Origin of the sequence: Streptomyces sp. NPDC051051 (assembly GCF_040682975.1) — a bacterium.
GTDB lineage: Bacteria > Actinomycetota > Actinomycetes > Streptomycetales > Streptomycetaceae > Streptomyces.
Genome location: NZ_JBFBCB010000007.1, coordinates 1 through 57671 on the forward strand (window position 1 = coordinate 1; position 57671 = coordinate 57671).

The 57671-nt window shown below is 72.8% G+C and carries 51 protein-coding genes and 2 tRNA genes (1 of these 53 running past the window's edge); 9 read left to right on the plus strand and 44 right to left on the minus strand.

Going from position 1 to position 57671, the window contains the following annotated elements; all coding sequences use genetic code 11:
- Positions 1–203: 203 nt before the first annotated feature.
- The 6 genes from AB0N31_RS07565 to AB0N31_RS07590 form a co-directional block, all read right to left on the minus strand.
- Positions 204–563 (minus strand): MmcQ/YjbR family DNA-binding protein, encoded by a 360-nt coding sequence (locus AB0N31_RS07565; RefSeq protein ID WP_366057445.1) that lies wholly within the window; start codon positions 561–563, stop codon positions 204–206.
- Positions 560–1855 carry a hemolysin family protein gene (locus tag AB0N31_RS07570; protein ID WP_366057446.1) on the minus strand — a complete coding sequence of 432 codons (1296 nt, stop codon included), beginning with the start codon at positions 1853–1855 and terminating at the stop codon, positions 560–562. The genes AB0N31_RS07565 and AB0N31_RS07570 overlap by 4 nt, the downstream gene beginning before the upstream one ends.
- Complete coding sequence (ybeY, locus tag AB0N31_RS07575) at positions 1852–2349, minus strand: rRNA maturation RNase YbeY (RefSeq protein WP_366057447.1); 498 nt, start codon at positions 2347–2349, stop codon at positions 1852–1854. Before ybeY ends, AB0N31_RS07570 begins: the two co-directional genes overlap by 4 nt.
- 13 nt (positions 2350–2362) lie before the next feature.
- Entirely contained in the window at positions 2363–3433 is a 1071-nt protein-coding gene (locus tag AB0N31_RS07580; protein ID WP_366057448.1) for a PhoH family protein, read from the minus strand.
- A gap of 159 nt (positions 3434–3592) precedes the next feature.
- Positions 3593–4714: a PfkB family carbohydrate kinase gene (locus AB0N31_RS07585; RefSeq protein WP_366057449.1), complete on the minus strand. Its 1122-nt coding sequence runs from the start codon at positions 4712–4714 to the stop codon at positions 3593–3595.
- Between the two features lie 102 nt (positions 4715–4816).
- Positions 4817–6106 (minus strand): glucarate dehydratase family protein, encoded by a 1290-nt coding sequence (locus AB0N31_RS07590; protein WP_366057450.1) that lies wholly within the window; start codon positions 6104–6106, stop codon positions 4817–4819.
- 303 nt (positions 6107–6409) lie between these two features.
- On the opposite strand from AB0N31_RS07590, the gene AB0N31_RS07595 reads away from it, so the two are divergent.
- Positions 6410–7756 (plus strand): MFS transporter, encoded by a 1347-nt coding sequence (locus AB0N31_RS07595; protein WP_366057451.1) that lies wholly within the window; start codon positions 6410–6412, stop codon positions 7754–7756.
- 43 nt (positions 7757–7799) lie between these two features.
- Here the strand turns inward: AB0N31_RS07595 and AB0N31_RS07600 are convergent, their stop codons facing one another.
- From AB0N31_RS07600 to AB0N31_RS07620, 5 genes are all read right to left on the minus strand, one after another.
- Positions 7800–8789, minus strand: a complete 990-nt coding sequence (locus AB0N31_RS07600; protein WP_366057452.1) for an adenosine deaminase — start codon at positions 8787–8789, stop codon at positions 7800–7802.
- A gap of 20 nt (positions 8790–8809) precedes the next feature.
- Complete coding sequence (locus AB0N31_RS07605; RefSeq protein ID WP_366057453.1) at positions 8810–9715, minus strand: ribonuclease Z; 906 nt, start codon at positions 9713–9715, stop codon at positions 8810–8812.
- A 3-nt stretch (positions 9716–9718) separates the two neighbouring features.
- A complete protein-coding gene (locus tag AB0N31_RS07610; RefSeq protein ID WP_366057455.1) occupies positions 9719–10072 on the minus strand; it encodes a histidine triad nucleotide-binding protein in 354 nt (117 codons plus the stop codon).
- 176 nt (positions 10073–10248) lie between these two features.
- Entirely contained in the window at positions 10249–13452 is a 3204-nt protein-coding gene (locus tag AB0N31_RS07615; RefSeq protein WP_366057456.1) for a S41 family peptidase, read from the minus strand.
- Positions 13453–13514: 62 nt separating this feature from the next.
- Positions 13515–14063, minus strand: a complete 549-nt coding sequence (locus AB0N31_RS07620; RefSeq protein WP_366057457.1) for a hypothetical protein — start codon at positions 14061–14063, stop codon at positions 13515–13517.
- A gap of 86 nt (positions 14064–14149) precedes the next feature.
- On the opposite strand from AB0N31_RS07620, the gene AB0N31_RS07625 reads away from it, so the two are divergent.
- Entirely contained in the window at positions 14150–14533 is a 384-nt protein-coding gene (locus AB0N31_RS07625; protein WP_366057458.1) for a hypothetical protein, read from the plus strand.
- 40 nt (positions 14534–14573) lie between these two features.
- On the opposite strand, the gene AB0N31_RS07630 is transcribed toward AB0N31_RS07625, so the two are convergent.
- The 4 genes from AB0N31_RS07630 to hrcA all read right to left on the minus strand — a co-directional run bounded on the left by AB0N31_RS07630 (position 14574) and on the right by hrcA (position 18724).
- Entirely contained in the window at positions 14574–15320 is a 747-nt protein-coding gene (locus AB0N31_RS07630; RefSeq protein WP_366057459.1) for a 16S rRNA (uracil(1498)-N(3))-methyltransferase, read from the minus strand.
- Entirely contained in the window at positions 15317–16408 is a 1092-nt protein-coding gene (locus AB0N31_RS07635; RefSeq protein WP_366057460.1) for a nitronate monooxygenase, read from the minus strand. Before AB0N31_RS07635 ends, AB0N31_RS07630 begins: the two co-directional genes overlap by 4 nt.
- Before the next feature lie 165 nt (positions 16409–16573).
- Entirely contained in the window at positions 16574–17707 is a 1134-nt protein-coding gene (dnaJ, locus tag AB0N31_RS07640; protein WP_363088194.1) for a molecular chaperone DnaJ, read from the minus strand.
- Entirely contained in the window at positions 17708–18724 is a 1017-nt protein-coding gene (gene hrcA / locus AB0N31_RS07645) for a heat-inducible transcriptional repressor HrcA (RefSeq protein ID WP_366057611.1), read from the minus strand.
- A 157-nt stretch (positions 18725–18881) separates the two neighbouring features.
- On the opposite strand from hrcA, the gene AB0N31_RS07650 reads away from it, so the two are divergent.
- Both AB0N31_RS07650 and AB0N31_RS07655 read left to right on the plus strand, forming a co-directional pair.
- Positions 18882–19607 (plus strand): MBL fold metallo-hydrolase, encoded by a 726-nt coding sequence (locus AB0N31_RS07650; RefSeq protein WP_366057462.1) that lies wholly within the window; start codon positions 18882–18884, stop codon positions 19605–19607.
- A 31-nt stretch (positions 19608–19638) separates the two neighbouring features.
- Entirely contained in the window at positions 19639–20460 is an 822-nt protein-coding gene (locus AB0N31_RS07655; protein ID WP_366057463.1) for a DUF3097 domain-containing protein, read from the plus strand.
- A gap of 45 nt (positions 20461–20505) precedes the next feature.
- Here AB0N31_RS07655 and hemW read toward each other — a convergent pair whose 3' ends face one another.
- The 4 genes from hemW to lepA all read right to left on the minus strand — a co-directional run bounded on the left by hemW (position 20506) and on the right by lepA (position 27995).
- A complete protein-coding gene (gene hemW / locus AB0N31_RS07660) occupies positions 20506–21738 on the minus strand; it encodes a radical SAM family heme chaperone HemW (RefSeq protein ID WP_366057464.1) in 1233 nt (410 codons plus the stop codon).
- A gap of 95 nt (positions 21739–21833) precedes the next feature.
- Positions 21834–23732 (minus strand): ATP-binding SpoIIE family protein phosphatase, encoded by a 1899-nt coding sequence (locus AB0N31_RS07665; protein ID WP_366057466.1) that lies wholly within the window; start codon positions 23730–23732, stop codon positions 21834–21836.
- Between the two features lie 279 nt (positions 23733–24011).
- Entirely contained in the window at positions 24012–25886 is a 1875-nt protein-coding gene (locus AB0N31_RS07670; protein WP_366057467.1) for an AMP-dependent synthetase/ligase, read from the minus strand.
- 240 nt (positions 25887–26126) lie between these two features.
- A complete protein-coding gene (gene lepA / locus AB0N31_RS07675; protein ID WP_366057468.1) occupies positions 26127–27995 on the minus strand; it encodes a translation elongation factor 4 in 1869 nt (622 codons plus the stop codon).
- A 220-nt stretch (positions 27996–28215) separates the two neighbouring features.
- Between lepA and rpsT the strand changes: the two genes are divergently transcribed.
- Entirely contained in the window at positions 28216–28482 is a 267-nt protein-coding gene (gene rpsT / locus AB0N31_RS07680; RefSeq protein WP_363088202.1) for a 30S ribosomal protein S20, read from the plus strand.
- A 238-nt stretch (positions 28483–28720) separates the two neighbouring features.
- Here the strand turns inward: rpsT and AB0N31_RS07685 are convergent, their stop codons facing one another.
- From AB0N31_RS07685 to leuS, 9 genes are all read right to left on the minus strand, one after another.
- Complete coding sequence (locus AB0N31_RS07685; RefSeq protein WP_366057469.1) at positions 28721–29116, minus strand: nuclear transport factor 2 family protein; 396 nt, start codon at positions 29114–29116, stop codon at positions 28721–28723.
- A gap of 237 nt (positions 29117–29353) precedes the next feature.
- Positions 29354–30343, minus strand: a complete 990-nt coding sequence (holA, locus tag AB0N31_RS07690; RefSeq protein WP_366057470.1) for a DNA polymerase III subunit delta — start codon at positions 30341–30343, stop codon at positions 29354–29356.
- Positions 30344–30462: 119 nt separating this feature from the next.
- On the minus strand, positions 30463–30708 hold the full coding sequence (locus AB0N31_RS07695; RefSeq protein ID WP_366057471.1) for a hypothetical protein: 246 nt from the start codon (positions 30706–30708) through the stop codon (positions 30463–30465).
- Positions 30709–30849: 141 nt separating this feature from the next.
- Positions 30850–31746, minus strand: coding sequence for an arylamine N-acetyltransferase (locus tag AB0N31_RS07700; RefSeq protein ID WP_366057472.1), 897 nt, complete (start codon positions 31744–31746; stop codon positions 30850–30852).
- Positions 31747–31750: 4 nt separating this feature from the next.
- A complete protein-coding gene (locus AB0N31_RS07705; protein WP_366057473.1) occupies positions 31751–34525 on the minus strand; it encodes a ComEC/Rec2 family competence protein in 2775 nt (924 codons plus the stop codon).
- A 206-nt stretch (positions 34526–34731) separates the two neighbouring features.
- Positions 34732–35772 carry a ComEA family DNA-binding protein gene (locus AB0N31_RS07710; RefSeq protein ID WP_366057474.1) on the minus strand — a complete coding sequence of 347 codons (1041 nt, stop codon included), beginning with the start codon at positions 35770–35772 and terminating at the stop codon, positions 34732–34734.
- A 170-nt stretch (positions 35773–35942) separates the two neighbouring features.
- Positions 35943–36788 carry a DegV family protein gene (locus AB0N31_RS07715; protein WP_366057475.1) on the minus strand — a complete coding sequence of 282 codons (846 nt, stop codon included), beginning with the start codon at positions 36786–36788 and terminating at the stop codon, positions 35943–35945.
- Between the two features lie 94 nt (positions 36789–36882).
- Positions 36883–37626: a hypothetical protein gene (locus tag AB0N31_RS07720; protein WP_366057476.1), complete on the minus strand. Its 744-nt coding sequence runs from the start codon at positions 37624–37626 to the stop codon at positions 36883–36885.
- A gap of 263 nt (positions 37627–37889) precedes the next feature.
- Positions 37890–40766, minus strand: a complete 2877-nt coding sequence (gene leuS, locus AB0N31_RS07725) for a leucine--tRNA ligase (RefSeq protein ID WP_366057477.1) — start codon at positions 40764–40766, stop codon at positions 37890–37892.
- Positions 40767–41178: 412 nt separating this feature from the next.
- Between leuS and AB0N31_RS07730 the strand changes: the two genes are divergently transcribed.
- Together AB0N31_RS07730 and AB0N31_RS07735 are read left to right on the plus strand one after the other, a co-directional pair.
- Entirely contained in the window at positions 41179–42471 is a 1293-nt protein-coding gene (locus AB0N31_RS07730) for a cytochrome b/b6 domain-containing protein (protein ID WP_366057478.1), read from the plus strand.
- The gene (locus tag AB0N31_RS07735; RefSeq protein ID WP_366057479.1) at positions 42468–44078 is read left to right on the plus strand and encodes an NADH-ubiquinone oxidoreductase-F iron-sulfur binding region domain-containing protein; all 1611 of its coding nucleotides are present in this window, start codon (positions 42468–42470) and stop codon (positions 44076–44078) included. The genes AB0N31_RS07730 and AB0N31_RS07735 overlap by 4 nt, the downstream gene beginning before the upstream one ends.
- 142 nt (positions 44079–44220) lie before the next feature.
- Here AB0N31_RS07735 and AB0N31_RS07740 read toward each other — a convergent pair.
- The 4 genes from AB0N31_RS07740 to AB0N31_RS07755 form a co-directional block, all read right to left on the minus strand.
- Positions 44221–44293: transfer RNA gene (locus tag AB0N31_RS07740), tRNA-Ala, on the minus strand.
- A gap of 107 nt (positions 44294–44400) precedes the next feature.
- Positions 44401–44634 (minus strand): hypothetical protein, encoded by a 234-nt coding sequence (locus AB0N31_RS07745; RefSeq protein WP_003976229.1) that lies wholly within the window; start codon positions 44632–44634, stop codon positions 44401–44403.
- A gap of 3 nt (positions 44635–44637) precedes the next feature.
- Positions 44638–44811: a hypothetical protein gene (locus AB0N31_RS07750; protein ID WP_366057480.1), complete on the minus strand. Its 174-nt coding sequence runs from the start codon at positions 44809–44811 to the stop codon at positions 44638–44640.
- Between the two features lie 69 nt (positions 44812–44880).
- Positions 44881–46245, minus strand: coding sequence for an MFS transporter (locus tag AB0N31_RS07755; RefSeq protein ID WP_366057481.1), 1365 nt, complete (start codon positions 46243–46245; stop codon positions 44881–44883).
- A gap of 272 nt (positions 46246–46517) precedes the next feature.
- On the opposite strand from AB0N31_RS07755, the gene AB0N31_RS07760 reads away from it, so the two are divergent.
- Positions 46518–47351 (plus strand): helix-turn-helix transcriptional regulator, encoded by an 834-nt coding sequence (locus AB0N31_RS07760; RefSeq protein ID WP_366057612.1) that lies wholly within the window; start codon positions 46518–46520, stop codon positions 47349–47351.
- A 71-nt stretch (positions 47352–47422) separates the two neighbouring features.
- On the opposite strand, the gene AB0N31_RS07765 is transcribed toward AB0N31_RS07760, so the two are convergent.
- The 7 genes from AB0N31_RS07765 to AB0N31_RS07795 form a co-directional block, all read right to left on the minus strand.
- A tRNA-Ala gene (locus tag AB0N31_RS07765) sits at positions 47423–47495 on the minus strand.
- A 93-nt stretch (positions 47496–47588) separates the two neighbouring features.
- Positions 47589–48269 (minus strand): histidine phosphatase family protein, encoded by a 681-nt coding sequence (locus tag AB0N31_RS07770; RefSeq protein WP_366057482.1) that lies wholly within the window; start codon positions 48267–48269, stop codon positions 47589–47591.
- Positions 48266–48709, minus strand: a complete 444-nt coding sequence (gene rsfS / locus AB0N31_RS07775) for a ribosome silencing factor (protein ID WP_366057483.1) — start codon at positions 48707–48709, stop codon at positions 48266–48268. The genes AB0N31_RS07770 and rsfS overlap by 4 nt, the downstream gene beginning before the upstream one ends.
- 128 nt (positions 48710–48837) lie before the next feature.
- Positions 48838–50646 (minus strand): LytR C-terminal domain-containing protein, encoded by a 1809-nt coding sequence (locus tag AB0N31_RS07780; RefSeq protein WP_366057484.1) that lies wholly within the window; start codon positions 50644–50646, stop codon positions 48838–48840.
- Positions 50647–50662: 16 nt separating this feature from the next.
- Positions 50663–51301 carry a nicotinate-nucleotide adenylyltransferase gene (gene nadD / locus AB0N31_RS07785; protein WP_366057485.1) on the minus strand — a complete coding sequence of 213 codons (639 nt, stop codon included), beginning with the start codon at positions 51299–51301 and terminating at the stop codon, positions 50663–50665.
- A 78-nt stretch (positions 51302–51379) separates the two neighbouring features.
- A complete protein-coding gene (locus AB0N31_RS07790; RefSeq protein ID WP_366057486.1) occupies positions 51380–51544 on the minus strand; it encodes a hypothetical protein in 165 nt (54 codons plus the stop codon).
- A 203-nt stretch (positions 51545–51747) separates the two neighbouring features.
- On the minus strand, positions 51748–51909 hold the full coding sequence (locus tag AB0N31_RS07795) for a hypothetical protein (RefSeq protein ID WP_366057487.1): 162 nt from the start codon (positions 51907–51909) through the stop codon (positions 51748–51750).
- A gap of 140 nt (positions 51910–52049) precedes the next feature.
- Here AB0N31_RS07795 and AB0N31_RS07800 point away from each other — a divergent pair, with 140 nt between their 5' ends.
- Positions 52050–53144 (plus strand): M48 family metallopeptidase, encoded by a 1095-nt coding sequence (locus AB0N31_RS07800; RefSeq protein WP_366057488.1) that lies wholly within the window; start codon positions 52050–52052, stop codon positions 53142–53144.
- Positions 53145–53255: 111 nt separating this feature from the next.
- On the opposite strand, the gene AB0N31_RS07805 is transcribed toward AB0N31_RS07800, so the two are convergent.
- The 5 genes from AB0N31_RS07805 to proB form a co-directional block, all read right to left on the minus strand.
- Positions 53256–54329: a hypothetical protein gene (locus AB0N31_RS07805; RefSeq protein ID WP_366057489.1), complete on the minus strand. Its 1074-nt coding sequence runs from the start codon at positions 54327–54329 to the stop codon at positions 53256–53258.
- Between the two features lie 88 nt (positions 54330–54417).
- On the minus strand, positions 54418–55026 hold the full coding sequence (locus AB0N31_RS07810; RefSeq protein WP_366057490.1) for a hypothetical protein: 609 nt from the start codon (positions 55024–55026) through the stop codon (positions 54418–54420).
- A 77-nt stretch (positions 55027–55103) separates the two neighbouring features.
- A complete protein-coding gene (locus AB0N31_RS07815) occupies positions 55104–56390 on the minus strand; it encodes a glutamate-5-semialdehyde dehydrogenase (protein WP_366057491.1) in 1287 nt (428 codons plus the stop codon).
- Positions 56391–56529: 139 nt separating this feature from the next.
- Positions 56530–57042: a hypothetical protein gene (locus AB0N31_RS07820; protein WP_366057492.1), complete on the minus strand. Its 513-nt coding sequence runs from the start codon at positions 57040–57042 to the stop codon at positions 56530–56532.
- Between the two features lie 158 nt (positions 57043–57200).
- Positions 57201–57671 carry the 3' end of a glutamate 5-kinase gene (proB, locus tag AB0N31_RS07825; protein WP_366057613.1) on the minus strand. Its footprint extends 636 nt past the window's final position, so 471 of the gene's 1107 nt are visible here — the last part of the coding sequence; the start codon falls outside the window, past its right edge; its stop codon occupies positions 57201–57203.

A 57671-nucleotide genomic window follows, 5' to 3' on the forward strand; every position in this document is an offset into this window, starting at 1 on the left:
CGCGGGTTTTTTGGTTGTTTTTTTTATTGTCGGTGGTTTCGCCCCCGGGCGCGCCCGGGGGGGTTCGGGTGGTTGTTTTCCACGGGGGGAGGGTCGCCCCGATACTGGTCGTATCGGGGCGACCCCGACAACGCGGCGAGCGTGCGTGCCGGGCGTCGCCGGGCAGACGGGACTTTCGAAACACGCCCTGGGGGCAGGGTGTCTCAGGGTCGGTCGAGGCGGAGCCGCTCCGCACGCGGCAGACCGGCCACCACCAGGTCGTAGGAGTCCTCGACCAGCTCCCGGACCACCCGGTCCGGGAGGCCGCCGTCGACGGTCACCGTGTTCCAGTGCCGCTTGTTCATGTGATAGCCCGCAACGATCAGGCCGGGGTACTCCCCGCGCAGCCGGATCGCGTCCTCCGGATCGCACTTGAGGTTCACCGTCAGGGGCTTCGCGTCCAGGCTCGTCAGCGCGAAGAGCCGGCCCCCGACCTTGAAGACCGAGATCTCCGGACGGAACGGGAAGTCCTCCACCACCGCGTCGAACGACAGGCACAGACCGCGCAGTTCCTGCGGGGTCACTCCGCCTCCTCGTCCTTCGGCGGGTCCACCGGCTCCACCAGCACCGTCACGATCTTGTTCCGGCGGCCGGCGGCGGCCTCCGCGGTCAGCCGCAGGGCACGGCCGTCGGGCAGGTCGACGGTCGAGGAGGCACCGGCGATCGGCACCCGGCCCAGCGCCTTCGCGAGCAGTCCGCCGACGGTCTCCACGTCCTCGTCGTCGTACTCCTCCAGGCCGTACAGCTCGCCGAGGTCCGTGATGTCGAGGCGTGCGGTGACCCGGTAGCGGTCCTCGCCCAGCTCCTCCACGGGCGGGAGCTCCCGGTCGTACTCGTCGGTGATCTCCCCGACGATCTCCTCGAGGATGTCCTCGATGGTGACGATGCCCGCGGTGCCGCCGTACTCGTCGATGACCACGGCGACGTGGTTGCGCTCCTGCTGCATCTCGCGCAGCAGGTCGCCGGCGTTCTTGGTGTCGGGGACGAACGTGGCGGGCCGCATCGCCGTCGACACCAGGTCGCTCTCCGAGTCCCGGCTGATGTGCGTCCTGCGGACCAGGTCCTTGAGGTACACGATCCCGACGATGTCGTCCTCGCTCTCCCCGGTGACGGGTATCCGCGAGAAACCGGAGCGCAGGGCAAGGGTGAGGGCCTGACGGATCGTCTTGTACCGCTCGATGACGACCAGGTCGGTCCTCGGCACCATGACCTCGCGCACGAGCGTGTCGCCCAGCTCGAAGACCGAGTGCACCATCCGGCGCTCGTCGTCCTCGATCAGCGACTCCTTCTCCGCGAGGTCGACCAGCGCGCGCAGCTCCGCCTCGGAGGCGAACGGGCCGCGCCGGAAGCCCTTGCCCGGCGTGAGCGCGTTGCCGATGAGGATCAGCAGCGACGGGATCGGGCCCATGATCCGCGCCAGCGGCAGCAGCACGTACGCCGCCGCCGTCGCCGTGTTCAGCGGGTGCTGGCGGCCGATGGTGCGCGGGGAGACGCCCACCGCGACGTACGACACGAGGACCATCACGCCGATCGCGGCCAGCAGCGCGGGCGTCGTGCCGTCGATCGTCTTCAGGCAGGCGTGGGTGACCAGTGCCGCCGCCGCCATCTCGCAGACCACGCGGACCAGCAGCGCCACGTTGAGGTAGCGGGTCGGGTCGGCCGCGACCTGCGCGAGTTTCGCGCTGCCGCGCCGGCCGGAGCGGACGGCCTCCTCGGCACGGAAACTGGAGACGCGCGCGAGGCCGGCCTCCGCGCAGGCGGCGAGCCACGCCACGACGACCAGGGCGATCGCACCGGCGACGAGGGGAAGGCTCATGACACGGTCGGGGCCGGGGACGGGCCGGTGTGGCCCTTCTCCGCACGCCAGCCGTCCACGATGGCCGCCTGGAGGCCGAACATCTCGGCCTTCTCGTCGGGCTCCTCGTGGTCGTAGCCCAGCAGGTGCAGCACGCCGTGGACGGTGAGCAGCTGGAGCTCCTCGTCCATGGAGTGCCGCGTCGGCGCTTCCTCCCCCTGCTTCTTCGCGACCTCGGGGCACAGCACGATGTCGCCGAGCAGTCCCTGCGGGGGCTCGTCGTCGTCCTTCGACGGCGGACGCAGCTCGTCCATCGGGAAGGACATGACGTCCGTCGGCCCCGGCAGGTCCATCCACTGGATGTGCAGCTGCTCCATGGCGTCGGCGTCCACGACGATCACCGACAGCTCGGAGAGCGGGTGGATGCGCATCCGCGCGAGCGCGTAGCGGGCGATGTCGAGGATCGCCTGCTCGTCGACCTCGGTTCCGGACTCGTTGTTGACGTCGATCGACATGGTGGTGCTCGGTCTACTTCCCCTTGGGCCCGGACTTGCCCCGGCCGCCCTTGTGCGTGCCGTTCTCCGTGCCGTGCGTGTCGTCGTACTTCTCGTACGCGTCGACGATACGGCCCACCAGCTTGTGCCGTACGACGTCCTGGGACGACAGCCGGGAGAAGTGGACGTCCTCCACGCCCTCCAGGATGTCCTGGACCTGACGCAGCCCGGACCTGGTGCCGCTCGGCAGGTCGACCTGCGTCACGTCACCGGTGATCACGATCTTCGAGTCGAAGCCGAGCCGGGTGAGGAACATCTTCATCTGCTCGGGGCTCGTGTTCTGGGCCTCGTCCAGGATGATGAAAGCATCATTGAGGGTACGGCCCCTCATGTACGCCAGCGGCGCCACCTCGATCGTCCCCGCGGCCATCAGCTTCGGGATCGAGTCCGGGTCGAGCATGTCGTGGAGGGCGTCGTACAGCGGGCGCAGGTAGGGGTCGATCTTCTCGTAGAGGGTGCCGGGGAGGAAGCCGAGGCGTTCGCCGGCCTCGACCGCCGGGCGGGTCAGGATGATGCGGTTGACCTGCTTGGACTGGAGCGCCTGGACCGCCTTGGCCATCGCCAGGTACGTCTTGCCGGTGCCGGCGGGACCGATGCCGAAGACGATCGTGTGCTTGTCGATCGCGTCGACGTACCGCTTCTGGTTGAGGGTCTTGGGTCTGATCGTGCGACCGCGCGAGGACAGGATGTTCTGCGTCAGAACCTCGGCCGGGGTCTCCTGGCCGTCGTTCGTCCCGTTCTCACTCGCCCGCAGCATGGCGATCGAGCGTTCCACTGCGTCCTCCGTCATCGGCTGCCCGGTGCGGAGCACCAGCATCATCTCGTCGAACAGGCGCTGGACCATGGCGACTTCCCGCGGGTCGCCGACCGCGCTGATCTCATTGCCCCGGACATGGATGTCGGCCGCCGGGAAAGCCGTCTCGATCACGCGCAGAAGGGAATCTCCGGACCCCAGCACGGTCACCATGGGGTGCTGGGCGGGAACGGTGAACTGTGCTCTCGCCTCGCCCTGCGCGGGCGTGTGAGCTGTCGGTGTCTGAGTCATAGGCCGGCCCGAAGGCCTCTACGTCCTCCCGGATACGACTCGCCTGCCACGAGGGCGGCCTGGCGATTTCCAGGGTACGCCAGGGGGCTGACAACGCCGTAGGGCTTTTCGCACAAGGGGCGGCCCGCGGCCGGAGTCCCGGGCGGGCGGTGTCCCGGCTCAGGCCGAGCGGCCGAACCCGATGGTGGGGACCGCTCGGCGGCGGGGCCACGGGGTGACCTCCCGGGTGGGCAGCAGGTCCTCCAGGAACGCGTACCGCCGCAGTGCCTCCGGGTTCTGGGTCTCCACCGACTGCACGCGGCGCCACCAGGCGGCGACCTCGGACCAGCCGGGCGCGGACAGCGAGCCGCCGAACTCCTGGACGGACAGGGCGGCGGTCAGGCCGGCGAAGGCCAGGCGGTCCGCGAGCGGCCATTCGGCCAGCGTGCCCGTGACGAAACCGGCCACGAAGACGTCCCCCGCGCCGGTGGGGTCGAGGGCCTCGACGGCGATCGCGGGGACCTCCGCGGTCTCGCCCGTGCGGCCGTCCACGGCGTAGGCGCCCTCGGCGCCGAGGGTGACGACCGCGAGCGGTACGTGCTCGGTGAGGGCGTGGGCCGCGGCGCGCGGGCAGGTGGCGCCCGTGTAGCGCATGGCCTCCTGCGCGTTGGGCAGGAAGGCCTCGCAGTGCTCCAGGTCGGCCAGGCCCGCCAGGTCCCAGGCGCCCGTGTCGTCCCAGCCGACGTCCGCGAAGACGCGGGTGCCGCGGCTCGCCGCCTGCGCGATCCAGGAGTCGCGCCGGCCGGGGACGAGGGAGGCCACGGCGGCCCTGGCGTGCGGCGGGGAGGCGGGGGCGGGCTCCTCCGGGGGCGGTTCGTGGCCGTGGGAGACCATCGTGCGTTCGCCCTCGTACGCCATCGAGACGGTGACCGGGGAGTGCCAGCCGGGGACCGTGCGCGACGTGGTCAGGTCGATGCCCTCGCCCTGTTCGAGGGTGTCCCAGCAGTACTCGCCGTAGTGGTCGTCGCCGAAGGCGGCGGCGAGGGCGGTCCGCAGGCCCAGGCGGGCCAGGGCGGTGGCCATGTTGGCCACGCCGCCGGGGCTGGAGCCCATGCCGCGAGCCCAGGACTCGGTGCCGCGGACGGGGGCGGAGTCCAGGCCGGTGAAGACGATGTCGAGGAAGACGGTGCCGGTGAGGTAGACGTCCCAGGGCGGGTCCGTGGGGGCGCGCCGGGCGGACAGGGGGTCCACCTGGGCCTGGCGCGGGTGCCGGTGGTGTCCCTCTCCGGTGGACGCGGTCACGGTGTGCTCCCTGACGTGGTGCCGATCCGGCCAGTGTGCACCACGTCGGGGAGGACGCGTCGGCGTCGGGGGCGGGGTGTCGCCGGGGCGGCCGGCGGGCCGTCACCAGCGGGGGACGGCGGGGGTCGTCCAGGTCGGGGTCGCCGCGCGCATCGCCGCCTCGTCGTCCCGGTCGCGGTAGGTGCCCTTGTCGTCGAGCCAGCGCCGGTGGAGGTGGTGGAGGCGGTCGCGGTCGAGTTCGACGCCCAGGCCCGGGGTGTCGGGGACGGTGACCTTGCCGTCGGTGAAGGCGAGGCGGTCGGTGAGGACGTCCTCGGACTGCCAGGGGTAGTGGGAGTCGCAGGCGTGGCGCAGGTCGGGGACGGTGGCGGCGACGTGGGTCATGGCGGCGAGGCTGATGCCGAGGTGGGTGTTGGAGTGCATGGACACGCCGACGCCGAAGGTGCGGCAGATCGCGGCCAGGTGCTGGGTGTTGCGCAGGCCGCCCCAGTAGTGGTGGTCGGAGAGGACGACCTGGACGGCGTCGCGGGCGAAGGCCTCCCGTATCTCGGCGAACGTCGTCACGCACATGTTGGTGGCGAGCGGTACGCCGGTTCCGGCCGCCACCTCGGCCATGGCGGGGGTGCCGAGCGCGGGGTCCTCCAGGTATTCGAGGACGTCCTCGAGTTCCCGGGCCACGCGCAGTGAGGTCGCGACGCTCCAGGCGCCGTTGGGGTCCAGGCGGAGGGGGTGGCCGGGGAAGGCCTCGGCGAGGGCGCGTACGGCGGCGATCTCCTCGTCGGGCGGGAAGACGCCGCCCTTGAGCTTGAAGGAGGTGAAGCCGTACCGCTCCTTGAACGTGCGGGCCTGCTCGACGATGCCGGCCGGGTCGACCGCCGCGCCCCAGTCGTCCTTCTCGTGGGGCACCTCCCGGGGGTGGTCGGCCCACTTGTAGAAGAGGTAGGCGCTGTACTCGACGGCGTCGCGCACCTTGCCGCCGAGCAGGCGGTGCACCGGCAGGCCGAGGGACTTGCCGAGGGCGTCCAGGCAGGCGACCTCGAAGGCGGAGATCACCGACAGGCGCAGTTTGTCGGCCGTCTGGACGCCCCGCAGGCCGCCGACGTCCACCTGGTCGGAGATGCGGGAGCGGTCCACGTCCACCTCGTCCCCGAGGGTGAACAGGGCGTTCAGGTCGCTGACCGGTCGGCCGACGAGCTTCTTCGCGTAGGGACGGGCCAGGTCGAGGTACTTGGTGTCGCCGTAGGTCTCGCCCAGGCCCGTGACGCCGTCCGCCGTGACGATCTCCACGATGAGGCGCGGGGTGTACGGCTGGTGCACGCCCTGGGTGTTGAGGAGGGGCGGGTCGGCGATCAGGATCGGCGTCAGCCGTACGTCCGTGACGGTGAGGTCCACCCGGCCATCTCCCTGTGCGAAAGTCGTCCACGTATGAAGATGGAGGCTAGATACATGGACCGCTGGGCGTCAACGGAGCCGTAGACGCGCGGGGCCGGCCGGGGACGGTGAGGGCACACGCCTTTCCCCGGCGGATCACCGACCAAACCGATAGTGGCCCACATCACTCTTGTCCCGCTTCTGCTCGCAACTGCGTGCTTGATACAAATTGGCCGCGCGTTCCTGTCCCTCGACGGTCGTCGCTCCTCCCCTCTTCTTGAGCCGCTCCTCTCGGGCCGCTCCTTCGCCTGCCCTGGAACGCCCGTGTTCGCGCCCCGCACCACCCCCTGGCCCCTCGTCGCCCTTTTCACGGCCGGGTATCTCGCTCCCTACCTGCTGCCGACCGTCGTGGGACGGCTGGACTCGGGGCTCTCCCTGTCGGCCACCCAGGCCGGGGCCGTCGGCAGCGCGCTGCTGCTGAGTTCGGCCTCGGCCGGGTTCGCGCTGGCCTCGCGCGTCGAGCGGATCGGGGCCCGCACCCTGGCCCGCACCGGCCTGGTGCTCGCCGTCGCCGGGTACGGCGGAGCCGCTCTCGCCGGGAGCGTGCCGGCGGTCGTCGCGGGCGCGGTGCTGGGCGGATTCGGGTCCGGTACGGCCACGACGGTCGCCGCCACCCGGATCGCCGCCGAACCCGACCCGCACCGCGCCTCCACGCTCGGCCTGCTCGGGGTGTCCGCGCTCGCGGGCGCCGTCTACCTGACGGTGCCGCACCTGGGGCCCGGACACGGGCAGCCGCTGGCCGCGATCGCCCTCACCGCCGTCGCCGTGTGGCCGCTGACCGGGCGGCTTCCGGGGCGTGCGGTCCCCGCTCCGGCCCGGCTCGCGGGCGGTTCCGCACGGCTGCCGCACCTGCGGTCCGGGCTGTTGCTGGCGGCCGCCATGCCGTGCTGGTCGCTGGTGCAGAACTCCCTGTGGGGGGTCAGCGGGCGCATCGGCCTGACGCAGGCGGGGCTCGGCGAGGCCGGCGTCGGGGTCGTCTTCGCCGTGGCGCTCGGCGCCGGGCTGCTGGGGGTCCTGGGCGCGGGGGCGTTGGGCGCGCGGCTGGGCCGGGCGCTGCCCATCGGCGGTGGGACCGTGCTGATCGCCGGGTGCGTCGTGGTCAGCGCGTCGGCCACCGGTCCGGGGAGTTTCGCGGCGGGCGAGATCGCCTGGAACGTCCTCTACCCGGTCGTGCTGTCGTACCTGATCGGTCTGGCCGCCTCGCTCGACCCGCGCGGGCGCTGGGCGGTGCTGGTCGGCTCGGCGTCCTCGCTGGGGACGGCGGCGGGGCCGCTGACCGGGAGCCTGCTGTCGGCGCGGGCCGGTTTCCCGGTGATGGGGCTGGTGCTGGGCGCCGGGCTGCTGGTGGCGGCGGTGCCGATGTCCGTCGTCGCGCTGCACGCGGGCGGACGTCCGCTGCTGCCGGGTGCGGTCCGGCGGCGCGGCGGGACCCCGGCGGCCGTCCTCGCCGCGTCCACCGGCGCGCCCGGCGGAGCGGTGCCCCGGGTGGGCGCGGCGGAGCAGGAGGTCGTGGAGATCGCGGTGGAGGTCCCGGCGGGCGTGTCCGCCCAGGGGGCCTACGACACCGCCGGGCCCCGGCGGGCGGGTGCCGCGCCGGGCGCCGGGCGGTAGGTCTCCCGATCGGGCGTCCCGGCGGCGCGGGCGACCGGTCCGCTCAGAACCGGTAGGCGTCGACCTCGGCCAGGTAGCGCGTCCGCCGCTCCTCGTCGTCCTCCAGGAAGGAGGCGACGAAGGAGTTGCGGGCCAGTTCGCGCAGCCGCTCCTCGTCCAGGCCCAGCTCCGACCGTACGGCGTCGAAGTTGTCGCCCGCGTAGCCGCCGAAGTAGGCCGGGTCGTCGGAGTTGACCGTGCAGAGCAGCCCGGCGTCGAGCATGGCGGGCAGCGGGTGGTCGGCGAGGACGTCGACCGTCCGCAGCCGGACGTTGGACAGCGGGCACAGCGTCAGCGGGATCCGCTCCCGCACCAGCCGCTCCACCAGCGCCGGGTCCTCCATGCAGCGCAGGCCGTGGTCGACGCGCTCGATCCCGAGGACGTCGAGGGCCTCGGTGATGTACTCCGGCGGCCCCTCCTCGCCGGCGTGCGCCACCCGCCGCAGGCCGAGGGCGGCGGCGGCCTCGTAGACCTCGCGGAACTTGGCGGGCGGATGCCCGACCTCCGCCGAGTCCAGCCCGACGCCGGTGATCCGATCGAGGTGGGGCTTCGCGGCGTCGAGGGTCTCCAGCGCCGACTCGGCGGACTCGTCGCGCAGGAAGCACATGATCAGCCGGGTGGAGACGCCGTGGTTCGCCTCGCTGCCGCCGAGCGCCCGCCACAGCCCCTCGACGACCGTGCCCATTCCGACACCCCGGGCGAGGTGGGCCTGCGGGTCGAAGAAGATCTCCGCGTGCCGTACGCCCTGGGCGGCGGCACGGGCGAGGTAGGCGTTCGCCAGGTCCTCGAAGTCCCGCTCGGTGCGCAGGACCGCCATCAGCTCGTAGTACAGGTTCAGGAACGACTGGAGGTCCTCGAACCGGTACGCCTCGCGGAGCGCCTCGGTGTCGGCGTACGGCAGCGCGACACCGTTGCGGGCGGCCAGCTCGAAGGCCAGCTCCGGCTCCAGGGTGCCTTCGATGTGCAGGTGCAGTTCAGCTTTGGGGAGGGGCATCAAAGCATCGTACGGGTGCTTTACCGGCGTTTCGGAACCGGCACCCGCAGCAGGTCGTACGCCACCGTCAGCTCCCCGGCGAACCCGGCCGCCCGCGCCTGCCGCTCGAACTCGGCGGGTTCGCCGTAGCGCTGGCTGAAGTGGGTGAGCACGAGGTGCCGGACCCCGGCGTCCCGCGCGACCCGTCCGGCCTGACCGGCGGTCAGATGGCCGTGCTCGTCGGCGAGCCGCTCGTCCTCGTCGAGGAACGTCGACTCGATGACCAGCAGGTCGCAGCCCTCGGCCAGCTCCCCCACGCCGTCGCACAGGCGGGTGTCCATGACGAACGCGAAGCGCTGCCCGCGCCGCACTTCGCTGACCTCCTCCAGCGACACCCCGCCGACCGAGCCCTCCCGCTGGATGCGGCCGACGTCGGGTCCCCGCACGCCGTGCGCCGCGAGCCGGTCGGGCAGCATCCGGCGGCCGTCGGGCTCGATCAGGCGGTAGCCGTAGGACTCGACCGGGTGGGAGAGCCTGCGGGCCTGAAGCGTGTACGACGCGGTGACGGCGAGGGGCCCGTCGCCGTCGACCGGGACCTCGGTGACGCCGACGGTCTCGCGGTAGGCGGTGGCGTACCGGAGCCGGTCGAAGAAGTGCTGCCCGGACCGCGGGAAGTGGGCGGTCACCGGGTGCGGGACCCGGTCGAGGTTGACGCGCTGGATCACCCCGGCGACGCCGAGGCAGTGGTCGCCGTGGAAGTGCGTGACGCAGATCCGGTGCAGGTCGTGCGCGGCGACCCCGGCCCGCAGCATCTGGCGCTGGGTGCCCTCGCCGGGATCGAAGAGGATGCCCTCGCCGTCCCAGCGCAGGAGATAGCCGTTGTGATTGCGGTGCCGGGTCGGGACCTGGCTGGCGGTGCCCAGGACCACCAGTTCACGTACGGACACGGCTCAGCCGGGGGGCCACTGCAGGCCACGGCCGCCGAGGACGTGCGCGTGGGCGTGCCAGACGGTCTGGCCGGCGCCGCTGCCGGTGTTGAAGACGATGCGGTAGCTCTCCAGCTTCTCCTGGTCGGCGACCGCCTGCGTCTCGCGCAGGACGTCCGCGGCGAGCTGCGGCGCCTCGGCGGCGAGGGCGGCGGCGTCCACGTGGTGCGCCTTGGGGATCACCAGGACGTGCGTGGGCGCCTGGGGGTTTATGTCCCGGAAGGCGATGGTCGTCCCGGTCTCCCGGACGATCGTCGCGGGGATCGTCCCCGCCACGATCTTGCAGAACAGACAGTCGTCCTGCGGCTCGCCTGGCATAGGGGTGTCTCCTCACGCCGGTCTGATCAGTACGCAGGCATGGTAGCGAGCGCCGGGCCGATCCAGCCCGTCCGGGGGCGCCCCCTCCGGGCGAGTTCGAGGACGAGGCCGTCCGGGCCGGAAGCGGGGGCCCGGGGGCGGCAGCCCCCGCGGGCGGCCACCCCGACACCGGCGAACTACGACTCCGGCAACGGCGGAGCCGTCTTCGCCGGCGTCTCCTCCAGTGCGAGCAGTGCCAGCCGTACCGCCTCCTCCACCTGCGGGTCCCGGCCCGCCACGTGGTCCTGGGGGCGGATCACCACCTCCACGTCCGGGTCGACGCCGCGGTTCTCCACGCCCCAGCCGTAACCCTCCAGCCAGATCGCGTACTTGGGCTGGGTGACCAGCGTCCCGTCGACCAGCCGGTACCGGCTGTCGATGCCGATCGTGCCGCCCCAGGTGCGGGTCCCGACCACCGGCCCGATGCCCAGCGCCTTGACCGCCGCGTTGACGATGTCCCCGTCGGAGCCGGAGAACTCGTCGGCGACCGCGACGACGGGCCCGCGCGGCGCGTCCTCCGGATAGCTGTACGGCCGCATCCCGCGCGGCACGTCCCAGCCGACGATCCGCCGCGCCAGCTTCTCCACGACGAGCTGGGAGGTGTGCCCGCCCCGGTTCTCGCGGACGTCCACGACGAGGCCCTCGCGGGCCACCTCCACCCGCAGGTCGCGGTGGATCTGGGCCCAGCCGGGGGCCTGCATGTCGGGCACGTGGAGGTAGCCGAGCCGGCCGCCGGACCTCTCGTGCACGTACGCCCGCCGATCCGCGACCCAGGCGTGGTAGCGCAGCGGCCCCTCGTCGTCGACGGGGACGACGACGGCGTGCCGGGGTTCGCCCCCGCCGGCCGGCGACACGGTCAGCTCGACGGCCCTGCCCGCCGTGCCGACGAGGAGCGGTCCGGGTCCGGTGACCGGGTCCACGGGGTGCCCGGCGACGGCGAGGATCGCGTCGCCCGCGCGCACCGCGACGCCGGGCGCGGCGAGCGGGGAGCGGGCGTCGGGATCGGAGGTCTCCGACGGCAGGATCCGGTCGATGCGCCAACCGCCGTCGTCGTGACGGGAGATGTCGGCGCCGAGCAGACCCTGGCGGGCGCCGCCGCCGTAGCCGCGGGGGACGACGTAGGCGTGCGAGGTGCCGAGTTCGCCGTGCACCTCCCACAGGACGTCGACGAGGTCGTCGCGGGTGGCGACCCGGTCGAGGAGCGGCCGGTAGCGGTCGAGGACGCCGTCCCAGTCGATTCCGCCGAGGTCGGGCAGCCAGAAGTTGTCCCTCATGAGGCGGCCGGTCTCGTCGTACATCTGGCGCCACTCGGCGGCCGGGTCGACGATCTGGCGGACCCGGCCGAGGTCGACGGTGAGGTTGGTGTCGCTGTCCTCGTCGCCGGAGGCGCGCCGGTCGCCGGGGACGACCTTGAGCTTGCCGTCGGACCGCAGCAGCAGCCGCTTGCCGTCGCCGCTGACCTCGAAGGCGTCGGCGTCGGGGGCGAGGTGTTCGAGGCGCTGCCGGACGAGGTCGTAGCGTTCCAGCTCGGTGCCGGGACCGGGGTCGTCGGGGGTGGCGCGGGAGGCGCCGAGGACACCGCGCACGGGGTGCCGCAACCACAGCACGCCGTCCTTGGCGGCGCGCAGCCCCGAGTAGCGGCCGGCCTCGACGGGGAAGGGCACGATCCGGTCGGCGAGGCCCTCCAGGTCGATCCGGGTGGCCGGGGTGCCCTCGCTGTCGGGGGTCTCGTCCTTGTCGGGTGCCTCGAAGGGGCGGCCGTGCCGCTGCGGGCCGAACGGCGAGGGGGTGGTCGCGGCCAGCGGGATGAGGTACGGGCGGGCTCCTTCGATGAAGGAGAGGTCGAAGGCGTGCTCGTCGTAGACCGGGTCGAAGGCGCGCGTCGACAGGAACGCGAGGTGCTTGCCGTCGAGGGTGAAGGCGGGCGCGTAGTCGTGGAAGCGCAGCGGGGTCGCCTCGGTGACCGACAGGTCCGCGGTGTTGGCGAGCCTGAGCCCGCTGAGCGGGCGCGGGCCGGGGTGCGACCAGGCCAGCCAGGCCGAGTCGGGTGAGAAGACGAGGCCGCCGACGTCGCCGTCCTCGCTGCGGTCGACCTCGCGGACCTCGCCGGTCTCCCGCTCGACGAGCAGCAGCCGCCCGTCGTGCGCGGCGACGGCGGCCCGGCTGCCGTCGGGGGCCATGGCCAGTTCCACCACCCGGCCGAGGCGTCCGGCGGCCAGCCGGCGCGGGGTGGCGCCCGATGCCGGGCCGGTGGCGGGGGCGAACTCCAGGGCGTCCTCGCCCTCGGCGTCGGTCACCCACACCACCCATTCCTCACCCTCCGTGCGGAAGGTGCGCGGCAGCCGGGCCCGCACGCCGGGTTCGGCGGCCAGGGCGCGGGCGGGACCGTGGCGGTGGGTGACCCAGTGGACGGCACCGCGCACCTCGACGGCGCTGCCGCGCGCGGTGTGGTCGGGGGCGGCGGAGCCCAGCCAGCGGGCGGCGGGCACCGGGTGCGGCCGCCGGTCGGTGCGCTGCCCGCCGAGCCGGACGTCGAGGCGGCGCGGCTCGGCGCCGTCGAGGTCGTCCAGGATCCACAGTTCACCGGCGGAGCAGTACACGACGCGGTCGCCGTCCCCGGCCGCGTGCCGGGCGTAGAACGTGTCGAGGGGCGTGTGGCGCCGCAGGTCGGAGCCGTCGGCGAGGGAGGAGTACAGCGCGCCGGTGCCCTCGTGGTCGGAGAGGAAGGCGATGCGGTCGCCGGCCCACACCGGGTACTCGATGTTGCCGTCGAGGTCCTCGTGCAGCCGCGTGAACTCGCCGTCGCCGTCCCGGTCGATCCACAGCTTGCCGGCCGTGCCGCCCCGGTAGCGCTTCCAGTGGGCGGCCTCGCGCCCCATGGACGCGGACACCAGCACGGTGTGCGGGCCGAAGGCGACCCCGCCGACGGGCCCGTACGGCAGGGTGGTGGCCGGTCCGCCGTCGAGCGGGACCGCGCGGGCCCAACTGCGGCGCCCGCTCGCCTGGTCGTGGGTGCTCAGCACGAGCACCCGGCCGTCGGGGGTCCAGCCGCGCACCCTGGTCTGCGGGCTGCCCCAGTACGTGAGCCGGGTGGCGGGGCCGCCGTCGACCGGGGCGACGTGCACCTCGGGGGCGCCGTCGCGGGTGGAGGTCCAGGCGACGGTGGTGCCGTCGGGTGAGATGCGGGGCAGGGTGACCGGCGTGTTGTCGGCGCTGACCCGCCAGGCGCGCCCGCCGTCGAGGGGCGCGAGCCACACGTCGTCCTCGGCGGTGAAGGCCACCGACTCGCCCTGCAGGTGCGGGAATCGGAAGTACGCGGCAGGCGTCACGGGCTGTGTCACCCGATCACTCTAGGCAAGGGCGGCGGTGACCGACAGGGGTTCTGACCGGTCGGCCGCCCGGGTCACTTGGTGCCGGCGGACCCGCAGCGTGTGTCGTCCCCGCACCGGACCGTCCGGGTGACGGTCACGGTGACCGTGGGCCGCCCGGGTTCGGCGGGCTGCGCGGAGCGGGGCGGGACGAGCGGCGAGGGGGTGGCGGACCCGCAGTCGCCGAGCCCGCTCACCTGGAACAGCTGCTTGTCGCCGACGTCCGCGCGGAGGTCGCCGCGCACGCAGGAGCCGTCGACGGCGCGCGTGACGTGGCCGGTGACGGCGATGTCCCGCCCGTTGCCGGTCTCGCCCTCGCAGTCGACGGAGGCGACGGTCCCCCGGCCCCCGGAGGCGCCGTCGTCGCCGTAGTCGGCGGTGCAGGTCAGCCACCGCACGTCGACGTCCCGGCGCTCGATCTCGGCGGTCGCCGCCTCGTCGGTGGTGTACGCGACGGCCGCCGAGCCCATCCCGCCGGGCTCGCACGCCACCGCGCCGGCCACGGCCAGGACCGCCAGCCCCGCCACCGCCACCGCACGTGTCCCGCGCGCCCGGCCCCGCATCCTCGTCCTCCATGCCCCCATGGAGGGCAGCCTGCCACCGCCGGCGAGGACGCGGTAGAGCGCTTAACGCCATGCGCCGCACCGCCGCACCGATCTACGGTGACCGCATGCGCGACCGCCGCCGCCCGAGGAAACTGATCGTCGACGACACGACCGCCTACCTGTGGACGGTCCGCCACCGGCACCGGGACGGCCGGGGCTGCCGGGACGTCCTCACCCTGATCCGGGACGGCGTGCGCACCAGGATCGTCTTCCGCGAGGGCGAGGGCCGTTACGTCGGCGGCGGCGCGTACACGCACGCGGGCGGCGTCGGCGACCGCGCCCACCACCTCAACCTGCACAGGCCCGGCACGGTGCGCGCGCTCGTCGACGAGGCCGTCCGCCGCCGGCTGCTGCCGCACGGGGGGAAGCGGGAGCGGGAGTTGGACGGCTGGATCCTGTTCGACGCCCTCGGTCGCGCGGCGACCACGCCCGAAGCCCCACCGGACTGACCTGGTTCTCGGAGGCGGACGGGTGAGGACCGGCGGCCGGTCAGGACCAGCGGCCGGTCCGCCCCAGGAGCAGGGCGGCGGCGGCCGTCCCGGCGGTCGAGGTCCGCAGCACGCTGCGCCCCAGCCGGTACGCCCTGGCACCGGCCCCCTCGAAGAGCGCCAGCTCCTCCGGGGAGACGCCCCCTTCGGGTCCGACGACGAGCACGATCTCCCCGTCCGCGGGAAGCGGCGCGGTCGCCAGCGGCTCGCTGCCGTAGTCGCGGTCCTCGTGGAGCACGGCCGCGAAGTCGGCCCGGGCCAGCAGTGCCGCCACCTGCCTGGTGGTCGCGGCGTCGGCGACCTCGGGGAAGCGGACCCGGCGGGACTGCTTGCCGGCCTCGCGGGCGGTCGCCCGCCACTTGGCGAGCGCCTTCAGCCCGCGGTCGCCCTTCCACTGGGTGATGCAGCGGGACGCGGACCAGGGCACGATCGCGTCGACGCCGGTCTCGGTCATCGTCTCGACGGCCAGTTCGCCCCGGTCGCCCTTGGGCAGCGCCTGGACGACGGTGATCCGCGGCGCCTCTGCGGGCTCCTCCGCCACCTGGGCCAGATCGACGACGAGCCGGTCCTTGCCCTCGGCGGCGACGACCTCGCCCCGCGCCCAGCGGCCGGTGCCGTCGGTGAGGACGACCTCCTCACCGGCCCGCAGCCGCTTCACGGAGACGGCGTGCCGTCCCTCGGGCCCGTCCAGTACGAACTCGGCCGGACCGCCCGGCAGTTCGTCGACGACGAAGACGGGGGCGGTCATCGCGCACCGCCCGCGCCGGCCGCGCCGCCGTCCGACGACGCCGTCCTCGCCGCGTCGAGTTCGGCCGTCAGCACCTCCACCAGCCGACCGGCGGGCAGGGTGCGGGCCAGCCGGTGTCCCTGGCCGGCCCACAGCGCCATGCCCTGCGCGTCGCCCGCCTTCGCGGCGGCCTTGCGCAGCGGCGAGGTCAGGTGGTGGACCTCGGGGTAGGCGGCGGGCGCGTACGGTCCGTGCTCGCGCAGGAAGCGGTTGACGAGGCCGCGGGCCGGGCGTCCGGAGAAGGCGCGGGTCAGTTCCGTGCGCACGAAGAGCGGGTCGGTGAGCGCCTCCTTGTGCACGGCGGCCGCGCCGGACTCGGGCGTCGCGAGGAAGGCGGTGCCGAGCTGGGCGGCGCTCGCCCCGGCGGCGAGGACGGCGGCGATCTGGCTGCCCCGCATGAGGCCGCCCGCGGCGATCAGCGGCAGGCCGACGGCCTCCCGGACCTGGGCGACCAGCGACAGCAGGCCGATCCCGGAGCCGTCGTTCTCGGGGATGTCGCGGTGGGTGCCCTGGTGTCCGCCGGCCTCCACGCCCTGCACGATCACCGCGTCCGCGCCGGCCCGCTCGACCGCGACGGCCTCCTCCACGGTGGTCGCGGTGACCAGGGTGAACGTGCCGGCCCGGCGCAGCGCGGCCAGCGCGTCCGGGCCGGGGACGCCGAAGTGGAACGAGGCCACCGGCACCGGGTTGTCCAGCAGTACCGCCAGTTTGGCGTCGTAGCCGTCGTCGCGGCCGCTGTCCGGATCGCCCAGTTCGGCTCCGTACCAGGCGGCCTCACCGGCCAGCTGGTGGGCGTAGACCTCGACGGCGCCGGTCTCGGCGTGCTCGGGCTGCGGCATGAACAGGTTCACGCCGAAGGGCCGGGAGGTCAGGCTCCGCAGTTGCTTGATCTCCTGGTACATGCCGTCGGCGGTCTTGTACCCGGCGGCCAGGAAGCCCAGCCCGCCGGCCTCGGACACGGCGGCGGCGAGCTGCGGGAGGGAGACGCCGCCCGCCATGGGGGCCTGCACGATCGGGAGAGGGAGGAGATCGGTCAGTGCGGAGGACATGACGGCATGTTGTCACGTCGCCCGGACGAGTCCGAATCCAGCCCGTCCGGCATTCGCGGAGGGGCCGTCCGGGCCGAGAGCGGGGGTCCGGGGGCACGGCCCCCGGGGGGACGGGACGGGGAAGCGGCGGCGGGGCGAGGAGGCCCCACCGCCCACCCGCCACCGTCAGCGTCCGTTGAAGGCGTCCTTCAGCCGGGAGAACAGGCCCTGCTGGCCGGGCTGGAACTGCCCGAGGGGCCGCTCCTCCCCGCGCAGCTTCGCCAGCTCCCGCAGCAGCCGCTCCTGCTCGGGGTCCAGCTTGTTGGGCGTCTGCACCTCGACGTGCACGATGAGGTCACCGCGTCCGCCGCCCCGCAGGTGCGTGACACCGCGCCCGTGCAGCGGGATCGACTGCCCCGACTGCGTGCCGGGCCGGATGTCGACCTCCTCGAGCCCGTCGAGCGTCTCCAGCGGCACCTTGGTGCCGAGGGCCGCCGCGGTCATCGGCAGGGTGACCGTGCAGTGCAGGTCGTCGCCGCGCCGCTGGAACTGCGCGTGCGGCAGCTCGTGGATCTCGACGTACAGGTCACCGGCGGGACCGCCGCCGGGCCCGACCTCGCCCTCGCCGGCGAGCTGGATGCGGGTGCCGTTGTCGACGCCGGCCGGGATCTTCACGGTCAGCGTGCGACGCGAGCGCACCCGGCCGTCGCCCGCGCACTCCGGGCACGGCGTCGGCACGACGGTGCCGAAGCCCTGGCACTGCGGGCAGGGCCGCGAGGTCATGACCTGGCCGAGGAAGGACCGCGTCACCTGCGACACCTCACCGCGGCCGCGGCACATGTCACAGGTCTGCGCGGTGGTCCCCGGCGCCGCGCCCTCGCCGCTGCAGGTGCCGCAGACGATCGCCGTGTCGACCTGGATGTCCTTGGTCGTGCCGAAGGCCGCCTCGTCGAGGTCGATCTCCAGCCGGATCATCGCGTCCTGGCCCCGGCGGGTGCGCGAGCGCGGTCCGCGCTGCGACGCCGTGCCGAAGAAGGCGTCCATGATGTCGGAGAAGTTGCCGAAGCCACCGGCCCCGAAGCCGCCCGCGCCGCCCCCCGCCTGGGACAGCGGGTCGCCGCCGAGGTCGTAGACCTGCTTCTTCTGCGGGTCCGACAGCACCTCGTAGGCGGCGTTGATCTCCTTGAACCGCTCCTGGGTCTTCGGATCGGGGTTGACGTCCGGGTGCAGCTCGCGTGCGAGCCGCCGGAAGGCCTTCTTGATCTCTTCCTGCGACGCGTCGCGGCGCACGCCGAGAACGGCGTAGTAGTCCGTGGCCACTTACGACTCCGCCAGGATCTGTCCGACGTACCGTGCCACTGCGCGTACCGCTCCCATCGTTCCCGGGTAATCCATGCGGGTCGGTCCGACCACGCCGAGCTTGGCGACTGCCTCGCCGCCCGAACCGTAGCCGACCGACACCACCGAAGTGGAGTTGAGTCCCTCGTAGGCGTTCTCGTGACCGATGCGTACGGTCATGCCCGAATCCCCCGCCTCGCCGAGGAGCTTGAGGAGCACGACCTGCTCCTCCAAGGCTTCCAGGACGGGTCGGATCGTGAGGGGAAAGTCATGTCCGAAGCGGGTGAGATTGGCGGTGCCGCCGATCATCAACCGCTCCTCGTTCTCCTCGACGAGCGTCTCCAGCAGCGTGGAGAGCACCGTCGTGACCGTGCCGCGGTCCTCAACCTCGAAGGCGTCGGCCAGGTCCTCGACCAGCCGCGGCACGTCGCTGAAGCGGCGGCCCGCGACCCGGCTGTTCAGCCGCGCCCGCAGGTCCGCCAGCGAGGCCTCGCCGAAGGGCGCCGGGCAGTCCACCATCCGCTGCTCGACCCGCCCGGTGTCCGTGATCAGCACCAGCATCAGCCGGGCCGGCGCCAGCGACAGCAGCTCGACGTGCCGCACCGTGGAGCGCGTCAGCGACGGGTACTGCACGACGGCGACCTGCCGGGTGAGCTGCGCGAGCAGCCGTACGGTCCGGGCCACGACGTCGTCGAGGTCGACGGCGCCGTCGAGGAAGTTCTGGATGGCCCGCCGCTCGGGGGCCGTCATCGGCTTGACGCCGGCCAGCTTGTCGACGAACAGCCGGTAGCCCTTGTCGGTGGGGATGCGCCCGGCGCTGGTGTGCGGCTGCGCGATGTACCCCTCGTCCTCCAGGGCCGCCATGTCGTTGCGGACCGTGGCCGGGGAGACGCCGAGGTTGTGCCGCTCGGTGAGCGCCTTGGAACCCACGGGTTCCTCGGTGCCGACGTAGTCCTGGACGATGGCGCGCAGCACTTGGAGCCTGCGTTCACTCAGCACCGCGCTCACCTCCAGAAGTCTTCCCCGGTCCCCCGGGCGCCTCGCCTGGCACTCTTCACATCCGAGTGCCAGCGTTCCCCGGCCCAGTGTACGGCTGTGGGGTACACCCTGGGCAAGGTCGGTCGCCCCGCCGGGCCGCCGGGGCTAGCGTCGCGGTATGAGCGTGACTTGGGAAGAGCTGGGATGGGAGCGGGTCGCCACCGGGGTCGGCCGGTGCCGGCTGCCCGGCTGGGACTGCACGGTGGGGCTGGTCGTCGGGGAGGGGCGGGCCCTGTTGGTGGACGCGGGGTCGAGTCTCGCCGAGGGCGCCCGGCTGCGGGCGCGCGCCGAGGAACTCGCCGGCCGCCGTGTGACGGATCTCGCGCTCACGCACCCCCACTTCGACCACGTCCTCGGGGCGGCGGCCTTCGCGGGCGCGGAGGTCTACGCGGCGGTGGGGGCGGACACGGTACCGGCGGACGAGCTGCGCGCGGACGCGGTCCGGTGCGGCCTGGACGAGACCGCGGCCGCGGAGGCCGCGGACACCCTGGTACGGCCCCACCACCCGGTCTGCGGCGAGTGGACGCTCGACCTGGGCGGCGGGCGGCAGGTCCTGCTGGCGAACGTCGGTCCGGGCCACACCGCGCACGACCTCGCCGTCCTCGTCCCGGCGGGCCCCGGCTCGCCCGAGGTCGTCTTCTGCGGCGACCTCGTCGAGGAGTCCGGCGAACCGCAGGCCGGGCCCGACGCCGTACCGTCGCACTGGCCGGCCGCCCTCGACCGGCTGCTGGACCTCGGCGGCGAGGACGCGCTGTACGTGCCCGGTCACGGCGCGGTGGTGGACGCCGCGTTCGTCCGGGCCCAACGGGACGCGCTGGCCGCGCGTTTCGGCGTGTCGCCGTGACCTTGCCGGGGCTTCTCCTATCGTCATCCGAATGGGCCCCCGTGTGTACTCCGCCGACCTGACCCCGCCGTGGAAGAAGCAGCGGTCCGCCCCCGAGGTCCCCGCGGACCCCGGTCTGGTGGTGGAGGAGCCCGGCACCGGTTTCTGCGGCGCGGTGATCCGCTGCGAGGCGGGCACGGTCACCCTGGAGGACCGCTTCGGCAAGCACCGGGTCTTCCCGCTGGAGCCGCGCGGCTTCCTCCTGGAGGGACGGATCGTGACGCTGGTCCGCCCGGCCCCGGCGGCTCCGGTACGGCCCGCCCGTACCGCCTCCGGTTCGGTCGCCGTGCCCGGCGCCCGCGCCCGGGTGGCCCGCGCCGGCCGCATCTACGTCGAGGGCCGGCACGACGCCGAGCTGGTGGAGAAGGTGTGGGGCGACGACCTGCGCGTCGAGGGCGTGGTCGTGGAGTACCTGGAGGGCGTGGACGACCTGCCGTCGATCGTCGCCGAGTTCGCCCCCGGCCCCGACGCCCGCCTGGGCGTACTGGTGGACCACCTCGTCCCCGGCACCAAGGAGTGGCGCATCGCCCGGTCCGTGACCAGCGAGCACGCGGTGGTGGTGGGCCACCCGTACATCGACGTCTGGGAGGCGGTGAAGCCGTCGGCGGTGGGCATCGCGGCCTGGCCCCGCGTCCCGCACGGGCAGGACTGGAAGACGGGGGTGTGCCGGGCCCTGGGATGGCCGTCGGAGAACACCGGCGCGGTGTGGCAGGCCATCCTGAAGCGGGTGGGGTCCTACAAGGACCTGGAGCCGGAGCTGCTGAGAGCGGTCGAGGAACTGATCGACTTCGTCACGGCACCGGCCGAGACCTGACCCGGGGCACGGGACACCGGGGTCGAGGTCCCTCGGTCGGGACCCTCAGTCCACCAGGTCCCGCACCACCGCGTCCGCCAGCAGCCGGCCCCGCAGGGTGAGGACGGCCCGGCCCGCCTCGTAGGGGTCGCCGTCCAGCAGCCCCTCCGACAGGGCCCGTCGCGACGCCGCCAGCCCCGCCTCCTTCAGCAGGTCCAGCGGAACCCCTTCCCGCAGCCGCAGCTCCAGCAGGATCCGCTCGACCCGGCGGTCCTCCTCCGACAGGACCTCGCGTCCGGCACCCGGTGAACGGCCGCCCGCCAGTGCCGCCGCGTACGCCCCCGGGTGCTTCACGTTCCACCAGCGCACGCCGCCGACGTGGCTGTGGGCCCCCGGACCCGCGCCCCACCAGTCGGCGCCCCGCCAGTACAGCTCGTTGTGCAGGCAGCGGGCCGCCTCGGAGGTGGCCCAGTTGGACACCTCGTACCAGTCGAAGCCCGCCGCGGACATCGTCTCCTCCGCGATCAGGTACCGGTCCGCGTGGACGTCGTCGTCGGTCATCGGGACCTCGCCGCGGCGGATCCGGCGGGCGAGCTGGGTGCCCTCCTCGACGATCAGGGCGTACGCGCTGACGTGGTCGGGTCCGGCACCGAGGGCGGCGTCCAGGGAGGCCCGCCAGTCGTCGTCCGACTCGCCGGGGGTGCCGTAGATCAGGTCGAGGTTGACGTGCTCGAAGCCGACGGCGCGGGCCTCCGCCACGCAGGCCTCGGGGCGGCCGGGCGTGTGGGTGCGGTCGAGGATCCTCAGCACGTGCTGCCGGGCGCTCTGCATCCCGAAGGAGATCCGGTTGAAGCCGCCCTGGCGGAGCGTGGCGAGGTACGCCGGGTCGACCGACTCCGGGTTGGCCTCGGTGGTGACCTCCGCGTCCGCGGCCAGCCCGAACTCCTCGCGGATCGCCGTGAGCATCCGGACCAGGTCCCCGGCCGCGAGCAGGGTGGGCGTGCCGCCGCCGACGAAGACCGTGCGGACCTCGCGCGGGTCGTCGCCGAGGACCTTGCGGGCCAGCCGGATCTCGTCGACCAGGGTGTCGGCGTAGTTCTCGCGGGAGGCGAGGACACCGCCGGTGCCGCGCAGCTCGGTGGCGGTGTAGGTGTTGAAGTCGCAGTAGCCGCAGCGGCTCGCGCAGTAGGGCACGTGCAGGTAGAACCCGAGGGGGCGGTCGGCGGCCCCGGCGAGCGCGGAGGCGGGCAGTGCGCCGTCGGTGGGGACGGGCTCGCCGTCGGGAAGTGCGGAAGGCATGTCCTCCATTGTCCCGTACGCGGCCCGTGGGTCCCGTGGGTCCGCCGTCCGGCTCCTCCGCGGTGCCGCACCTGCGCCGCGCCTGCACCGCCCGGCTACTCGGCCTGGAGCACCAGCAGGGCGAGGTCGTCCTCCGGGGGCCGGCCGCCGAACTCGTGGACCAGGCGGCGGATCCGCTCGGCGATCAGCTCCGCGTCCAGCCCCGCGCAGCCGGACAGGGCGAGGGCGAGGCCGTCGCCGTCGTCGAACTGGCGGGAGCCGGAGCGGCGCTCGGTGACGCCGTCGGTGACGCAGAGCAGGGTGTCGCCGGGCCACAGGTCCAGGCTCTCGCTGACGTACGTGGCGTCCTCGACGACGCCCAGGAGGGTCTGCGGCTGCGCGACCGTGGTCACGCCGCCGTCGGGCCCGAGCAGCAGGGGCAGGGGGTGACCGGCCGAGGCGAGGGTGCAGCGGACGCCGCCGTCGAAGGGCACGAGCTCGCCGTAGAGGAGCGAGAGGAAGCGGGTCTGCGGCCCGTCGCCGGGGCCCGCCGGACCGACCAAGGCGCGGGCGGCCGCGTCGGCGGCCTCGGTGGCGTCGTCGAGGAGGAGCTGGTTGAGGCGGTCGAGGACGTCGGCGACGCCGTACCCCTCGCGGGCCAGCAGCCGCAGCCAGGGCCGGGCCAGTCCGATGACCACGGCCGCCTCGGGACCCTTGCCCTGGACGTCGCCGACGGCGAAGCACCAGCGGCCGTCACCCACCGGGAACAGGTCGTAGAAGTCGCCGCTCGGCCCGCCCTGCTCGCGCGGCTCGTGGACGAGGGCGCTGCGCAGGCCGGGGATCTCGGCGACCGCGCCGGGCAGCAGACCGCGCTGGAGGACGGCGCTGATGGTGGCCTGGCGGGCGTACTGGCGGGCGGCGCCGATGGCGAGGGCCACGCGTCGGCCGAGGTCCTCGACGAGCCCGGTGACCTCGTCGGGGAAGCACGGCAGCCCGGCCCGTCCGATGACGAGGGTGCCGAGCGGGCGGCCGCCGGCGACCAGGCGGTAGGCGAGGGCGGTGCCGTGCGGGCCGAGCGCGCCGCCGGGCCAGGGGTGGGCCGCGGGCCCGGAGTCGGGGCCGTCGGGCGGGCGCGGCGGGTCCTTCTCCAGGGCCCGGCGCAGCTCCTCGACGTGGTTCTCGCTGACGTGCCAGACGCGGGTCAGCCGTGCCTGCGGTCCGTCGTCCCAGCCGGCGCGCGGCCCGAGTTCGTCCTCCAGCCGGATCGCGCACCAGTCCGCGAGGCGCGGCACGATCAGCTGGCCGGTGAGCGCGGCGACCAGCTCCTCGTCGAGCTGCCCGGCGAGCAGGTCGGAGGCCTCGGCGAGGAAGGACAGGGCGCCGCGGCCGAGCCAGTCGCGGTCGTGGGCGCCGGACCGGCCCTCGGGGGCGAGCGCCTCGGCGAAGGCGAGGGGAGTGGCGGGCTCGGGGGCGGTGCGGGCCCAGGGTTCGTCGGGGTTCCCGTCGTCCGCCGGGCGGGCGGGGAGCCGCGCCCACACGGTCTTCGCCCCCCGGCGGTACGTCACCCCCCACGCGTCGGCCAGCGTGGCCACCAGGCGCAGGCCGCGGCCGTACTCGGGAAGGTCGTACGGCGTGTCGGGGCCGCCGTCGCGGGGCGCGCGCGAGGGGTGGCGGTCGGTGACCTCCACGACGACGGCGCAGGTGTCGGGCTGTTCCGGTTCCGCCTCCAGCCGGCACAGCAGGTCGACGTCGGTACCGGCGTGCACGACGGCGTTGGTGACCAGTTCGCTGACGACGAGTACCGCCTCCTCGCCGAGCCGTCCCGCCAGTTCCCGGGCGCCGGGCAGGCCGCGGCCGGCCCACTCGGCGAACGCGACGCGGACGACGTCACGGGCGGCGCCGGGCGCGAGGGGGCCGCCGACGAGGGTCGCGCGCGTGTGCGGGTGCCCGCCCGCGTGCGCCGGCGCACCACTGGCACGGGACACGGTCTCCCGTTGCGTGGGAATGGCCCCCATGGACGGCTCCCGGGCGATCGACGAATCGGGCCTCGGTCCGCGGGCGGCACACCCCGGCCGATGCCGACAGGGTGACAGACCGGTCGCGACCCTACGCGCTGAGTTACCGAAGTGGGCCGTGATGAGGGAAAACCGGGTTCCGCATGTGTCCGGAAAGGGGCGCTTCGGGGGCGGGATTCGAGCACCCTGTCGTTCGTCCCGGTGCCCGTGCCGGTGTAGGCCTCGGTCGGGGGCGGCGTGTCCGCGGCCGCCCCCGGCCTCGAGGTCCCCCGTCGGCGCCTACGCCTCGCGCGCCCCGGCGTACATCTCGTCGATCAAGTGCTTGTACTCGCGCTCGACGACCGGCCGCTTCAGCTTCAGGCTCGGCGTGATCTCGCCGTGCTCCACGTCGAGGTCACGCGGCAGCAGCCGGAACTTCTTGATCGTCTGCCACTTCTGCAGCCCCTGGTTGAGGTGCTTCACGTAGCCGTCGATGAGCGCCACCGTCTCCGGTGCGGCCACGATCTCGGCGTACGACTTGCCGCCCAGGCCGTTCTCCTCGGCCCAGCTGCGCAGGGACACCTCGTCCAGGGCGATCAGGGCCGTGCAGAAGTTCCGGTCGGCGCCGTGCACGAGGATGTTGGAGACGTACGGGCAGACCGCCTTGAACTGTCCCTCGACCTCGGCGGGCGCGATGTACTTGCCGCCGGACGTCTTGATGAGGTCCTTCTTGCGGTCGGTGATCCGCAGGTACCCGTCGGGGGACAGCTCGCCGATGTCGCCGGTGTGGAACCAGCCGTCGGCCTCCAGGACCTCCACGGTCTTCTCGGGCAGCCCGTGGTAGCCCTCCATGATGCCGGGGCCGCGCAGCAGGATCTCGCCGTCGTCGGCGATGCGCACCTCGGTGCCGGGCAGCGGCTTGCCGACCGTGCCGGTGCGGTAGGCCTCGCCGGGGTTCACGAAGGAGGCCGCGGAGGACTCCGTCAGGCCGTACCCCTCGAGGATGTGGATGCCGGCGCCGGAGAAGAAGAAGCCGATGTCCGGCGCGAGGGCCGCGCTGCCGGAGACGCACGCGCGCAGGTTTCCGCCGAACGCCTCGCGGATCTTCGCGTAGACGAGCGCGTCGGCGACCTTGTGCTTGGCGCCGAGCCCGAAGGGCACGGAGGCCGTGCCGGTGCGCCGGAAGTTGTCCTGTGCGGCCTTGGCGTACTCGCGGGCCACCTCGGCGGCCCACTGGAAGATCTTGTACTTGGCGGCGCCGCCCGCACGGGCCTTCGCGGCCACCCCGTTGTAGACCTTCTCGAAGATGCGGGGGACGGCCGCCATGTACGTCGGCCGCACGACCGGCAGGTTGTCGATGATCTTGTCGACGCGGCCGTCCACGGCGGTGACGTGCCCGGCCTCGATCTGGCCGGAGGTCAGCACCTTGCCGAACACGTGGGCGAGCGGCAGCCACAGGTACTGCACGTCGTCGGGGCCGACCAGGCCGGTCGCGGCGATCGCCTTCGCCATGTACGACCAGTTGTCGTGCGGGAGACGCACGCCCTTGGGGCGGCCCGTGGTGCCCGACGTGTAGATGACGGTGGCGAGCTGCTCCCTGGTGATCGCGCCGACCCGCTCCTTGATCAGCTGCGGGTCCTGCTCCAGGCGGGCGGCGCCGCGCTTCTCCAGTTCGTCGAGCGTGAGGATCCAGTCGGCGGTCTCCACCCCGGCCGGGTCGATCACCACCACATGGGTCAGCTCGGGCAGCTCCTGGCGCTTCTCCACCGCCTTGGCGACCTGGGCCGCGTCCTCCGCGATCAGCACCCGGCTGCCGGAGTCGGAGAGGATGAACGCCGACTCCTCGGCGTTGGTCTGCGGGTAGATGGTGGTCGTCGCCGCGCCCGCGCACATGATGCCGAGGTCGGCGAGGATCCACTCGATCCGGGTGGAGGAGGCCAGCGCCACCAGCTGCTCGGGCTGCACGCCCAGCTCGATCAGGCCGGCCGCGATGGCGTGGACCCGCTCGGCGGCCTGCGCCCAGCTCAGCGACTTCCAGTCGTCCGGGCCCTCGCCCGCCGGTGCCGGCACGGGGTAGCGGTAGGCTTCCGCGTCCGGCGTGGCGGCCACCCGCTCCAGGAAGAGGCCCGCGACGGACGGCGGACGGTTCTCGATCAGTGTCTGTGTGTCGCTCACGACATCCTCCGGGACCCGCGACGGTGCGGCTGGCTCGGTGCAGCTGTTGACAATGCGGCCGACTCGGTGCGGCTGTTGTTTAACTCGCGAGTAACTATCGAGCAGGGATCAGAGTAGAGGGCGACTGGCCTGCACGTAAGGGGCCACGGACTGTCACTTTTTACACAACGGCGACCCGGTGACGCGGCGGGGCCCGCCGCGCTACAGCGCGACGGGCCCCGGAACCGGCGTGTCGGCGGACTACTTCTTGCCCTTGCCCGAGCCCGCGTTCTCGTCGCTGCTCAGGACGGCGATGAAGGCGTCCTGCGGAACCTCCACGGAACCCACCATCTTCATCCGCTTCTTGCCCTCCTTCTGCTTCTCCAGCAGCTTGCGCTTGCGGGAGATGTCGCCGCCGTAGCACTTGGCCAGGACGTCCTTGCGGATGGCGCGGATGGTCTCGCGGGCGATGACCCGCGAGCCGACGGCGGCCTGGATGGGCACCTCGAAGGCCTGCCGCGGGATCAGCTCGCGCAGCTTGGCGACGAGCCGCACACCGTAGGCGTACGCGGCGTCCTTGTGGGTGATCGCCGAGAAGGCGTCGACCTTGTCGCCGTGCAGCAGGATGTCGACCTTGACCAGACTGGAGGTCTGCTCGCCGGTGGGCTCGTAGTCCAGCGACGCGTAGCCGCGCGTCTTCGACTTCAGCTGGTCGAAGAAGTCGAAGACGATCTCCGCGAGGGGGAGCGTGTAACGGATCTCGACCCGGTCCTCGGAGAGGTAGTCCATGCCGAGCAGGGTGCCGCGCCGGGTCTGGCACAACTCCATGATCGAGCCGATGAACTCGGTGGGCGACAGGATCGTGGCGCGCACGACCGGCTCGTACACCTCGTTGATCTTGCCCTCGGGGAACTCGCTCGGGTTGGTGACGGTGTGCTCGCCGCCGTCCTCCATGACCACGCGGTACACCACGTTCGGCGCGGTGGCGATGAGGTCGAGGCCGAACTCGCGCTCCAGCCGCTCCCGGATCACGTCGAGGTGCAGCAGACCCAGGAAGCCCACGCGGAACCCGAAGCCGAGGGCGGCGGAGGTCTCCGGCTCGTAGACCAGCGCGGCGTCGTTGAGCTGGAGCTTGTCCAGGGCGTCGCGCAGCTCCGGGTAGTCGGAGCCGTCCAGCGGGTACAGGCCCGAGAAGACCATCGGCTTGGGGTCCTTGTAGCCGCCGAGCGCCTCGGTCGCACCCTTCTGCTGGCTGGTGATGGTGTCACCGACCTTGGACTGGCGGACGTCCTTCACCCCGGTGATCAGGTAGCCCACCTCGCCGACGCCGAGGCCGTCGGCCGCCAGCATCTCGGGCGAGTTGGTGCCGATCTCCAGCAGCTCGTGCGTGGCGTTCGTGGACATCATCCGGATCCGCTCACGCTTGTTGAGCTGCCCGTCGATGACACGGACGTACGTGACCACGCCCCGGTAGGAGTCGTACACCGAGTCGAAGATCATCGCACGGGCGGGTGCGTCCTTGACCCCGACCGGCGCCGGGACCTCCCGCACGACCTTGTCGAGCAGCGCGTCGACGCCGACACCGGTCTTGGCGGAGACCCGCAGCACGTCGTCCGGATCGCACCCGACGAGGTTCGCCAGCTCCTCGGCGAACTTCTCCGGCTGCGCGGCCGGCAGGTCGATCTTGTTGAGCACGGGGATGATCGCGAGGTCGTTCTCCATCGCCAGGTAGAGGTTGGCGAGGGTCTGGGCCTCGATGCCCTGGGCGGCGTCCACGAGGAGGATGGTGCCCTCGCACGCGGCGAGCGACCGCGAGACCTCATAGGTGAAGTCGACGTGCCCCGGGGTGTCGATCATGTTGAGGATGTGCGTGTTTCCGGGGTCCTGGGTCGGAGCCCACGGCAGACGCACCGCCTGGGACTTGATCGTGATTCCGCGCTCACGCTCGATGTCCATGCGGTCGAGGTACTGAGCACGCATCTGCCGCTGCTCGACCACACCGGTCAGCTGGAGCATCCGGTCGGCGAGGGTGGACTTGCCGTGGTCGATGTGCGCGATGATGCAGAAGTTGCGGATCAGTGCCGGGTCGGTACGGCTCGGCTCGGGCACATTGTTAGGGGTCGCGGGCACGCAGGGTCCTGTCTCTTGAGGCGCCTTATGCCTCGGGTCGGATCGATACGTAGGTTCCATGGTCCCACGCGCGGCGACCGGGGACCGGTTTGGGCCGCTCCCGGACCCGCTGGTAGTCTGGGTGGCTGTGTCTCATGCCCTCTCAGCGCGAGGCACACTCAAGAAATCACCTGGTGCGGGACCCGAGCGGCCCCGTGCCTGAACCTGCAAAGGCTCTTTCGTGGCGAACATCAAGTCCCAGATCAAGCGGATCAAGACCAACGAGAAGGCTCGGCTGCGCAACAAGGCCGTCAAGTCCTCCCTGAAGACCGCGATCCGCAAGGCCCGCGAGGCCGCTGCCGCGGGTGACGTCGAGAAGGCCACCGAGCTGCAGCGCGCTGCCGCGCGTCAGCTCGACAAGGCCGTCTCCAAGGGCGTCATCCACAAGAACCAGGCCGCCAACAAGAAGTCGGCGCTCGCTTCGAAGGTCGCGACCCTCAAGGGCTGAACTCCCTTCTTGATCTGATCGCCGGGGAGACCCAGAGCGGGCCCTCTCTCATCCGCTCCCGACCGGCACCCACGGATCCACGCGCGGCCTGCGTTCGCCACGCGGGCGTGGATCCAGCATCGCGAACCGAAGGCCCCGGCGCCCTGCCCTTCCCCAGGGCGGGCACCGGGGCCTTCGGCATTCCCGGTCGGGGTGTTTCTCAGCGGGTGCTCCCGGCGGGTGCCCTCAGCGGGTGCTCTCACGACCAGAAGTCGTCGCTCTTGTCGATGTCCTCGACGCACTCGTCGAGATCCGTGATCTTGTCGCCGACGACCCGGAAGACGATGCATCCGGTGTCGTCGAGGTGCTTGCCCTGCCGCTCGGCGGTGACACGGCACATCCCGACCGCGTGTCCGCGGCCGTCGGCACAGATGCCGAGCATGTCCAGACGCATCGTGCCGTTCGTCTCCTCACCGAGCCGCCGGTACATGTCGATGATCGCGTCCTGGCCCTTGAAGTCACCCGAGAGCGGGTGAGTGCCGGGCACGTGGTGCGTGGCGTCCTTCGCCATCAGTTCCCGCAGGGTGTCCATGTCCCCTCGGGAGAAGGCCTCGAAGCCCCTGCGAACGAGCGCTGCGTGCGGGTGTTCAGCCATGGTCGATCGCCACCTTTCCGACGTCCTGGGCGATGCGTCGGCTGCTCCTTCGATTCTCCTCCGTCCACCGGGCACGGCGACTGGATCTAGGGGTGCCGGTGGGGGTTCGAGGCGTGGGGTTCGGATCCAGGTGTGCCGGCGGACAGGTCGGGTCCGGTACCGACGGCAGCCGAAGCGGCGACCGGCTCCGGCGTCGGCGTCGGCGTCGGGCTCCGGTTCCCGCTCTGGCGGCCGGCCTTACGCTCGGCCCCCGGAACGGGCCGCCCGTGCCACCGCCACCACGGCCTTCTCCAGCGCGTACTCCGGGTCGTCGCCACCGCCCTTCACGCCCGCGTCGGCCTCGGCGACCGCGCGCAGGGCCAGGGAGACGCCGTCGGGCGTCCAGCCCCGCATCTGCTGACGGACCCGGTCGATCTTCCAGGGCGGCATGCCCAGCTCCCGCGCGAGGTCAGCGGGTCTGCCTCCGCGCGCGGAGGACAGCTTGCCGATGGCCCGCACGCCCTGCGCGAGGGCGCTGGTGATCAGCACGGGTGCGACGCCGGTGGCCAGCGACCAGCGCAGTGCCTCCAGCGCCTCCGCCGCCCTGCCCTCCACGGCCCGGTCGGCGACGGTGAAGCTCGACGCCTCGGCCCGGCCCGTGTAGTACCGCCCGACGATCGCCTCGTCGATGGTCCCCTCGATGTCGGCGGCGAGCTGCGACACCGCCGCCGCCAGCTCCCGCAGATCGCTGCCGATGGAGTCGACGAGCGCCTGACAGGCCTCCGGGGTGGCCGACCGGCCGGTGGCCCGGAACTCCTGCCGGACGAAGGCCAGCCGGTCCGCCGCCTTGGTCATCTTCGGGCAGGCCACCTCCCGCGCGCCCGCCTTGCGCGCGGCGTCCAGCAGCCCCTTGCCCTTGGCCCCGCCCGCGTGCAGCAGCACGAGCGTGATCTCCTCGGCGGGCGCCGCGAGGTACCCCTTCACGTCCTTGACCGTGTCGGCGGACAGGTCCTGCGCATTGCGTACGACCACGACCTTGCGCTCCGCGAAGAGCGACGGGCTGGTCAGCTCGGCGAGCGTGCCGGGCTGGAGCTGGTCCGACGCCAGGTCACGCACGTCCGTGTCGGCGTCGGCGGCCCGGGCGGCGGCCACCACCTCCTGCACGGCACGGTCGAGGAGCAGGTCCTCCTGGCCCACGGCGAGCGTCACCGGGGCGAGGGGGTCGTCATTCGCAGTCTTCCTGGCCATTGGGTCAAGGATGGCACGGGGCGGTGACAGCGAGGACCCGGCAGCCGGACCGGGCAGCCGGACCGGGCAGCCGGACCGGGCAGCCGGACCGGGCAGCGGCTCCGCCTCCGGCGTCGCCCCTACGGTTCCTCCCGCCACCCCTCCCACTCGGTCGCGAAGGCGTGCAGTTCCTTCGCGTCGAGCCGTCCCTCCTCGTCCCGCAGCACCACCAGCCACTGCGCGTCCTCCGCGTCGTCCTCACCGGCCAACGCGTCCCGGACGACCTGCGGTTCCTCGCGCAGCCCGAACCGCTCCCCGAGCGCTTCCACGACCTCTTCGGCGGCGTCGCGGTCGGGCAGCACCAGCACATGTCTCACATCGCTCACCCGCCCATTTTCCGGCACGCCCACGGAGGCCGGAGGCCAGATCGGCCGTGGGAGACGACCGCCACGTCCAGCTCGATCCCGTTGCGGACCCCAGCACGCCGCACCGGCTCTCCGGGCTCGCGGGTCAGCCGGTCGGTCTCCTCAGACCGCGCCACCGCCCCGCGCCACCGGCACCCGCTCCAACCCGACCCCGAACCGCTCCCGGTACACGTCCAGCACCTCCTCGTCCCCCGCCAACTCCTCCTCCCGGCTGTGTCCCTGCGAGTCCGTCACCTTCAACCGACGGCCGCTGAGCGTGATCCGTCCGCCGTCCGCCGTGATCCGCGAGCAGACCGGCGACCGTGTGAAGTGCGACGCCGGCGAGGTGCTGTGCCACCACGCCCCGGCCACGAAGTCACCCAGCACCCGGGGCCGTACCTCCAGCCGGTACACCCGCCTGTCGTCCCGTACGACGTCCAGGTCGGCCGCCCCCGCCACGCCACCGCCCGCACGCGCCGGCCGGCCCGCCCCGCCCTTCACCCCGGCCGCGTCCGCACGGGCCTCCATGATCCGGAACAGGCCGCCGGGGTCCTCCTGCTGCCCCCGGTGCTCGAAACGGAGCGGGTAGTGGCTGTGCGCCCCGAACCCGACGTCGGCCAGCCACTCCCCCGCGTCCACCGTGCGCACCAGCAACACGAGGTGGTCGTACGGGATCCCGAGCCGCCCCTCGGCGCCGTAGACCCGGGCGGCGAGCAGCGTCACATCGAAGCCCAGCGCCGTGAGCAGCGCGCCGAACGCGCCGTTCAGCTCGTGACAGAACCCTCCCCTCCCCGACACGGCGACCTTCTCGACCAGCCGCACCTGCTCCAGCACGATCTCCTCTCCCAGGTGCACCGACAGGTTCTCGAAGGGCACGGTCCGCAGGTGCCGCAGGTGCAGCTCCCGCAGGACGTCGGCGGTGGGCCACGCCGGGTACTCGACGCCGAGCCGACGCAGATACGCCTCGACCAGACGCGCGTCGAGCGGGGACGTGGCGATGGCGGCCTGTACGGAATCCATGCCCTCAGTCTCGCGCCACCCGCAGTCGGCCGCCCGTACCCACGACGGCCAACGCCCCGTCCCTGTCGGTCCGCAGCACCACCGCGCCCGTGGCCCGCAGTGCGGCGACGGTGCCGGGTGCCGGATGGCCGTACGGGTTGTCCGCCCCCGCGGAGATCAACGCCAGCCGGGGCGCCACCGCGCGTATGAGATCCGGGTCCTGGTAGGCCGAGCCGTGATGGGCGACCTTCAGCACGTCCACCCCTCCCCACCGGGCCGCCGCGGGCGACCGCGCCAGCGCCTGCTGGCCGGGGGGCTCGAGGTCGCCGAGCAGCAGCATCCGTATCCCGGCCGACCGAACGAGCAGCGTCACGCTCGCGTCGTTCGGCCCCTCCGGTTCCGGCACCTGCCGGGCAGGCGGCCACAGCACCTCCCAGTCGAGGGAACCGAGCCGCCGCCGTTCCCCCGCCACCGCCCGCACCAGGGGAACATCGCCGGCCTCGGCCTCCCTCCGTACGAACGCCACCTGGTCCACCGGCTCCGCGAACCCCGTCGTCTCGATCGCCCCCACCACCCGGCCCCGCAGCACGCCGGGCAGTCCCGCCACGTGATCGGCGTGGAAGTGGGTCAGCACGACGAGCGGGATCCGGGTGATGCCCAACCGGTCGAGACACCGGTCGACCAGTACCGGGTCCGGGCCGGCGTCCACCACCACGCCGGTGCCCTCGCCCGCCGCCAGCACCGTCGCGTCGCCCTGGCCCACATCGCACATCGCCAGCCGCCAGCCCGGCGGTGGCCAGCCCGTGAGCACCCGGGTCAGCGGAGACGGCCGCACCACCGCGAGCAGGAGCAGCGCGGCGCAGGCCGCGCACAGCCACGGCCGCCTCAGCAGCCGTCTCCCCAGCGGCACCGCCACCGCGGTGGCGAGGGCGAGCAGCAGTGCCCCGCCCCAACCACCGGGCCAGTCCACTCCCGCGCCGGGCAGCGCCGCCCCGGTCCGTGCGACACCCGCGATCCATTCGGCCGGCCAACTCGCCAACCAGGCCGACGCCTTCGCCGCCGGCATCGCCCACGGCGCCGTCGCCAGGGTGGTGAATCCCAGGACGGTGGCCGGTGCCACCGCGAATTCCACGAGAAGGTTGCACGGCACCGCCACCAGGCTGACCCGGGCCGACAGCACCGCCACGACCGGCGCGCACAGGGCCTGTGCGGCTCCGGCCGCCGCCAGCGCCTCCGCGAGCCTCGGCGGAAGCCCGCGACGCCGCAGAGCGGTGCTCCAGCGCGGCGCCAGCGTCAGCAGGGCCCCCGTGGCCAGCACCGACAGCAGGAAGCCGTAACTCCGGGCCAGCCAGGGGTCGTACAGGACCAGGAGCAGGACCGCCGTCGCCAGTGCCGGGATCAGGGACCGGCGGCGACCGGTCGCCAGAGCGAGCAGTACAACGGCTCCGCAGGCCGCTGCCCGCAGCACACTCGGGTCGGGCCGGCACACGACGACGAACCCGAGCGTGAGCGCCCCGCCGAGCAGCGCGGTCGTCCGGAGCGGGATGCCCAGGCGCGGTGCCAGGCCGCGACGCTCGACATGCTGGGCCAGACCGGGCGGCCCCAGGAGGAGAGCGAGCATGATCGTGAGGTTGCTTCCGGACACGGCCAGGATGTGGGCGAGGTCCGTCTCCTTGAAGGCCTCGTCCAGCTCGGGCGTGATCCGCGAGGTGTCCCCGACGACCAGCCCCGGCAGCAGCGCCCGCGCGTCCGTCGGCAACCCGTCCGTGGCTTCCCGCAGACCCGCCCGCAGCCGACCCGCGACACGTTGCGGTGCCGACGGCTTCCGCACGACCACCGGAACCGCGCCCGCACCGCGGTCCCGCACCCGCAGCACGGCAGCGATCCGGTCCCCGCCCGTCAGCGCGGGAGCCAGTCGCCCGGTCACCCGCACCCGGGTGGACGGCAGCAATCCGAGCCATGCCTGCCGTGCGCCCCGACCGATGCCCGCCGGTCGTCCGCCGTCCGGGCCCGCACGGTCCCGGACGTCCACCACCACGAGCACCGGCGCCCTGGTCTCCGTCCCCGCCGCCCCGTCCGCCGCGACCGACCGCACCTGCCCGTCGACCAGCACGGAGTCCGGGGTCACGTGGTCCCCCCTCACCCTCGGCCGGGCCAGCCGCGGGTCCGAGGTCAGTTCCACCTCCGCGGTGACGGTGGCGTACTCCCGCGCCAGCACGGGTACCGGTCCGCGACGCAGATCGGCCCCGTGCAGCCCGGCGGACACGCCGGCCGCGGCCACACAGAGCAGCAGCGCGGCCCCGCTCATCCGCGACCACTCGTACCGAGCGCCCGCCGGCCATCCCGGCGACCGGCTCCCCGGCCCTTCCGGCGACCGCAGCCCCGTGCCGGTGGGCGACCGATCCCCCGTCCCGTCCCGGGATCGGCCTCTCGTCCCTTCGGAGGACCGGTCCCCGGTCCCGTCGGACGACCGGTCCACCGGACCATCCGGCCACCGGCTCCCCGTACCGCCCGACGGTCGCGCACCGCCGGCCGGCGTCGCGCCTCCCGTGCCTCCCGGCGACGCACCGCCGCCGGCCGCCGGCGGTACTCCCCGAGCACCGCTCCCCCACCCGCTGAGGAGGACCCCCGCCACGATCCCGCAGAGGAGCACCACACCAGCCACCAGCCGGGGCGGGGCGTCCAGCGTCCATGCCGCCGTGGCCCAGGCCGCGAGCGCGGGCGGTACGAGCCGCAGATCCACCGGCCCTTCCTGTCGCGGGTGCGAAGCTCCCAGTCGGCTCCCGGAAGCGGCGTGCACCGCTCGACGCGAACGCGGTGGGGCATCCGCTCCGGCCCCCTCCCTTCGCCCAGCCCCAGCCCCGGCCGCCCTCCCTGCACCGGCTCCTGCACCCGCCGCGGTCGCCGTCCCCGCCTCAGCCGGCGTCCCGGCCCCTGCCGAGGCCACCGGCCCGTCCCCCGTCGGCCCCCCCTGTCGGGCCCCGCCGTTCCTCGTCCCCTCCTCCCTCATGGCCGCACCAGGTTCCGCAGGTCGGAGAAGCGGCGTTCACCGATGCCGTTGACCTCGCGCAGCTCGTCCACCGATCGGAAGCCGCCGTGCCGCGTCCGGTAGTCCACGATGTGCTGCGCCAGCACGGGTCCCACTCCCGGCAGCGTGTCGAGCTGGTCCGCGGTGGCCGTGTTGAGGGAGACGGGAGCCGGCGGTCCCGCTCCCACCGCGCCACCTCCGGCCCCTGCTCCAGCTGGCCGGCCTCCGGCCCCCGGCGGTCCACCGACGACGACCTGTTCCCCGTCCACGAGGAAGCGCGCCCGGTTCAGACCGTCCGTGTTCGTGCCCGGCCGCACCCCACCGGCCGCGGCCAGTGCGTCGACCACGCGCGAGCCGGCCGGAAGGCGATGGATGCCGGGATCGCGGACCTTGCCGCTGACGTCCACCACGATCTGCGCTCCCGCCGTGCCCACCCCACCGGGCGCCGGGGCCGAAGCCGAGGGCTCGGCCGACCCGCTCCGCTCGTCCTCTCCATAGGGAGCGGCCGCCTGCACCACCTCGGGAGCCCGCACGGGCTGCGCGCGGCCGGTCCAGAAGTGCTGGACGGCGAACCCGGCGACGGCGACCACCACGACGGCCAGCGCGAGTACGTTCCTGCGTTCCAGTCCGCACCGCGCCTGTGCCCACACCGGCAGCCGCTCCCGCAGAGCCAGCCCGGCCCGCGCCCGCCATTCACCCGGCCCCCGAGTCACCACCGCACGGCCGTCGCCCTCGGCTACGGATCCGGACCCGGACCCGGCGGTCTCCTCCCCCACCACGCCGGGCATGCTTCCCGGGCCGCCGTGCTGCGGCGGCCCCATCCCCAACTCCCCGCGCTCGCCGTCCCGTTCCCCGAACAGCAGCTCCGCTCGTCGGCGCAGCTCCTCAGCCGGGGCATGGCGGTTCCCCACCCGGCTGCGTGCCGGTGACCGTCGGTGTCGGACGCGTCCGTCGGAGCCGGGCCGGCGCCCGGGTCCACTGGTCGCGGTGATCGTCCGTGTGCGTGATCGAAGTGCCATGCCACGAGAATGGGACACTTCACGAATCCGCGATGATCTTGCTCAATTCCCGGGGAGAACCACCCGATTGTGGATAACTCCGCCACCCGCGGGAGTGAGGCGACGGCTCTTCGCCGAGCCGGACCCCGGGCTGAACGAGCCGAACCATCGAGCCGATCCACCGACCCGCATCATCGGGCCGAAACCACGACTCCCAGCAATCCGGGCCCGGTGTGCGCCCCGATCACCGCACCGACCTCACTCACATGCAGCTCCCCGAGACCGGGCACCCGCGCCCGCAGCCGGTCCGCCAGGGCTGACGCCCGGTCGGGAGCCGCGAGATGGTGGACGGCGATGTCCACACGTGCGCCGCCCGCACGGTCGGCCGCCAGTTCCTCGAGGCGGGCGATCGCCCTCGACGCCGTCCGCACCTTCTCCAGGGGCTCGATGCGCCCCCCGTCCAGCTGGAGCAGCGGCTTCACCGCGAGCGCGGAACCGAAGAGGGCCTGGGCGGCGCCGATGCGGCCACCACGGCGCAGATAGTCGAGGGTGTCGACGTAGAAGAAGGCGGAGGTGCCGGAGGCGCGTTTCTCCGCGGCGGCGACCGCCTCGTCCACCGTGCCGCCCGCTTCCGCCGTCCCGGCCGCCGAGAGCGCGCAGAATCCGAGGGCCATCGCGATCATGCCGGTGTCCACCACCCGCACCGGGACCGGAGCCTCACGCGCCGCGAGGACCGCCGCGTCGTGGGTGCCCGACAGTTCGGCGGACAGGTGGAGGGAGACGATGCCGGTGGCGCCGGACTCGGCGACCCTGCGGTAGGTCTCCGCGAAGACCTGGGGGCTGGGGCGCGAGGTGGTGACGGAACGTCGTTTCTGCAGGGCCAGGGCCAGGGAGCGGGTCGAGATCTCGGTGCCCTCTTCGAGTGCCCGGTCGCCGAGAACGACGGTCAGGGGCACCGCGGTGATGCCGTGGCGCTCCATCGTCCGCTGCGGCAGGTAGGCCGTTGAATCCGTGACGATAGCGACATGGCGGGACATGAGCTGGAGGTTACCTGCCGTATCCGCGGGACGGGAGTCCGGACCCTCGCGGCCGGTCGGCCGTTGACCGGATCGAGTACCGGGCCGGGGGGGCTCAGGTGGTGCTCTCGGGCCGGGGCTTCTTCTGCCAGGGATAGCTCGGACGCGGCCCCGGCGGGGTGATGGCGGGCCGGGCGGGGGTCTCCGCCGGACGCGCGGCGGGCGTCTCCGACCGGGCCTGACCTCCGGACGCGCGGTCGGCCGCAGGTGCCTCGGGCCAGGAGGAGGGCGCCTGCGCCGGTGCCGGGTCGTCCGCGGTGGTCCAGTGGCGCAGGGCACCGGCCTCGACGTCGATCTGTGCGTGGAGGGTGTCCAGGTCGTCGTCGGCGAAGCGGTGGGCCCGGTCGCGGGCGGCCCAGCGCAGCGAGTCGGCCGACGACGTGATCCGCCCGGTGCGCTCGCGCAGCGACGGCAGCCGCTCGGCGAGGGTGGCCCGGTCGGGCTCGGACTCCAGTCGCTTGAGTTCGTCGTCGAGTTCGCGCCCGTGCCCGCTGAGGCGTGCGAAGAGGGCGAGGGACTCCTTGAGGGACTCGTCCTCGGCAACGCCGGCCTGAAGCGCCTCCTGGGTGGCCCGCATCGAGGTCCGCAGCCTGAGGCGGAGCTGGGCGATCTCGCCGGCCGGACCGGGCTGGGCGAAGGACTTGGCCCGCAGGGTGTGGTCCTCGACGGTGCGGCGGGCCTGGGTGATGGTGCGGTCGACGCCGCGCTTGGCGGCACCGACGACCTTCACCGTCGCGTAGGCCCCCGCCGCCAGGAAGAGCACGAAGAGCAGGGCAAAGATCGCGATCACTGCTTCCACGAGCTCCTCCTCCGGTCCGACACGGCACACCGCGCGCCGCTCTTCAACGGTAAACGCAACGGGCAGGCGCGGAGTTCCGCCAGAACCCCGAACCTGCCCGTAGGGGACTACCCCGAAGCAAGCGCCGACCGGAGCCGCACGCACCGGTGCCCCTCGGACGCCGACCGGCGCCGCACGCACGGGGCCCCCCGCACAGCGGCCCCGGCCGCACACCCTCCGCGACGCTCGGACGCCGGCCCCAGCCGCGTCCGTACCCGTGTTCGTCAGGCCGGCACGATGTTGACCAGCTTCGGCGCCCGCACGATCACCTTGCGGATCCCGGCGCCGCCCAGCGCGTTGACGACGTTCTCGTCGGCCAGCGCCACCTTCTCCAGCTCCTCGTCGGAGATGGCCGGCGACACCTCCAGGCGCGCCTTGACCTTGCCCTTGATCTGCACCACGCAGGTCACGGTCTCGTCCACGACGTACGCCGGGTCGGCCACCGGGAAGTCCTGGTGGACGACGGAGTCGGTGTGGCCCAGTTTGCGCCACAGCTCCTCGGCGATGTGCGGGGCCAGCGGCGCGACCAGCAGCACCAGGGCCTCGGCGACGCTGCGCGACAGCGGACCGCCGGCCTTGGTCAGGTGGTTGTTCAGCTCGGTGACCTTGGCGATGGCGGTGTTGAAGCGCATGCCCTCCAGGTCCTGGCGCACACCGTCGACGGCCTTGTGCAGGGCACGCAAGGTGTCCTCGTCGGGCTCGGTGTCGACGACGGTGATCTCACCGGTCGCCTCGTCCACGACATTGCGCCACAGGCGCTGGAGCAGCCGGAACTGGCCCACCACCGCGCGCGTGTCCCACGGCCGCGAGACGTCCAGCGGGCCCATCGCCATCTCGTACAGGCGCAGGGTGTCGGCGCCGTACTCGGCGCAGATCTCGTCCGGAGTGACCGCGTTCTTCAGGGACTTGCCCATCTTGCCCAGCAGCCGGGAGACCTTCTCGCCCTGGTGGTAGTACGCCCCGTCGCGCTCCTCCACCTCGACGGCCGGTACGGCGATGCCGCGGCTGTCGCGGTAGACGTAGGCCTGGATCATGCCCTGGTTGAACAGCTTGTGGAACGGCTCCGCGGACGAGACGTGGCCCAGGTCGAACAGGACCTTGGACCAGAAGCGGGCGTACAGCAGGTGCAGCACGGCGTGCTCGGCACCGCCGACGTACAGGTCGACCCCGCCGTGCGGCTGCCCCGCGCGCGGACCCATCCAGTACTGCTCGATCTCGGGGTCGACCAGCTTCTCGGAGTTGTGCGGATCCAGGTAGCGCAGTTCGTACCAGCAGGAACCGGCCCAGTTGGGCATGGTGTTGGTCTCGCGGCGGTACTTGCGCGGACCGCGGCCGTCACCCAGGTCGAGGGTGACGTCGACCCAGTCCTCGTTGCGCGACAGTGGCGTCTCGGGCTGGGTGTCGGCGTCGTCCGGGTCGAAGGTGCGGGGCGAGTAGTCCTCGACCTCGGGCAGCTCCAGCGGCAGCATCGACTCGGGCAGCGCGTGGGCGATGCCGTCCTCGTCGTAGACGATCGGGAAGGGCTCGCCCCAGTAGCGCTGACGGCTGAACAGCCAGTCGCGCAGCCGGAAGTTGACCGTGCCCGCGCCGACGCCGGACCGCTCCAGCCACTCGGTGATGCGCTCCTTGGCCTCGGCGACGCCCAGGCCGTCCAGGGAGACCCGGGCGTTCGACGAGTTGATGATCCTCGCGTCGTAGGAGGCGAAGGCGTCCTCCCACGTCGAGGTGTCGGTGCCGCGGCCGTCGGTGGGCTCGACGATGCACTGGATCGGCAGTTCGAAAGCGCGCGCGAACTCGAAGTCGCGCTGGTCGCCGGCCGGGACGGCCATGATCGCGCCGGTGCCGTAGCCCATCAGGACGTAGTCGGCGATGAAGACGGGGATCCGCTCGCCGTTGACCGGGTTGGTCGCGTACGCGCCGATGAAGACGCCGGTCTTGTCCTTGGCCTCGGCCTGACGCTCGACGTCGGACTTGGAGGCGGCCTGCGCGCGGTACGCGGCGACGGCCTCGGTCGGGGTCGCGTGGCCTCCGGTCCACACGTCGTGCGTGCCCTCGGGCCAGGCGTCCGGGGTGAACTTCTCGACCAGCGGGTGCTCGGGGGCCAGCACCATGTAGGTCGCGCCGAACAGGGTGTCGGGGCGCGTGGTGAAGACGGTGATGCGCTCGCCGTCGATCGGGAAGTCGACGCGGGCGCCCTCGGAGCGGCCGATCCAGTTGCGCTGCTGGAGCTTGATGGCCTCGGGCCAGTCCAGCGCGTCCAGGTCGTCGAGCAGCCGGTCGGCGTAGGCGGTGATGCGCATGTTCCACTGGCGCAGCTTGGCCTTGAAGACCGGGTAGTTGCCGCGCTCGGAGCGGCCGTCGGCGGTGACTTCCTCGTTGGCCAGCACGGTGCCCAGGCCGGGGCACCAGTTGACGGGCGCGTCGGAGGCGTAGGCCAGGCGGTACTCGCTCAGGACGTCCGCGCGCTCCACCTCGCTCAGCTCGTCCCAGGAGCGGTCGCCGGGCAGGCCCCGCTCACCGGACTCGAACCGGGCGACCAGTTCGGCGATCGGGCGGGCCTTCTTCGCCTCGTCGTCGTACCAGGAGTTGAAGATCTGCAGGAAGATCCACTGGGTCCACTTGTAGTAGTCCGGGTCGATCGTGGCGAACGACCGGCGCTTGTCGTGGCCCAGGCCCAGCCTGCGCAGCTGGGACTTCATGTTGTTGATGGCGGCTTCGGTGGTGATCCGGGGGTGCTCGCCGGTCTGCACGGCGTGCTGCTCGGCGGGCAGGCCGAAGGCGTCGAAGCCGAGGGTGTGCAGGACGTTGTGGCCGGTCATCCGCTGGTAGCGGGCGAAGACGTCGGTCGCGATGTAGCCCAGGGGGTGGCCGACGTGCAGGCCCGCACCCGAGGGGTACGGGAACATGTCCATGATGAATTTCTTCGGCCGGGCGACGACCGCGGGGTCGCCCGCCAGGTCGCCTTTCGGGTTCGGTGCCGCGTACGTGCCGTCGGCGTCCCAGACGTCCTGCCAGCGTGCCTCGATGTCGGCTGCCATGGCGGCCGTGTACCGGTGCGGCGCGGCCACCTCGGCGGTGGCAGCGGGGTTCGTCTCGCTCATGTCCTCAAAGCTCCATCGATCGTCTCTGCCAGCGGCTGCCACTCGGGAAACGAAAAATCCCCTCGCACAGGAGGGGACGCCGCGCCGATTCCGAACCGTCCGGTTCTCCGGCGTTCGGGACTGATCAGCGCGGCTCGCTAAGCAGAAGGCGTACGGCACGCATGGCATCAGGGTACCGCAGGGCTTGAGCAAGCTGCGACGCGCTTGCGTATGCCTGGTCGACACGTACGCACCACGCCGCAACCGGACCAAGGCCAGGGATTACTTCGCGTAACAGCCACTAAGGGACATCGCTGTGGCCACATTGTCCTTTGATAACAACGCAATAACTCAAACCTCGTACCCATCGGTATGGCGCCCACTTAGAGTTCGGCATCGGGACCGCTTTCCCGAACTGCTCGGAGTTGCCCCCATGAACCCTCTTCGTAGTAACAGCTCGCTCCCCCGGCCGGGCCGGTCGGCCTATGGGGTGGCGTCCGCCGTCGTCCTGCTCCTCATACCCGTGGTCGTGCTGGTCGGAGGTGACCAGTTCCGCGCGTTCCTGAACTTCGGCGCGGGCGTGCTGTCCCTCGTCTCGCTCAGCTGCTCGGTGATCTGGGGCCTGGTCGCCCAGGACCGGATCTTCCTCAACACACGCCAGCGGCTCATCGGCCAGGCCGTGCACCGGACGACGGCGGTCGCCTCGATCGCGTTCCTGCTGCTGCACATCACCACGAAGATCGCGCTGGACCACACCCAGTTCATCGCCGCGATCATCCCGTTCTCGCTCGGCGTCACCGGAGCCGCCGGCCTGATCGGCCTCGGCTCGCTGGCCGGACTGCTGATGATCTTCGTGGGCATCACCGGCGCGCTGCGCAGCCGGTTCGCCTCGCCCGCCCCGGTGGCCGCCCGCTGGCGGGCCATGCACATGCTGGCCTACCCGGCCTGGTGCGCCGCGCTGATCCACGGACTCTACGCGGGTCGCGCGGCCAAACCGATCTTCACCATCCTCTACAGCCTGTGCCTGCTGGGCGTCATGGCCGTCCTCGCCCTGCGTTCCGCACCGCGTCCCTTCAAGCGCCAGGTCGCCGACCGCATCGCCGCGGTCCTGGGCACCGACGAGCCGGCCGGCCGCGACGCCCTGGACGCCAGCCGGGCCCGGATGGCCGAGTCCCAGTCGCTGCCGGGTTACGAGGGCCGCCCCGGCCGGGGAGCGGACACGGCGGGCTCCGGACGCGGGACGCCACCGCCGTCGCCCCTGTTCGACACTCCCGCGCCCAAGCCGGCGAACGGCTTCGCGGCCGCCTACCGCGCCGTCTCCACGCCCCCGCGCGCGGAGCAGTCGTTCGCGTCCGGCCAGACCGCGCGCATGGACCTGCCGTTCGACCTGCAGGCCACCGAGGCCGTCCCGCGCATGGACAGCGGCGGCAGCACCTCCGGCAGCTGGCCGATCCCGTCCCCGCCGCCGGTCGGCGAGGCCCCGCAGTCGGTCTACGACCCGCTCCAGGACACGGGATTCACCATCCCGGTCTATGGCAATCCGGGCACCGGCGGGTACGGCGGGAGTGATGTGTACGACACCGGTGAGACAAACACCCGGTATGACGCGTACAACCCGAACGACACGTACAACAGCGGTCCCGCCGATGAACCATCCCCCGGGGCGTCCTTCGACGCACCGGGTTCGGGCGAACCTTGGAACATGCCTTCCGGAGGCTATAGGTGAACGAGGCCCTGCCCGACGTCCCGGAAGTCCGCGTGGTCGGCCTTCCGCAGCTCACGTCGGGCTTCGACCTTGTCGAGAGACTCGATCTGCCCATGCACCTGAAGGTGCACGGGCCGCTCGAACCCATGGGCGGAGAGAAACTCGCGCAGCTCTCGGAACGCATCAACCTCAAGGGCCGCGGCGGCGCGGGCTTCCCCTTCCACAAGAAGCTGCGTTCCGTCGCCGACGCGGCGATCAAGCGGGGCGTCCGGCCGGTCGTCGTCGTCAACGGCAGCGAGGACGAACCGGCCTGCCGCAAGGACACGGTCCTGATCAACCGTGCCCCGCACCTGATCCTGGACGGCGCGCTGCTGGTCGCGGAGGCGCTGGGCGCCCGCACGCTCGTGGTGGCGGTCACCCGCGAATCGACCCAGCGCTCCATGGAGGCCGCACTGGCCGAGCGCGGCCTCAGCAACGGCCGCCGCTCGGCGCTGAAGGCGTTCGTCCAGCGCAACCCGATCCGCATGGTCACCGGCGCGGCCGCGTCCGTGATCCGTTCCATCGACGGCGGCCCGGCGATCCCGCCCGGCCGCAAGGTCAGCGCCTCGCAGAACGGCGTCGGCGGCGCCCCGACACTGCTGTCCAACGCCGAGACGTTCGCCCAGCTGGCCATCGGCGCCCGCATCGGCCCCGAGCGCTACGGCAACACCGGCCTGTACGACGAGCCGGGCACCGTCATGCTGACGGTCTCCGGCGCGGTCGCCCGCCCGATGGTGATCGAGGTCCCCACGGGTGTCCCGCTGCGCTACGTCCTCCAGTTGGCCGGCGCCCCGCCGGTCCCGCAGGGGGTGCTGACCGGCGGTTACCACGGCAAGTGGATCGACGCGGCGACGGTCAACGAGGCGATCGTCTCCCGCAACTCCCTGGACGCGGTGGGCGGCGCGCTCGGTGCCGGCGCGATCCTGCCGATCAGCCAGGAGACCTGCCCGCTCGGCGAGTCGCTGCGCGTGGCCCAGTGGCTGGCCGAGGAGAGCGCGGGACAGTGCGGCCCCTGCTACCTCGGTCTGCCGGCCGCCGCGCGCGGCATGGAGGACATCATCAACGGCGGCGGCCCGGCCGCCCTGGAGGCACTCAAGCAGGTCGCCAAGAACGTCAAGCGGCGCGGTGCCTGCTCACACCCGGACGGCTCCGCGATGTTCCTGGAGTCGACCATCAAGGCGTTCACGGACGACCTCGCGGCCCATGTCCTCGGCAATGGCTGCGGACGGCCCGTGGAGGGCGTTCTGCCGCTCTTCGAGGGCGGCATGGCCCCCGCGGGCATCTCGGCCGGCGGAGCGCCCGAGGACGCCGGCGACAGCCGTCAGAAGATCTTCGTGGACTGGACCCTGTGCCGCGGCCACGGCCTGTGCGCGGACATCCTCCCGGAGGTCTTCCAGCTCGGCGCCGACGGCTTTCCGACGGTCGCGCAGGCCAAGGTGCCGCGTTACGCGGAGGCGAAGGCGCTGCGCGCGGTGCGCCGCTGCCCGGCGCTTGCCCTGCGCATCGAGGAGGACACGCGCGCGAAGGAGCCTTCCCGCAACCTTCCGGTCCTCTCCCAGGGCCGCGGCCGCCGCGCCCTGGGCCGCTGATCGGCACTGCGCGCCCGTCGCCGCGGCGACGCCGAGAGGGGCCGCCCGGCGGAGCGCGGCCCCTCGGCCCGTTTCCCGCCGCACGCGCGCGTGAGAACACAAAAAGATCCCGCCGGGTCTTTCGATCCGGCGGGATCCGCTGTGGAGCTAAGGAGAATTGAACTCCTGACCTCCTGCATGCCATGCAGGCGCTCTACCAACTGAGCTATAGCCCCTTGCTTTGTCCGCCGGGCTTCCCTGGCGGCGACGCCAACATTACACGGTCCGGGGGGTGCACCACCAAATCGTTTCCGTCCTGCCCGATTTTACCCGGAATGCCGCTTCAGGCGGTGACGAACGAGTAGAACCGCTTGAGCGTGCAGTGCTCTTCGAGGAGCCGGCCGTAGATCGGCTCGCCCTCCAGCTCCCGATAGGTCTCGATCGGGTCGCCCTTTATGATCAGCGCCCGCGCGCATTCCTCGCACCAGTACTGGTAGTCGGGATTGACCGGCTCCATGTCGCGGACGATCGGGGTGCCACTGCCGCACCAGTCGCACTTTCGCCTGTGTGCACCCATCGATCAGCTCCAGCTGTGGCCGCAGGCCGTGCACACGTAGGAGATCCCGCCGTTGTCACCGAGGACCTGGGCCACGAAAGCGGAACCGCAGGAAGGGCAGCTGAGCCGGGTGGCCGTGTCCCGTGTCACCGCTGCTCCGGAGAGGTGGCCGCCCTCTCCGAGGATGCTCGCAGGCATCGCAACTCCCTCCCGTCGGGCCGCGCCCCCTTCCGGCCGTTTGATTCTGCCACGGCCGGGCCGATACGGTCAGCGACGCCTCAGTACCAGTCCGGACACGGCACCCAGCGCGGCCGTCGCGGCGAGCGCGAACACGCATGTGAGCAGCGCTTGCGAAGAGGTATACGCCGCCAGGCCCCCGAGTGACTCAAGCCGGTCGAAGAAGAGTGCGCCGAAGGCCGCGACCCCGGCCAGCTGCCCGAGCTGCGTGACCGTGGCCAGCAGCCCGCCGGCGTCCGCCGCGTCCTCGGGGCGTACGGCGGCCAGGGCCCGGGTGAGCGTGGGGCTGAACGCCAGCGCGAGCCCCGCTCCCACTCCGGCGCACGCCGGATACAGCCACGCGCCCCCGTCGCCACCGCCCCTGAAGACGAGGCCCACCGCGGTCAGGGAGACGGCGGTGAGCGTGAACCCGGCCGGAGCGAGCGCCCGTTGCCAGGCCGCGGGCCACCTGCGCCAGGTCAGACCGACCACGCCGAAGACCACCGCGGTCGGCGCGAACGTCAGACCGGCGCGCAGCGCGCTGTACCCCAGGCCCGCCTGGACGTGCAGGGTGAGGACGAACAGGAAGCCGCCGTTGACCGCCATGACGGCCGCGATGCGCAGCACGGCGAGCCCCATGCCGGGGTGGCGCAGCACGCGGGGCGCGATCAGCGGGGCACCGCCGCGCCGGGCGAGCCGGGGCTCGTAGCCGCGGAAGGCGGCGAACAGGAGCGCGCCGACGGCCGGCGAGAGCAAGGACCACGACGGCCAGTCCTCCTCCTGGCCGAGCACGAGCGGCACGGTGACCAGGCAGACGGCCGCGCCGAGCAGCACCAGGCCGGGCAGGTCCAGGCCGCGGGCGCGCTCCGGTCCCGGCCCGGTGCCGCGCGGCAGTACCCGCCCGCCGACGGCCAGCAGGAAGAGGCCCACCGGCACGTTCACCAGGAACACCGGCCGCCAGCCGGTGCCCAGCAGGTCGGCGCTGACCAGCACACCGCCGACGACCTGGCCGGCCGCCGCGCCGACGGCGAGGACCGCCGCGTACGCGCCGAGCGCCCGGGCCCGGGCCTCGCCGCGGAAGGTGCGCTGGATCAGGCTCAGTACCTGAGGGATCATCACCGCCGACCCGGCGCCCTGCACCAGCCGGAACACGATGAGTTCGGTGCTGCCCCGCGCCAGCCCGCAGGCCAGCGAGGCGGCGGTGAACAGGGCCAGCCCGGCGAGATGGACCCGCCCGTGACCGAACCGGTCGCCGAGCCGCGCGCCGGTGATCAGCAGCACGGAGTAGGTGATGGCGTAGCCGGCCACGACCAGTTGGAGGTCGGCTCCGGAGGCGTTCAGGTCGGAACCGATCGCGGGGGCCGCGACGTTCACGATGAAGACGTCCAGCAGTGCCATGAACTGGGCGGTGAGCACGACCGCGAGCAGGCGCCGGGCCCGATTGTCAGTGCCAGGGTCTTTACTGGTCGCAGGAGTTGGAGCGGGCGCGGAGTCCGGGCTCGTCCGGGGTGAGGTCGTCATGCCGTCGAGCCTGACGCGACGTCGGTACGGGTGCCGAGAGTCCGTCGATGCTGGTACCGACAGCACCTGGCAGGGGGGACGGGGGATCGACGATGGTGGACGTGACGACGGCGACGAGGAGGGCCGCGGGCCCGGGGGCCGGGTCCGCGCAGCGGCGCCGGCCGGAGCTGGCGGCCCTCCTGCGCAGCAGGCGGGCCCGCGTGACACCGGCCGACGTCGGCATGCCACCCGGTCCGCGGCGCCGTACGCCGGGGCTGCGGCGGGAGGAGGTGGCCCAGCTCTCGGGCGTGGGGGTCACCTGGTACACCTGGCTGGAGCAGGGCCGGCCGATCAACGCGTCGGCCCAGGTGCTGGACGCGGTGGCGCACACCCTGCGGCTGGACCCGCCGGAGCGGGAGCACCTCTACCACCTGGCGGAGGTGCCGTACGTACCCACGCCGGAGGCGCCCGCGCGGAGCGTGGGGCCGGAGGTCCAGGGCATCATCGACGCCCTCGCGCCCCGGCCCGCGGTGGTCTACACCTCGCGCTACGACATCCTGGCCGCCAACGCCGTGTACGAGGACCTGTTCCTGACCCCGACGCGGGCGTCGGCCGGGACGCCTGCCAACGCGCTGCGGGCCCTGTTCACGGTGGACGAGGAGGACTGCCCGCTGCTGTTCCGGGAGACGGAGCTGCCGATGATGGTGGCGACCCTGCGAGCGGCGTACGGCCTGCATGCCGGGGAGCCCGCCTGGGAGGACTTCATACGCGCGCTGTCGGTGGCGAGCCCGCTGTTCGCGCGGCTGTGGGAGTCCGGTGACGTGGCGGAGCCGGGCCGCCGCGTGAAAGTCTTCCGGCACCCCGCGGTGGGCGAGCTGCGGATGACGTCCATGTCGCTGTCGATCAACGGGATGCCGGAGTGCCGCATCGTGGTCTACACACCGGAGGACGAGGAGACGGCGCGGCGGGCGGAGGCGCTGCGGGCGGAGGCGCTGCGGGCGGAGGCGCTGCGCGGGCAATGAAAAATCCCGCCCCCTGAGGGACGGGATCTTCCCGAAACCGATCTTTGACAACTCCACAGAGTGTCGATCAGTGGAGCTAAGGAGAATTGAACTCCTGACCTCCTGCATGCCATGCAGGCGCTCTACCAACTGAGCTATAGCCCCTTGCGTTCTTCCCGCTCGGCGGGGCGAACAAGAAGAACTTTAGCCTGCGACCTGCCGGAAAGTGAAATCCGGGTCCGGTCCGCCCCGAGGCGCTCAGTCGTCGTCGCCGAGGACCGGCTCCGGCAGGGTGCCGGCGTTGTGCTCGAGGAGCCGCCAGCCGCGGGCGCCCTCGCCGAGGACGGACCAGCAGCAGTTGGAGAGGCCGCCGAGGCTCTCCCAGTTGTGCGCCTCCAGGCCGAGCAGGCGGCCGATGGTGGTGCGGATCGTGCCGCCGTGGCTGACGACGACGAGCGTGCCGTCCTCGGGCAGCTTCTCGGCGTGCCGCAGCACGACGGGGGCGGAGCGGTCGGCCACCTCCGTCTCCAGTTCGCCGCCGCCGCGGCGGACGGGCTCGCCGCGCTTCCACGCGGTGTACTCGTCACCGAACCGGGAGACGATCTCCTCGTGCGTCAGCCCCTGCCAGACGCCCGCGTACGTCTCCCGCAGGGCCTCGTCGTGGGTCACCTCGAGGCCGGTGAGCGCGGCCAGCTCGACGGCCGTGTTCGCGGCCCGCTGGAGGTCCGAGGCGATGATCGCGTCGGGCTTGAGGGAGGCCAGCAGCCTGGCGGACCGGCGGGCCTGGGCCACGCCGGTCTCTGTCAGCGGGACGTCCGTGGTGCCCTGGAAGCGGCGTTCCACGTTCCACAGGGTCTGGCCGTGCCGCCAGAGGATGACGCGCCGGCCGCGGCCCGGCGTCCGGCCGGCCGCGGCCTCGGCACCGGGTGGGGTCGTCACCAGTCACCCCCCGGCTCGGCGGCGTCCCGGGCGGCCTGCAGCTCGGCGTGTTCCTGGGCCTTGCCCCGGGTCGCCCGGGCGTCGGCGGGCAGGTCCAGCTCGGGGCAGTCCTTCCACAGCCGCTCCAGGGCGTAGAAGACGCGCTCCTCGCTGTGCTGGACGTGCACGACGATGTCGACGTAGTCGAGCAGGACCCAGCGGGCCTCGCGGTCGCCCTCGCGGCGGACCGGCTTGGCGCCGAGTTCCTTCTGCAGGCGCTCCTCGATCTCGTCGACGATCGACTTGACCTGGCGGTCGTTGGGAGCGGAGGCCAGCAGGAAGGCGTCCGTGATCGACAGCACGTCGCTGACGTCGTAGGCGATGATGTCGTGCGCGAGCTTGTCGGCGGCCGCCTGGGCGGCGGTCCGGATGAGCTCGATGGAGCGGTCTGTGGCGGTCACTGCGTGGCTTTCCGTCGGCGGTCGTTTGCCCTCAAGGGTCTCACGGCCGCCGACGACACCCCACGGGAATACACCGGGCCCGGCGTGACCGGGGGCCACTTCCGTGACGGGCCCCGGTTCCGCCCCGGCTACGACGACGAGGGCTCGTAGTCCTTGCCGAGGACGACCACGACATCCGCGTTCGCGGGGACCGTGCCCTTCGCGACGACGGTGCCGGGCAGGCCCAGGGTCTTGGCGACCTCGGTGGCGTTCTCCTTGTCGGCGGCGTCCGCGTAGAGCACCTTGGACGTGGACGCGGTGCCGCCCGGGGCCGTGCCGCCGTCCAGGAAGGTGAAGCCGCCGTTGAGGAGGACCACGCGCGCGTCCTCGGTGGTGGCCTCGGCTCCGCCGGCGTTCTGCACGGAGACGCTGACCGCCGCGTCCTTGTCGGGGCTCTTCGCGGTGCCGCCGAGGACGTCCTTGACCACGCTGGCGCTGGCCTCGGCGCTGAGCGTGCCGTCGGCCTGCACGGGCAGGAGGGCGGTCTTGTAGTCGCCTCCCTTGGCGAGGTCGGCGAGGTTGGCGAGGAAGGCGCCGAGGTCCTTGTCGGTGAGCGAGGGGTCGAGGATCTGCGCCAGGGTCTGCACGGTGACGGTGGCGCCCTGCGGGTCGGAGGACACCTTGCGCAGCACGGCCTGCATGACCTGGCCGAACCGCTCCAGCTGCGCGTTCTGGGGCTCGCCCTCGGCACGGTAGGTGGCGTAGGCGACGGCCGTCTTGCCGCTGAGGGTCTGGCCCTCGCCCTTGCTGACGAGCGGGGCCTGGCCCTTCTTGGCGGCCGGGTCCGGCACGGCGGTGTCGGTGTCCACCTCGATGTTGCCGACGAGGTCGACGAGGTTCTGCAGGTAGGGGGTGTCCAGCCGCCAGGTGCCCTGGATCTCGGTGCCGAGGACGGTGTCCAGCGACTCGCGCGTCCCTGCGGAGCCGTCGCCGTCGACGGACTTCGCGAGGGTCGTCGTGGTGCCGTCGTCGGTGGTGACGACGAGGGAGTTGGGCAGCAGGACGGTGGTGCCCTGCTCGGTGGTGGTGTTGTCGACCAGCAGGACCGTGGAGGTGCCGCCCTGGGCGGTGTCGTGCAGGTGGACCACGATCACGTCGCGCTTCTGGGCGGCGGGGGCGGCCGTGGTGCCGCCCTTGGAGTCGTCGGACGACGACAGGCCGGGCAGCTTCCCGGCGTACCAGAGGTAGCCCACTCCGCCGACCGCGGTCAGCGCGAGGACGACGGCCAGGGCGACCAGGCGGCTGCGGGCGCGGCGCTTGGCCTCCTCGCGGCGCTCGGTGCGGTTCTCGGTGAAGTTCAGCCAGTCGATGACGTCCTCGGAGTCCCCGTCGGGATCTTCGACGAACGCGAACTGCTCCGTGTGGTAATCCCGTTGGGGCCGTGCGGAGGCGTCCGACTCCTCCTCGGCCTCCACCGGTCCGGCCTGCTGCGGGATGTAGGCGGTCTGCTCGGCGGCCCGCGGCTGCTGCCCGCTGGTGGCCGTCTGCCCGTAAGGGTCGTACGGGGCCGCGGTCCCGGCTGCCTGCTGCGTGCGCGTGCCGGTGCCGTAGGGGTCGCGGACGGGAGCCTGCCGGCCGGTGTCGTACGGGTCGTAGGCGGGCACGGGAGCCTGCCGGCCGGTGTCGTACGGGTCGTAGGCGGGCACGGGAGCCTGCCGGCCGGTGTCGTACGGGTCGTAGGCGGGGGTGGCCGGCTGCTGACCGGTGCCGTAGGGGTCGTAGGCCGGTTGCTGCCCCTCGCCCCGGGCGTACGGGTCGTGGCCGTAACCCTGCTGCTGTCCGTACGGGTCGTAGGCCTGCTGCGGCGGGACCTGCCGGTACACCGGCTGGCCGTACTCGTCATAGCCGACGAGTTCGTACGGGATCTCCCCGTAGCCCGCGTCGTTTCGGTCGTTCACCGGTGCCCCTCTCGGCTCACTCGCCGCGGTACAGCTCGCGCTTGTCGATGTAGCGCACGACTCCGTCCGGCACCAGATACCAGACGGGGTCGCCCTTGGCGACTCTCGCGCGGCAGTCCGTGGAGGAGATGGCCAGTGCGGGGACCTCGACGAGGGAGACGCCGCCCTCGGGGAGGCCGGGGTCGGCCAGGTTGTGGCCGGGCCGGGTGACACCGATGAAGTGGGAGAGGGAGAACAGTTCCTCGCTGTCCCGCCAGGTCAGGATCTGGCCCAGGGCGTCCGCACCCGTGATGAAGAAGAGGTCCGTGTCGGGATTGAGGGACCGCAGGTCGCGCAGGGTGTCCACGGTGTAGGTGGGACCGCCGCGGTCGATGTCGATGCGGCTGACCGAGAACTGCGGGTTCTCGGCGGTCGCGATGACCGTCATCAGATAGCGGTCCTCGGCCAGGGAGACCCTGCGGTGGCTCTTCTGCCACGGCTCGCCGGTCGGGACGAACACGACCTCGTCCAGGTGGAACTGCGCGGCGACCTCACTGGCCGCCACGAGGTGCCCGTGGTGGATCGGGTCGAAGGTCCCGCCCATGACGCCGAGGCGGCGCTTGCCCGGCTTCGCCGGGCTGTTCGACGGACCGGTAGGCATGTCCTGCTCTCCCATGCGTGCAGACCCTACCGGCCCGTCCCGAGGACACGGTCCGACCGATGTCCGAAGTGCCCCGCTATGAACACAGTGGTCTCAGCGGTCGCGGTTGAAGCGGGTGGTCACCCACAGCAGGAGCACCAGGATCAGGAAGGCGGCACCACCGGTGACCAGGGGGCTCAGGCTCTCGTGGTTGCCACCGTGCTCCTCACCCTCGGCGGCGAGAGTGACCAACTGGGCGGCTGCGCTGTGGAAGCTCATCTTCGGCAGGACCTATCCGATGGAGGGCGGGATAAAGATGTCGGCCCATCGTAAGCGGGCGCCTCGGCACGCCACACGCCGACTCCGCCGTTGGGGAGGCCGGTTGCCCGCGGGCACCGGCGGCGGCTCCGTGGACGACTCCGGCGGCGGTTCCGGAGGAGGCGGACGCGGCGTGGGAAGTGAGGGGGAACCTTCCCGACGGCTCAGTCGTCTTTCCGCTTGTAGCCCCGCAACAGGAACCAGGCTGTCAGCACGCACCCCAGCACCATCACGATCAGTACGACCCGGAGCAGGTACCCCGAACCCTGCTGCTGCGCGGCGCCGGCGGCCTGCGCGATCCAGGCGGCGGTGGGGGTGTGCTCCATGGCGCGGGACTCCTTCGGTGTGGTGCCCGTCCACCGTAACTCCGCCTGGGACGGGCCCTGCTTCGGGGGCGCAAAGGGCTGCACAAAGGTCCGCAAAGGACCACACGTACAAGGGCCATACACACGCACTTGGGGGATGGATGTCCGACGACGGCCACGAGCACAACGGTCACGAGAACGTGCCGAGCAGGCAGCGCAGGCGTTTCCCCGGGATCTCCTCGCGTGCGTACGAGCACCCGGCCGACCGCTCCGCCCTGGTGGCGCTGCGCAAGCTGAGCGGTTTCGACACGGTCTTCAAGGCGCTCAGCGGGCTGCTGCCCGAGCGGAGTCTGCGTCTGCTGTTCCTGTCCGACTCGGTCCGCGTCTCGGACCAGCAGTTCAGCCACCTGAACGACATGTTGCGGGACGCCTGCTACATCCTGGACCTGGAGAAGGTCCCGGCGATGTACGTCACCCAGGACCCGCGGCCCAACGCGATGTGCATCGGTCTGGACGAACCGATCATCGTGGTGACCACCGGCCTCGTCGAGCTGCTCGACGAGGAGGAGATGCGGGCCGTCGTCGGTCACGAGGTGGGGCACGCCCTGTCCGGGCACGCCGTGTACCGCACGATCCTGCTGTTCCTGACGACCCTCGCCCTCAAGGTCGCCTGGATCCCGCTGGGCAACCTCGCGATCATGGCGATCGTGACCGCGCTGCGCGAGTGGTTCCGCAAGTCGGAGCTGTCCGCGGACCGGGCCGGCCTGCTGGTCGGACAGGACCTCAAGGCCTCGATGCGCGGCCTGATGAAGATCGCGGGCGGCAACCACCTGCACGAGATGAACGTGGACGCGTTCCTCAAGCAGGCCGAGGAGTACGAGGCCGGAGGTGACCTGCGCGACTCCGTGCTGAAGATCCTCAACGTACTGCCCCGCTCCCACCCCTTCACCACCGTGCGCGCGGCCGAGCTGAAGAAGTGGGCCGAGTCCCGCGACCACCAGCGGATCCTGGACGGTCACTACCCGCGTCGCACCGAGGACAAGGAGACCTCGGTCACCGACTCCCTCCGCGAGTCGGCGTCGCACTACACCGATCACGTGAAGAGCTCGAAGGACCCGCTGATGAAGCTGGTCACCGACATCGCGGGTGGGGCGGGCACCCTGGGTGGCCGGGTGCGCCGCGGCTTCGACGGCTTCACCGGCACCGCGCCCCCGCGGGACCGTCCGACGGACACGCCCCCGCGCGACGAAGCCTGACGGGACCCGGTCGCCCGGCGGGGCACACCGGTCCCGCCGCGCACGCCTGCGCCGGCTCACGCCCCGCCGGCACGTTCCGTTCCCCGGACCCGCCTCTCCGGCCCCCGCCGCTCACACGCTCGGCTGTGCGCTCGCCGCCAGCGATCCGCAGAGCGCCGTCGCCCCGCCTGTCGCGTAGGGGTCGGTACCGGCCGGGCCGCCCGTCCCGGCGGTCTGGCCGGCGAGCAGGGGCCGCAGGTGGTTCGTGGAGTCGTCGCCGCACGACAGCGGGCCGGCCTGCACGTAGGAGACGATCAGCTGGGTCTGGCGCAGCCGCAGGTCGTCGCGGTCGAAGCGGAACTGGAGTTCGCGGCGGACGGTGAACAGCGAGGCGGGGGCCCCGGCGTCGGCTCCGGCCGGGCGCAGGGCGTAGACGAAGGTGTGGTCGGCGGTGACCTCGAGGGTGGCGGCGTCGGCCTCGGCGGCCTGGAGGGTGCCCTGGACGCGGATCCCGCGGTCGGCGAGTTCGGCTCGGGCGGGGTCGAACCGCACGAGCCATCCGGTGGGCGCATGCCGTCCGTCGGCCGCCGGGTGGGTGAAGCTCTCGTCGAACTGGTCGAGCTGATCGGGGTCGAGCAGCATGCGTACGGGCCTGACCTGCTGCCCGGTGAGCACCTCCGGGTAGAGCGAGGAGCGCACGATGTAGTCCTTGGCGGTGCTCAGGGCGGTGACGACCTGGCTGTCGGAGAAGTGCGCGGTGCGCCGGGAGGGCGGCAGCGGGATGCCCTCGGCGCCGACGCGGTACCGGGCGGCGGGGCTGTGCGCGAACAGGTGGGCGGGGTCGGCGGTGCCGGGCACGACGCCCTGCGGGGCGAGCGGGATGACGGTCGTCCGCAGCGGTTCGACGGCGCGGCGGGCGGTCGGGTTCTGGTACGGGTGCCGGACGCCCATGTAGATCGCGGTGCCGAAGGCGAGAGCGATCAGCAGGACCAGGGCGAGAGCCTGCCGGGGCAGACCGGTCCGCCGCACGGGCGGGCGGCGACGTACGGCGGGGGCGTGGTCGGTGATGCGTTCCTCGGCGGAGTACTCCTGGAGGCGGGCAGCACGGACGAACGATTCGTCGAAGACGACGGATCGGTACTCGTCCTCACCGCCACCGGGAGTTCCCTCGGGTGCCCCCTCCGGTGGCTCTCCGGGCCCGCCCATACCTTCAGAGTAGGTCGCCGGGAGCTCCGGTAAACGCCGCGCTGCGCCACAAGTGCTGACAGGTTCTCACCCGGTCGGCGGCGCTCCCTCAGGGCGTGCGCGGGACGGCAGCGACGGGTGGCCGAACCTGGTCGGCGGAGGCGGACGGAACCGGCCCGGCACCGGTTTCGAGCCCGGTCGACGCGGGCGACGGCGCGTGGTCGCGGTTGTCGGAGGAGGAGGCTCCCCGGTAGACCGCGGCGAAGGCCAGCGCGACCATGCCCACGCCCATGACGACGGCGAGTATCCAGGCGACCGGCCGATGCCAGCGGACCTGCTTGCCGTACGGCCCGAAAGCGCCGTGCCGGCGGCCCCAGGTGTCCGGGTCGTCGGGGTCCTCGAGGTCGTCCGGATCGTCGTAGTCCGGATCATGGCCGAAGACTCCGGGCCCGTAGAGGTCGTCGTAGCGGTCGCCGCGGGCGCGGCGGGCTTCGGCCTCCGAGGCCTCGGCTCTCGCCTGCGCGGCGGCCAGGAGGCGTTCGACGGCGGTCGGCTCGTGCACCGGCGCCGCCCGTACGAAGGCCTCGTCGAAGACCACGGAGGCGAACTCTTCGTCCGACACCCCGCGGTCGTGGTCGTCGTCGGGCTTCCAGCCGTCCGGGAACGGCGTGCCCCCCACGTCCTCCGGCACGGATCCAGAGTAGACCTGGGGGGTCAATTTGGGCAGACGGTACGGAAATTCATCCGTCTGCTGAGACGCCTCTCACGCCCCTGGCGGGCGCCGTGCGCCTCCCGTCAGCGCCGTACGTGGCCGTCGCCGGTGACGATGTACTTGGTGCTGGTCAGCTCCGGCAGGCCCATGGGGCCACGGGCGTGCAGCTTCTGGGTGGAGATGCCGATCTCCGCGCCGAAGCCGAACTGGCCGCCGTCGGTGAAGCGGGTGGAGGCGTTCACGGCGACCGTGGTGGAGTCGACCAACTGGGTGAAGCGGCGTGCGGCCTGCTGGGAGGTGGTCACGATGGCCTCGGTGTGGCCGGAGGTCCACAGCCGGATGTGCTCGACGGCCTTGTCGAGCGAGTCGACGACGGCGGCGGCGATGTCGTAGGAGAGGTACTCGGTCTCCCAGTCCTCCGGGGTGGCCTCGACGACGGTCGCCCGGGAGTCCTTGGCGTAGGCCAGGACGCGCTCGTCGGCGTGGACGGTGACCCCGGCGTCCGCGAGGGCGTCGAGGGCGCGGGGCAGGAACTCGGCGGCGATGTCCTGGTGGACCAGGAGGGTCTCGGCGGCGTTGCAGACGCTGACCCGGTGGGCCTTGGAGTTGATGAGGATGTCGACCGCCATGTCGAGGTCGGCCTGGGCGTCGACGTACACGTGGCAGTTTCCGGTGCCGGTCTCGATCACCGGAACGGTGGACTCCGACACGACCGTCTGGATCAGCGAGGCGCCGCCGCGCGGGATCAGCACGTCGACGAGGCCGCGGGCGCGCATCAGCTCGCGCACGCTCTCCCGGCTCTCTCCCGGCACGAGCTGGACGGCGTCGGCGGGCAGCCCGGCGCCGCCGACGGCGTCGCGGATCACCCGCACCAGAGCGCTGTTCGACTCGTAGGCGGAGCCGGAGCCGCGCAGCAGGACCGCGTTGCCGGACTTCAGGCACAGGGCCGCGGCGTCGACGGTGACGTTCGGCCGGGCCTCGTAGATGATGCCGACCACGCCGAGCGGGACGCGGACCTGGCGCAGGTCGATGCCGTTCGGGAGGGTGGAGCCGCGCACGACCTCGCCGACGGGGTCGGGCAGGGCGACGACGTCGCGCACGTCGGAGGCGATGGCCCGCACCCGCTCCGGGGTGAGGGTGAGCCGGTCGACGATCGCCTCGCTGGTGCCGGCCTCGCGGGCCTTGGCGATGTCCCTGGCGTTGGCCTCGACGATCTCGCTCGTACGGACCTCGAGCGCGTCCGCGATGGCGAGCAGCGCGTCGTCCTTGACGGCCCGCGGCAGCGGCGCGAGGTCGGCGGCGGCCGCCTTGGCGCGATAGGCGGCCTGGGTCACCGGGGAGAGGGCGTCGTACGGCGAGAGCGTGGTCATAAGGAAAGGGTAGTGCGCGGCGCGGGCCCGCTCACGGCTCGTTCCACACCCCGAGACGCCTACCGAGACGCCGGCCGGGACGCCGCTGGAGACGCCGGCCGGGACGCCTCTCGGGGCTCCCGCCCGATGCCGGACGAGGTCAGTAGGGGTGGACCCCGACGGGGGTCGCCGGGGCCGGGCCGTAGCCCTCGGCGATGCGCTGGTGGTAGGTCTGGCGGTCGATGACCTCCAGGCCGACGATCTCCCATGGCGGGAGTCCGGCAGTCTGACGGTGCTCGCCCCACAGGCGCAGGGCGACCGCGGCCGCGTCGTGCAGGTCGCGGGCCTCCTCCCAGTAGCGGATCTCCGCGTGGTCGACGGCGTAGCGGCTGGTCAGGAGGAAGGGGTGGTCGTGGGCGAGCTGCTCCAGGGCGCGCCGCACCTCCTTGAGGTCGGCCTCCTCGCCGGAGACGCTGAGGGTGACGTGCCACAGGCGGGGCAGGTCCGCGGGGCGGGTCTGCCCCGGGCCGTCGTCCTCCTGCCGCCCCCGGTAGTTCTCCCCGGTCGCCACGCTCGTCAGGGCGCGTTCCTCGGCCGCCGGGCGCGAGGCCGCCGGACTCGCCCCGCCGGCACTCCCACGGGCCGCTGCCACCCCAGGGCGTACTCGTCTCACGACGGCCTCCTTTACGCAGCGCTCGTGCGGAACATGTCCCAGAAACAAAGTGGAGCAGGCCGCACGGCTCCATGGGGTCGTTTCACGGAACGTCCCCCACCGGTACGGACCGTTCGAGCGTCGCCGGGAGCGGTCGTTCGACCGCGGGCGCGGGCGCCTCAGGGGTGCAGGATCACCAGGTCGTCCCGGTGGACGACCTCCCGCTCGTACTCGGCGCCGAGTTCGCGCGCCAGTTCGCGGGTGGAGCGGCCGAGCAGCTGGGGGATCTCCTTGGCGTCGAAGTTGACGAGGCCGCGGGCCACGGCGTGCCCGGAGCCGTCGCGCAGCTCGACCGGATCGCCCGCGCTGAAGTCGCCCTCGACGGCGGCGATCCCGGCCGGCAGCAGTGAGGTACGGCGTTCGACGACCGCCCGTACGGCCCCGTCGTCCAGGGTCAGCGAGCCCTGCGGGGCGGACGCGTGCTGGAGCCACAGCAGCCGGTCGGCGGAGCGCTTGCCGGTGGCGTGGAAGTAGGTGCCGGTGTCACCGCCCGAGAGGGCCTCGGCCGCGTGGACGGCGTTGGTGAGGACGACGGGAATGCCCGCGGCGGCCGCGATCCGGGCGGCCTCGACCTTGGTGACCATGCCGCC

Excerpts from the sequence above, each read along its gene's own strand:
- AB0N31_RS07570 (WP_366057446.1), bottom strand. The coding sequence starts at position 1,855 with ATGAGCCTTCCCCTCGTCGCCGGTGCGATCGCCCTGGTCGTCGTGGCG.
- ybeY (WP_366057447.1), bottom strand. The coding sequence starts at position 2,349 with ATGTCGATCGACGTCAACAACGAGTCCGGAACCGAGGTCGACGAGCAG.
- AB0N31_RS07580 (WP_366057448.1), bottom strand. The coding sequence starts at position 3,433 with ATGACTCAGACACCGACAGCTCACACGCCCGCGCAGGGCGAGGCGAGA.
- AB0N31_RS07600 (WP_366057452.1), bottom strand. The coding sequence starts at position 8,789 with ATGCCCCTCCCCAAAGCTGAACTGCACCTGCACATCGAAGGCACCCTG.
- AB0N31_RS07610 (WP_366057455.1), bottom strand. The coding sequence starts at position 10,072 with ATGCCAGGCGAGCCGCAGGACGACTGTCTGTTCTGCAAGATCGTGGCG.
- AB0N31_RS07620 (WP_366057457.1), bottom strand. The coding sequence starts at position 14,063 with ATGGGGGCATGGAGGACGAGGATGCGGGGCCGGGCGCGCGGGACACGT.
- AB0N31_RS07625 (WP_366057458.1), top strand. The coding sequence starts at position 14,150 with ATGCGCGACCGCCGCCGCCCGAGGAAACTGATCGTCGACGACACGACC.
- AB0N31_RS07630 (WP_366057459.1), bottom strand. The coding sequence starts at position 15,320 with ATGACCGCCCCCGTCTTCGTCGTCGACGAACTGCCGGGCGGTCCGGCC.
- AB0N31_RS07635 (WP_366057460.1), bottom strand. The coding sequence starts at position 16,408 with ATGTCCTCCGCACTGACCGATCTCCTCCCTCTCCCGATCGTGCAGGCC.
- AB0N31_RS07650 (WP_366057462.1), top strand. The coding sequence starts at position 18,882 with ATGAGCGTGACTTGGGAAGAGCTGGGATGGGAGCGGGTCGCCACCGGG.
- AB0N31_RS07655 (WP_366057463.1), top strand. The coding sequence starts at position 19,639 with ATGGGCCCCCGTGTGTACTCCGCCGACCTGACCCCGCCGTGGAAGAAG.
- hemW (WP_366057464.1), bottom strand. The coding sequence starts at position 21,738 with ATGCCTTCCGCACTTCCCGACGGCGAGCCCGTCCCCACCGACGGCGCA.
- AB0N31_RS07665 (WP_366057466.1), bottom strand. The coding sequence starts at position 23,732 with ATGGGGGCCATTCCCACGCAACGGGAGACCGTGTCCCGTGCCAGTGGT.
- AB0N31_RS07685 (WP_366057469.1), bottom strand. The coding sequence starts at position 29,116 with ATGGCTGAACACCCGCACGCAGCGCTCGTTCGCAGGGGCTTCGAGGCC.
- holA (WP_366057470.1), bottom strand. The coding sequence starts at position 30,343 with ATGGCCAGGAAGACTGCGAATGACGACCCCCTCGCCCCGGTGACGCTC.
- AB0N31_RS07700 (WP_366057472.1), bottom strand. The coding sequence starts at position 31,746 with ATGGATTCCGTACAGGCCGCCATCGCCACGTCCCCGCTCGACGCGCGT.
- AB0N31_RS07710 (WP_366057474.1), bottom strand. The coding sequence starts at position 35,772 with ATGGCACTTCGATCACGCACACGGACGATCACCGCGACCAGTGGACCC.
- AB0N31_RS07715 (WP_366057475.1), bottom strand. The coding sequence starts at position 36,788 with ATGTCCCGCCATGTCGCTATCGTCACGGATTCAACGGCCTACCTGCCG.
- leuS (WP_366057477.1), bottom strand. The coding sequence starts at position 40,766 with ATGAGCGAGACGAACCCCGCTGCCACCGCCGAGGTGGCCGCGCCGCAC.
- AB0N31_RS07730 (WP_366057478.1), top strand. The coding sequence starts at position 41,179 with ATGAACCCTCTTCGTAGTAACAGCTCGCTCCCCCGGCCGGGCCGGTCG.
- AB0N31_RS07745 (WP_003976229.1), bottom strand. The coding sequence starts at position 44,634 with ATGGGTGCACACAGGCGAAAGTGCGACTGGTGCGGCAGTGGCACCCCG.
- AB0N31_RS07750 (WP_366057480.1), bottom strand. The coding sequence starts at position 44,811 with ATGCCTGCGAGCATCCTCGGAGAGGGCGGCCACCTCTCCGGAGCAGCG.
- nadD (WP_366057485.1), bottom strand. The coding sequence starts at position 51,301 with ATGGGAGAGCAGGACATGCCTACCGGTCCGTCGAACAGCCCGGCGAAG.
- AB0N31_RS07790 (WP_366057486.1), bottom strand. The coding sequence starts at position 51,544 with ATGAGCTTCCACAGCGCAGCCGCCCAGTTGGTCACTCTCGCCGCCGAG.
- AB0N31_RS07795 (WP_366057487.1), bottom strand. The coding sequence starts at position 51,909 with ATGGAGCACACCCCCACCGCCGCCTGGATCGCGCAGGCCGCCGGCGCC.
- AB0N31_RS07800 (WP_366057488.1), top strand. The coding sequence starts at position 52,050 with ATGTCCGACGACGGCCACGAGCACAACGGTCACGAGAACGTGCCGAGC.
- AB0N31_RS07805 (WP_366057489.1), bottom strand. The coding sequence starts at position 54,329 with ATGGGCGGGCCCGGAGAGCCACCGGAGGGGGCACCCGAGGGAACTCCC.
- AB0N31_RS07815 (WP_366057491.1), bottom strand. The coding sequence starts at position 56,390 with ATGACCACGCTCTCGCCGTACGACGCCCTCTCCCCGGTGACCCAGGCC.